The organism is Acinetobacter sp. YH16056_T (assembly GCF_024605895.1).
Taxonomy (GTDB): domain Bacteria; phylum Pseudomonadota; class Gammaproteobacteria; order Pseudomonadales; family Moraxellaceae; genus Acinetobacter; species Acinetobacter amyesii.
The window spans coordinates 1498858-1556528 of record NZ_CP094545.1; the positions used below are offsets into that span (position 1 = coordinate 1498858).

Below are 57671 nucleotides of genomic sequence, written 5' to 3' on the forward strand. Positions count from 1 at the left end.
TGCAAGTGAACCATCGCTCAGGGTTTTAAACTTCGGAACAATAAACAGAGATATACCTTTTACGCCCTGAGGTGCATCTTGGATGCGAGCAAGGACCAAATGCACGATATTTTCAGTGATGTCTTGGTCACCCCCTGAAATAAACATCTTTTGGCCTTTGATGAGGTAGGTACCATCGGCTTGCGGTATGGCTTTTGTGGTCAAATCACCCAAAGATGAACCCACATCAGGTTCAGTCATAGCCATCGTTCCTGCAAAGCGACCACTGAACATATGCGGTACAAACCTATCTTTTTGTTCAGTCGTACCGAAAGCTTGAATCACATTTGCAGCCGCAGCGGTTAGAAATGAATAAGCCACTGATGAAGGATTTGCTGACATGAAATAAGCATTTGCAGCCATGTTGATCAAAGTCGGAAGTTGCATACCGCCTGCATCATAATCATGCTGCGCACAAAGCAAGCCGGCATCTGCAAATTGCTTCCATGCCGTTTTGACTTCAGCAATGGTTTTAACCTGTTGACCATCAAATGTAGGTTCGTTTTGATCGGCTGTTGCGTTATGGGGTGCAAAAAAGTCTTGAGCAATACCTTGTGCAGTTTCTAGGATGCTTTTGAAGGTTTCAGCATCATGCTCAGCAAAACGTGGGTAATGCGTTAAGTCTTGCGCTTTAAACACGTCAAATAGCAAAAAATTTAAATCTTTGTCATTGATTAACTGCGCCATTGATCAATCTCTAATCGGGTCGAATTTTATGGCTTAAGCCTAGCAGTTGATTTTTAGATATAGAATTGTCAATAATGACACTTAATAAGTCAAAAATGACATTTTGATAATTTGAACTTTAAATGAAGAAAATCATAATTTTAGCATTTGATGGTGCTTTGGCTTCTGCGATTACTGGGGTTGTTGATCTCTTTGCAATGGCGGGAGTCAGTTGGAACCGGATTCAAAAACAAAATGTGCAGCGGCTATTTCAGGTCAAAATTGCCTCACAACATGGTCAAGCTGTGCAATGTATCAATGGCATCAAGCTTTATGCAGATTTAGCATTTTCTGAAATAACAGATGCAGATATCATCATTGTCCCAACGATAGGCGCGCCGATCTTAGATGTTTTAGCGCAAAACGCAGCACTGATCGGGTTATTAAAAACTCGGCAATTGCAGAGCGGACTGATCGCAGGAAATTGTACGGGTAATTTTTTTCTGGCAGAAGCAGGGCTTTTAGATGGTAAGCAGGCAACGACGCATTGGGGCTTTCAGCAAATGTTTCGTGAACGCTATCCTTTGGTGAAACTGAATGCAGATCAGCTCATTAGCCATGACCAAAATATCTATTGTGCAGGCGGCGGCTTAGCATGGTTTGATTTGGGACTACACCTAATCGAACGTTTTTATGGTTTTGAAACGGCAATCCACACGGCAAAATCATTTGTATTGGATTATCGTCGTGATAGTCAGTTGTCCTATTCTTTATTGAAAATATCTAAACCGCATCAGGATGGTTTGGTGCAAAAAGTTCAAGATTGGTTAGAACAGCATTATCATGAAAATATTGTCTTAGATGAACTTGCGGCGCAGTTTAATGTGACAACGAGGACATTGATTCGACATTTTAAAGCAGCTTTGGATATTCCACCGAATCAGTACTTACAATCAATACGGATTGAAGCTGCACGAAAGCGTTTAGAAGAAACGGGACATGCTTTAGATCTGATTATGCGAGAGGTCGGCTATAGTGACCCAAGCTCATTTCGACGGTTATTCCAAAAAAAAACGGGGCTGAGCCCCTTAGAATATCGTCGACGTTTCAGCCGACGATTTGATGTTTAGCTACAGTTTAAGCGGTTCGAACGGTATAACGGCCATGTAAAAAGTAGTAGGCACCAATACATGCAAAGGCTGCAAAGGCGCTATACAAATACAATTGTGAGTAGCCAATATGGTCGAGCAATTTACCGATAAAGTACGGTCCAAAGCCTAAGCCGGCATCCAAAAAGATAAAGAAAGTTGAAGTGGCAAAGCCCATACGTTCAAGCGGCGCACTTTTTACCGCAACTGTTTGGCAGACCGACTGAATATTGCCATAACCGAGTCCAAGTAGGCCTGCACAAAGTAAAAGCATCCATGAACTCTGTGTGATGCTGAGCAATACCAATGCCACGCCCATAATCACAAAAGCAGGGTAGATCACAATATTTTCACCTTTACGGTCCATCAACGGGCCTGTAAATGGGCGAGAAATTAAAATCGCAATGGCATACATCAAAAAGAAAAACGAGGCTGTTTCAACCAAATCGATTTCTTTGGCATAAAAGTTAATGAAAGACAAAACGCCTGAATAGCAGATTGAAGCGAAAAGCATGATGAATGATATCGGTAATGCTTTAGGTTCTACAAATTGAGCAATCCAACTCGGTTTTTTGACAGCTTCAACAGTATCGAGGGGTTTATTGATTTTGGGTAAATCGGGCACTTGAATCAGCAAGGCAACCAATAGGCAGCTCAATGCGATAATCGTAGAAACGATAAAAATCGCATGATAACCAATATGTAACATCATCCAAATGGCAAGAAATGGCCCAATAGCCGTACCTAACGTACTACTCATGCTGTAGTAGCCAATGCCTTCACCGCGACGTGTCGCTGGTAAGATTTGGGCAATTAAGGTACCCAGCACTGTTGATGCCATACCCATCATAAAGCCATGCATAAAGCGTATGAATAGCAACATGCCGACGCCAAACTGAATGAAGTAAAAACCAGAAAAGACTAAAAAGCCAATTAAACCAACGATCAGTGTTGTTTTACGACCAAAACGCTCTAGGAACTTACCCACCAATAAACGCCCGACCAATGTGCCGACAATGAACAAGCCTGAAACTAGACCGGCTTGAGCAGTTGTCGCACCTAATTCAGCCACCGCATAGCCCACGATCACCACAACCAAGAGATAAAAGGTTAAAACCAATTGGAAGTTAATGGCGCTGACTAAAATAAAATTTTGAGTCCAAAGTGGTGCTTTATCTTGCATGATCATCACCTACAGTGCTTTGTTCAAGTTCTTGCATGACACGGTGTAAAATTTGAATTGAATGTTGGATATCTTGGCTAGCTAATGGCGCGATCAGGCGCTGCTCAAAGGCATCTATGTCTTTTGCACATTGCTGAAATAAATCAAGTCCAGTCTCGCTGAGCATCATTTTCTTTTGACGTTTATCGTCAGTTTGCACATGTGCCAAAATATCCATTTGTGCAAGAATTTTGACACGCTTAGTGATGGATGGCTTGGATACATTTAAATATTCCGCCATTTCAATAGATGTACAAGCGGTTTTTTCACGGATGACAAACATGACTTGCCAAAGCGAATAGTTCAATTGATAGGGCAGTAAAATCGTGTTGATTTCATCACTAATCAGACGCGCACAGCGCAGAAGTGAAGAGCGGAAACCTAATGTGGAATTCATAATAGTTAACTAGGGTAACTAAATTATCGCAACTTTACGCCTAATTTATTTTGAATTCAAGTGAACAACTCAAACCATAAAAAACAGGTATAAGAAAACCTGTGCGCACACAGGTTTTCTTGCATAACATTTCATTTAAAGCTTATCGTTCATTTATGCTCTAAACAATGCGTGTTTATTCTACAGAAGCTTCTGCAGCTGCAATTGCAGCATCTTCCGCTGAGCTGTCTGCATTTTCTGAAATTTCTACACTTTCACCATCTGCATAAGCAAGTTCTTCACCTTCTGATTCAGCTTGCTCTAAATAAGCTGCAAGTTGTTCATCTGTTAATTCTTCATGTTCACCTTCGGATATCATGGCTTGTTCTTGTAATTGGGCTTGTTCTAAATTACTCATCATACTTTGCATATTGAACATCAATGGAAGCATAACCAATAAATAAACAATCATCAGGATCAGATACAGTGACCCAATGACTTTCTCTGTTTGTTCAGTTGGACGCTTAATACCATATTTATTTTCACCTTCAGTGCCTTTTGCAGCCATCACATAAATGCTAAAGATGGTACCGACCAGAGGGATGAGAAAAATTAAGCAGAGCCAACCGCTTTTATTTAGATCATGTAAACGACGAATCGTAATGCAGATCATTGCGACAAACATTGCAACGATAGAAACGACAATCAGTGCGATCGCACTGAGTCCTAAAAACGAATTAAAAAGTGCTTCAATACTACGTTCTGCTGAATTGAAAAATGCAAAAAGTCCCAGTGCGACGCTGATGCCTAATAGGCAGGTATAAATCATACTAATGATAAATAACCACGCTAAATAGGACAGGCGGCCAAAACGTCCTTCAGGAGACAGTGGATGATCGGCTTTTTGAATTTGAGGCTGAATATTTTGATCTTGTTGAAACGGATTCAATTCGCTTGAAGTAAGTTCAGTCATTATTATTCCAATTTTAATTATCTAATTTATTTTCTATGCCCAAAAGGGCAGCAATATTGTATAGCGAAGTAAAAAAAGGTCAAATATTAGACATGGCTAAGTCGTCAAATATTCCTTAGCCATGCTGTAATGTGGTCTGTTATTTATGTAATTTACGATACTCTTTAGGGCGCATTGGACGACTGGCTTTCCACAAACCTTTCTTTTGTTTACGTGCTTTGCTTTGTAAATTCATCATATAGTGCAAATGCTTTTGGTCACGGATGTATTCTTCGTAAACCCACGCAGCACCACGTTTTACCATTTCTTCATTCATGCATTTACGATAGCGATAAATAACCCCAACGCAGCGGTCATAACGGTCTACATCAGTGATTTTTACGCGAACAAATTTCTTGTAAACCATGGATTTGATCAGTCGAGCGGACTCTTTACCGTAGGCTTGTGTCGATTCTGGCGCATCCACATAAGCAAAGCGAAGTTTGGTTTTAGAACGTCTTAGATTCATCCGATAGCAGGTGAGGGTGTCGCCATCACTAATATCAGATACACGACAGAGGTAAGATTTTCCTTTCTTAAAAGGTTGGAAAAAATCCTTTAAGAAAATGGTGACTTTATAAAGAACATAGACTGTGATCAGGCACAGTACTGCACCTAAAGCCATGAGCCAATTCGCGGAGAGATTTGAAAGCATACACAATGATATGAACGAGGTCATATCGCATAAAAACAGGAGTTTAGATTTTATAAGAACTCATGATATATGGCTGTCGAACAAACCGACGGTCAGTTAAAAATACCTTAAATAATCAGCATTTGATCTATAAATATACAGCAAGTTTCATCACGCAAAACTCTATCTAAATACATGCAAATAGCCTAAGTAAAGTGGTGTCCCATTGAAAATAGCCTAAGCAAATATTTTAGAAATTTCGCTTCGCAAAAAAACATGCCGTGAATTTAATTCCAAATCATTATGCCAATACATCCCTAATTTAATTTTCGGCAAGTCTACAGGTACATCAAAAATATTCAGTTCGGGAGCAACCTGTAAATGCGTCAAAATATTTTGCGGAATCGTCAATATCGCCTTGGGTTGCTGTGCCAAAATTTGTAGCGCAGTAGAGTAATGCTGACAGCGTAAAAAAATCTCTCTAGAGTGTTTTTTACGATTTAAATAAATATCTTCAACTAATACACCTGCACGTCGGGAAGAAACCCCAATGTGAGGAGCAGAAAGATAAATAGATTCATCCATCTTGGAATGTTGACTACAAACCACGAATTGGTCTTCAACTAAAGTTTGAAAATTTATTTTTTCACCAAAGTTTTGCTCAAGATCAATCGCAAAATCGATTTGCTGTGCAGCAAGGTCAGCCACAATGGTTTTGCGGTCTAATTTAATACTGGAAAATTGGATCTGAAACTGTTGCTGTTGAAAGTGTTCAACTAACTTAGGAAAAATAATCGGTTCAATTTCATCATGTACGGCAATTTTTAAGCTCTGTACCATTGAAGGAGTAAATTGTTGTTTTTGGATAGAAATACTTTGAATCGCAATAAGCGCATTTTTAATTACGGGATAAATCTGTTCAGCAAATGGAGTCGGGAGCATTTTTGCCCCAGCACGTACAAATAAGTCATCTTGTAAATGTTGTCTTAAACGTTGAAGTGCATGACTCGCTGCAGACTGAGTAATACACAAAATTTGTGCTGCTTTTGAAATGCTTTTTTGTTCATAAACTGCGATATACAGTGGATATAAATTGATATCCATACGGTGGAAAACACCCATATCAATGACGGTGTTTTTATGAATACTATTCATGTTCATCTATTGAATTAAATCATTTTGTTCATATTAGATTTCAGGTTATGGTGTTGTAAAGCGTAAAGAACATAATATTTAAAGGATATTGTCATGTTTGAACTTTCAGCACGTGCACAAGATTATATTGAAAGAACAAAAAAATTTATTAAAGATGAAATTGAGCCTGTAGAAACTGAGTTTTGGGCAGAAGTTCATGAGTTGAACCAAGGTGGTGATTGGACCAAATGGCAATGGCCGGCACAGTTAGAGGTTTTAAAGGATAAAGCCAAAGCTGCAGGCTTATGGAATATGTTCTTACCTTGTCCTGAACTTGGGCAAGGCTTATCTGTACAAGAATATGCACACATCGCAGAACTTTCAGGCCGTAGCTTACTTGCACCCACGGTATTCAATTGTAATGCACCAGACAGCGGCAATATGGAAGTGATTTGGCGCTATGGTACGGAACAACAAAAGCAGCAGTGGTTAACACCATTACTAGACGGCAAAATCCGTTCGGTGTTTTGCATGACAGAACCTGCTGTTGCTTCAAGTGATGCCACCAATATGGAAGCAACAGCTGTCGTTGAAGGCGACGAAATTGTGTTGAATGGCCGTAAATGGTGGTCTTCAGGTTTAGGTGATCCAAATGCCAAAATCATTATTTTTATGGCACATACACCAGATGAAAGCAAAGACCGTCATCATCAGCATTCTATGGTTTTAGTACCAGTTGAAACTGCTGGAGTGAAAATCGAACGTATGCTTCCAGTCTTTGGTGATTATGATGCACCTCATGGACATGGAGAAGTTAGCTTCACAAATGTACGTGTTCCTGTTGCAAACTTTATTGGCGGCGCTGGTCAAGGTTTTGAAATTGCACAAGGTCGCTTAGGCCCAGGCCGTATTCATCACTGTATGCGGTGTATTGGTGCAGCTGAAAAATCGCTAGAACTGATGATTGACCGTGGTATGAGCCGTACTGCTTTTGGTAAAGAAATTTTAAAACTCGGTGGCAATTTAGAGCGTGTTGCAGAAGCACGTGTTGCGATCGATCAAGCACGTTTACTGACCCTCTATGCAGCATATAAAATGGATACTCTAGGGAATATGGCTGCATTAACCGAGATTTCGGCAATTAAAGTGGTTGCGCCAAGTGTCTTAGAAAAAGTCGTTGATATGGCGATTCAAATTCACGGTGGTGCTGGGGTTTCTCGAGATACACCGCTCACAGGCTTCTTTGCGCAAGCACGTTCACTGCGTCTAGCTGATGGCCCTGATGAAGTACATAAAGGCATGATTGCTAAATTAGAATTGGCTAAGCGCGGTTACAGCAGCCGTCGTAAAAAATAAACAAGTTGTAGTCACATATTTGGCATGGCAACCCCGAGTTGTCCATGCTATAAAACTATAGAAAATTATATTTTTATCATCATGATAGATTCAAGTTTAGGAAGAAAAGCATGTCAGTGATTGATGTAGGCGGTTCAGTTCGTGAGGGTGAAGAACTGGATGTACGTGCCGTAGGCAATTGGTTGATTGAACATGGCGTTGAAATAGAAGGGCCTGTTGAAGTCACTCAATATTCAGGTGGCGCATCAAATTGGACTTATCGCTTAAAATACGACAATGCTGATTTAATCTTACGTCGTCCACCGAAAGGTACCAAAGCCAAGTCTGCACATGATATGGCACGTGAATTTAACGTACAGAAAGCATTATCTGAATTTTATCCTGTACTCCCTGAAATGGTGGCGCTATGTCAGGATGAATCAGTTATTGGCTGTGATTTCTACGTGATGAAGCGCGTAGAAGGCATCATTCCACGTGCAAACTTACCCAAAGAATTAAATTTTGATGAAAGCCAAGTTCGAGCGTTATGTACCAACGTCATCGACAAGTTAATTGAACTGCATCAAGTGCCATATGAAGGCACAGCTTTAGAAAAAATAGGCAAGGGCGACGGCTACTGTCGTCGTCAAGTGGAAGGTTGGGACGCACGCTATGAAAAAGCCAAAACCTTAAATGTTCCTTCTTTTAAATATGTCCGTAATTGGCTCAAAGACAATATTCCTGCTGACTCTAAAACCTGTGTAATTCATAACGATTGGCGTTTTGACAACGTCATTTTAGATCCAAATGATCCTACCCAAGTGATTGGCGTATTGGATTGGGAAATGGCAACGCTTGGCGATCCACTGATGGACTTAGGTTCAGCTTTAGCGTATTGGGTTGAAAGTGGCGATAACGCAATTTTTAAAGCGACTCGACGCCAGCCGACTAACTTGAAAGGTATGTTTAGTCGTAAAGAAGTCGTTGAATATTACTTAGAAAAAACTGGTCTACAAACAGACAACTGGACATTTTATGAAGTGTTCGGCATTTTCCGTTTAGCCGTGATCGCACAGCAAATTTATTACCGCTTTTACCACAAACAAACCAATAATCCGGCATTCAAAGATTTTTGGATTGTGATCCATGCTTTACATATTCGTGCATTAAAACTTATTGGTTTGCAAAAACTTGAAGCCAATGATGTGGCACAAAAATATATTGAAAAAATGAAGGATATTTTAGGGAAATGACCACGATATATTTAATTCGGCACGGTCAGGCTTCTTTTGGTGCAGAAAGCTATGACAAACTTTCTCCCAATGGTGAGCTACAGGCTAAGGTGCTGGGACAGTATTTCGACCGTATTTTAAAAGAAAGTCCTTATGTGGTTGCGGGCTCCATGCAACGTCATCAACAAACAGCCAATCTTGCATTGGCTGAATGCTTTCCAGAAGCACAAGTTGATACAGATAACGCGTGGAATGAATTTAATCATCAGCAAGTTTTTGCTCAATATGAACCTCGATTTAACCAACCGCATTTATTAAAAGAAGATGTATCTAAGCATGAAAACCCACGTGCTTATTTATCGAAAATTTTTGAAGGCGCCATTGAGCGTTGGACAGGTGGAGAATTTCATCATGAATATGATGAATCTTGGCCACATTTTAAAAGTCGAGTCGAAACAGCGCTAGAAAAGTTATGCACTCAACTGGCTGAAACCAAACCACGCTATGCTGTTGTGTTTAGTTCAGGTGGAGTGATCTCCGTTGCCGTAGGTAAAATTTTAGGGCTGAGTCCAGAAAAAACATTTGCACTCAATTGGGCCATTGCCAATACCAGTATGACAACACTGCGTTTGGTTGGAAATGAACCGCAATTACTCAGTTTAAATGAACACCATTTTATAAAAGCAGTTGATCCAAATTTATTGACTTGGATCTAAGATAAACAAAGGAATTATCATGGCTAAAACAATTTTAATTACAGGTGCAAGCTCAGGGATTGGTGCAGGAATGGCACGCGAGTTTGCACAAAAAGGCTACAACTTGGCCATTTGCGCACGTCGTTTAGAGCGTCTAGAAACGCTAAAAAATGAACTGGAAAGCCAATATGGCATCAAAGTGATTGCGAAAACCCTCGATGTCACAAATTACGATCAAGTGTTTGAAGTATTCCGTGCCTTTAAAGCAGATTTTGGCAGTATTGATCGTGTTATTGTCAACGCAGGTGTCGGTGAAGGTCGTCGTATTGGTAAAGGCAATTTTGAAATTAACCGTGCCACAGTTGAAACTAACTTTATCTCTGCATTAGCGCAATGTGAAGCTGCGGTTGAAATTTTCCGTAGCCAAAATGCAGGGCATTTGGTGGTGATTTCTTCGATGAGTGCTATGCGCGGCATGCCTAAACATTTAACGGCTTATGGTGCGAGTAAAGCAGGTGTTGCTGCTCTAGCTGAAGGTATTCGTGCAGAACTGATTGATACCCCAATTAAAGTGACGACTATTTTCCCTGGTTATATTCGTACAGAGATCAATGAAGGTGCGAAAAAACTGCCATTTGAAGTCGATGAAAAAACTGGTTCACATCTTTTAGCAAAAGCCATTGAGAAAGCACCGGTTAAAGCTTATGTACCACAATGGCCCTGGTTGCCTTTAGGTCTTGCAATGAAAGTATTGCCGTTGAAAATTGTGAATAAATTGGGTTAAACCTTTATTCAATAATAAAGCTCCAATTTTGGGGCTTTTTTATTCTCAAATGATCTTCACCTTCCTCTGTAGGTTAAAAAGGAATACATAAAACCTGTGATCAAAAGACATTAAAAGCAGCCGATTTTGCAAAGAAAAATTGGAGTAATTACTCAGATTATTTATAAATAAGATATTGAAAATAAATAAAATGTTGAATATTTGAACAGACGATGATTTGTTCTCAAAATAGCGATTTCCTTTTTTTTAATTTGCTTTAATGTACAACTGTTCTTTAATTTTTAGGTTTGTACTATGTCTATGTCTTCCGATATGACAGATCAACAGCGAATTAACAAAGTCAGAACTGTCGTAACGAAAGCTGGTGAAGACTTACGTCAGCAGTATCCCATTTTAAAACATCAAAACTTTATAGGCGCTTCCATCCTTATTTTTGCGCTACTGGGAATGTTGGTTTCAGCTTGGGCGTTTGCTGTTAGCATTTTACCGGCATGGGCTTGTGTGATTTTGGTGGCGATGTTTGCGTCACTGACACATGAATTAGAACATGACCTGATTCATTATATGTATTTTAAAAAGACGCCGTGGGCTCACCATCTCATGTTGGCCTTGGTGTGGTTAGCACGTCCCAATACCATTAGTCCTTGGGCACGTCGTCGTTTGCACCTCAATCATCATAAGTATTCAGGTTCAGAATACGATTTGGAAGAACGGGGCATTAGTAATGGCATGCCTTGGGGATTACGTCGTCTATTGGTCATTAGCGATCAATTGATGACGGTGTATTTGCGCCCATTTCAAATGTTCAAAATGATTGGGAAATTCATTGAAAAACAACCTGAAAAAGAACGTAAAACTGCATTGTTCTCTCAACTGACTGGTTTTTTTCCTTTAAGTTTTATTTATTACGGCATTTGGTATGTATGATGTGTGCTTAAAAAACAGGAGGGTTTAACTTGGTAAACTATACATACTCATTAGGAGTTTACCATGAGCAAGAAACAGAAGACTTACACCGCAGAATTTAAAGCTGAAGCCATAAAAGCCATTGAAGAGAACCAAGGTAATGTATCGGAATCCGCTAGACAACTTGGCATTTCAATGCAAACCCTTTCGAACTGGAATAACAAAGCAAAGGCTGGAACTTTAGCAAGCACAAAACAGTATTCGCCCGATCTAAACGCCTTACTCGAAGAAAATAAGAAGCTTAAACAACAGCTCAAAACAGCTGAAATGGAACGTGAATTTTTAAAAAAGGCAGCAGCGTACTTTGCCAAAGAAAGTCAGTGAGGTACGCCTATATGAAATCGCAAAGCCACTTATTTCCGATTATTTTAATGGCTCGATTACTTCGTGTATCCGTTTCTCGCTTTTATGATTGGCTAAAGCGAGGCATGAGTAAAAGATCAATTCAGCGAAATCAGCAGACAATTTTGGTCAAAATAGCCCATGAAGAAACCAAACAAAGCTATGGCTATGTTCGATTAACCAAGCATTTACAAGCGCAAGGTATCAAAATAAGTACGTATGCTGTGCGCCAAATAAAAAAATCAAATCAGTTGTATTGTAAGCGCCATAAGCGTTTCAAAAGAACCACGAACAGTGATCACAACCGTTCTATTTATGACAATTTACTCAAGCAACAGTTTTCAATGACGAAGCCTAATCTTGCGTGGTCGAGTGACATTACCTACATTTGGACGGCTGAGGGCTGGTTGTACTTGGCAGCTGTCAAAGATCTTTACACGAAACAGGTTGTTGGCTATAGCTTAAATGAGCGCATGACAGCCAAGCTTGTTTGTGATGCATTGAATATGGCTATTCGCAATCAGAAACCTGCTAAAGATCTCATTGTACATTCAGATAGAGGCAGCCAATATTGCAGTAATGAATATCGAAACTTACTTGAGAAATTTGATTTTCAGGGTTCAATGAGCAAAAAAGGCGACTGCTTTGATAATGCACCGATAGAGAGTTTCTGGGGCATACTCAAAAATGAACTAGTCCATCATCGCAACTACAAAACAAGGGAAGAAGCCAAAGCGGATATTACAAAATATATAGAGTTATTTTATAATCAGCGAAGAATTCAAAAAGGCTTGGATTTTAAGACACCAAATCAAATGGCAGAAGACTTTTATCGGTTAGCTGCCTAGAATCTCCCAAGTGAAAGTCTCCTGCTAATTCAGCACACATCAGATTACACAGCATTTGATTTTTCCGAAGCTATGCATGACTTGGCAAAAGGAAAACTAAGTGCAGCGCAACGCTTAAAATGTAATTTTATAACAGGGGATTTCAAACAATCTGCTTGGGAAGAATCACTTCACTTCAATCAAAACAGCACCTTTGATGTGATTATTATTCATCAGGCCTTACATGAATTGAGGCATAAGGCGTATGCAGCAGAGTTTCATCGGACTGTAAAAACGTTGTTAAACACACAAGGCGTGTATTTTGTATGTGATCATTTATATGCACCACATGCACAGCAAAATCATGAGTTGTATATGTCAGTTGAGGAACATTTAGCCGCGCTGAAAGCAGCCAATTATGGCCAAGTGGAATGTCTGGGTGAAGTCAATGGTTTGGTTCTTTTCAAAAGCCAGCACTCATATGAACGAGACAGACTAAGACCGTTTTTGACTTGATCGAACTTATCAGATTATTTCAATAAATAGCCTCGACGAGGGCAATTCAATCATTTAGCAGTACGTTGTCATTACATCATCCATTCAATCGGGAGGTATGACACTGCTTTTATACTAAATCGTTGGAATCGAGTTGTTTCAGGTTCATGGGTATAGGTTTTGGTTTTTCCATTTTTTTGATGCTCTAACCAAATGATTTCGCCGTTTTCATCCAGTTTTAATTCATACGCAATTTGCGGTAAATATTGGTTTAATGCGGCAGAAATATCGTTTTGTAATCGATCAGACTTAACGACAAGGCCAACTTCCGAATTTAAATTTGCGGAACGTGGATCAAAGTTAAATGATCCAATAAACACCATTCCGTCGATATCGAAAAATTTTGCATGCAAACTAGAGGCATTTTTGCCTTTTGCAGGGATGATATTTCCAGTTATGACCTCATACCATGTGCGTTTTGAACGCTCTATATAAGGTTTAAATTCATATAGTTTCACGCCGTATTCGAGTAAGTCTTTGCGATATTTTTGATAAAACGCATGAACGACAGCGACGTCATTGGCTAAAAATGAATTGGTTAACACACGGACTTTTACATTTTTACCTGCAAGACCCGTTAGAAAGTCAGTTCCTTGTTGCGTGGGAACAAAATAAGCTGAAACCAATTCCATGCGTTCCTTGGGCTGTCCCATCAAGGTCGCAAATTGGTTATAAATTAATTCTTGCTCTTTAGCCTCACCACGAATTTTATTCGGACTATCCGCAATGAAATGTGCTTCGGCCCAATTCACCGGTCTTAGTTTAAGCTGAGCCGCCAGTTGTTGCTGTGCATAGTTAATACGCTGCTGATCTTTAGTCAACGTTGTAGAGTTTTCTTGGTACGTTTGTCTTAATTGATTTAATTCTTCTTTTGTACCTGCACCAATCCATTGCTGGACAGAATAACTTAAATCATCATTCCAAAAGTTCAAAAACACCTGATTGGCTTGTTGTATGGCTTCGCCATAGAAAAGGATGTCCAAATCTGTAAATTGAAAACTTTCACTGGCATCAAAATATTCATTACTGATGTTACGACCGCCAGTTACGCCCATAAAACCATCGGCAATAATTAATTTATTATGCATACGATGGTTAATGTGCTTTAAGCGAAATGCATAATCAATGGCACGTAATTTTCTGAATTTATATGGATTAAATAGTTTGATAGAAATGTTGGGATGGGCTGAAAGGGATTGTAAGGTCGGATCGAGTTTCGTCCCGTTTTGATCATCAATTAATAGCCTTACTTTTACCCCTCGGTCAGCGGCATGCAGTAACTCTTGAAACATCAGATGCCCAATAGCATCATTTTCCCAAATATAATATTGCAAATCGATGGTGTATTTTGCATTTCGAATCAAATGTAGGCGAGAAGCAATGCTTAAGAAGGCATCATCTAAGGCTAAATAAGCCGTTTGTTTTTGTTGTAATTTTTCTAAGTCTGTAGCTGATGTAATCCATTTGTCTGCATGCGATTGTATAGGGACATCTTTTTTTGACTGATTGCTAGGTAAGCTGCATCCAGTTAATAGGCTGATCGAAACAGTTAAACCGACAGTACAACTTATTTCACGTAATTGTATCATTCGAATAGCATTAATCATTCCTTGAAAAATTCATCATAACATCATGTTTTAAGGTTGTATCTAGGCTTAAAAAGAGGTTACTGTAACTCATCTGTTAATATAAGCCATACAGGATGTTTTTAGACATGAAATCACGTGCAGCCGTTGCTTTTGGACCGGGTCAGCCTTTAGAAATTGTGGAAATTGATGTGGCTCCACCTAAAGCAGGTGAGGTTTTAGTCAAAATTAGCCATACAGGTGTGTGTCATACAGATGCATTTACATTGTCGGGTGATGATCCTGAAGGCGTATTTCCAGCAATTTTAGGGCATGAAGGTGCAGGTGTTGTGGTTGAAGTCGGTGAAGGTGTGACTTCAGTGCAACCAGGTGATCATGTTATTCCACTTTATACTGCAGAATGTGGTGAATGTTTATTCTGTAAATCGGGTAAAACAAATCTTTGTGTATCTGTTCGAGCAACACAAGGGAAAGGTTTAATGCCAGATGGCACAACACGTTTTTCGTATAATGGTCAGCCGATTTATCACTATATGGGCTGTTCAACATTCTCAGAATATACAGTGGTTGCAGAAGTGTCTTTGGCAAAAATTAACCCTGAAGCGAACCACGAACATGTATGTTTGTTGGGTTGCGGCGTAACTACAGGCTTAGGTGCAGTTAAAAATACCGCTAAAGTTCAGGAAGGTGACTCAGTTGCAGTCTTTGGTTTAGGCGGAATTGGTTTGGCTGTGGTACAAGGTGCTAAAAAAGCCAAAGCAGGTCGTATCATTGCGGTAGATACCAATCCTGACAAATTCAAACTGGCTGAAGAATTTGGCGCTACAGATTTTGTTAATCCAAAAGATTATGATCGTCCAGTTCAAGAAGTGATTGTAGAAATGACGGGTTGGGGCGTCGACCATTCATTTGAATGTATTGGCAATACCAATGTGATGCGCTCTGCTTTGGAATGTGCTCACCGTGGTTGGGGGCAATCTGTGATTATTGGTGTGGCAGGTGCAGGTCAAGAAATTTCAACCCGTCCATTCCAATTGGTTACAGGTCGTACTTGGAAAGGCACTGCTTTCGGTGGTGTTAAAGGTCGTTCACAATTACCGGGTATGGTAGAAGAAGCCATGTCAGGCGAGATCAAACTTGAACCATTCGTGACCCATACCATGGGGCTGGATAAAATCAATGAAGCCTTTGATTTAATGCATGAAGGTAAATCAATTCGCTCTGTTGTACATTTTGAAGATTAAACATTGATTTAAATATTTTTGATTAAACGACTAATCATTTAAATATTAATGCGTTAATTTTCACTTTTTTAAAAACTAGGCTTTGGCCTAGTTTTTTTTATTTGTGTCGTTATAAAAAATCAAAACGTCAAATTAGGATTTGCAAAAAGTGACAGATTGTTAGACATAAAATGATAAAAAATGCCAAATGATAGATTTTGTCCCGAATTCACATGGTGGGGAATTAGCACTAAACTTAATGTAAGCATAATTTAAAAAACAAATGTATATTAATGCATTATCCGAGGCAAAAAATGACAACTACAAGTTACAAGCCTGAGTGGATTCGGGAAGATTTTATTGATTTTATTGCAGAAAAATTTGATGCAATTTGGGCCTACAAACGTGTAAAAGCACAATTAGTCAAATCACGTTGTGTGGGGATCGGGTTTTATGAACTGAGTTTTTTAGCGAATCACAACTTTAATGCAGAAAATTATCGACCAGGCCAATGTGTTCTGGTGACAGTTGTAAAGGATGGTGTACGGCATCAACGTAGCTATAGCATCGTCGAAATCAATACATCTGGTCATGTAGTAATCGCAGTCAAACAACAAGGCAAAGTGTCCAACTGCTTAACTCATTCAAAAAAAGGTGAGGTTGTTGAATTATCGCAACCGCAAGGTGAGTTTGGCTTAAAGCTAAATTCGGATCGACCAATTTTGCTGCTTGCTTCTGGTAGTGGCATTACCTCAATCATGGCTTTGTTTAAACAAGCAATTCAGCTTGGGCGTACGGTTGACCTGATTTATTTCAATCGAGATGATGCTTATTTGGATGAATTGATTCAACTGGCGAAGCAATCTAACCATGCACATTTACATGGGATTAATACGCTGAAAACCAAATTGCATATCACACCAGAGGTGCTAAATCACATGGTCCCTGATTTTAAGCTGCGAGATTGCTATGCCTGTGGTGCAACGCCAATGATGCAAAGCATTGAGCAATTGTATCGTGAGTTAAGGCTTTCAGAATATTTAAATACTGAATATTTTCAGATGATTGCTGATGATTCAGTACCTGCTCAACCTGTTACTTTTAGTTTAGCCCAGCAAGATTTTTTGGCAGAGGGAAATTTACTGGAAAGTGCTGAAAAAGCCGGTTTAAAACCTGCGCATGGCTGTCGGATGGGTATTTGTAATACCTGTTCGTGTACCAAATTACAGGGTTCAGTGAAAAACTTACTCACTGGCGAAATGGATCATGCGAATAACACACAAATCAAATTATGTGTCTCTCAGGCAATTTCACCTGTACGTATTCAACTCTAACCCAAGCCGCATAAAAACAAATCAGGGGCATCATCATGAATCAATCGATATATATTAGTCCGAATAGTAAGTCACGTTATTTATCACCCGAACAAACTGCTGAATTTGGCGAAAAAGTTGAGCAAATTCGCCGTGAAATCATGCAGAGTGTAGGTGAAAAAGATGCAGCGTATATTTATAAAATTCGCAATTTTGTCCGTCATAGCGAGATTGCTTCTCGTGGCATGTTGATGTTTGCAGGTTGGATTCCACCAGTGTGGTTACTGGGTACTGGTTTATTGGGTATTTCTAAAGTCGTAGAGAACATGGAACTCGGTCATAATGTGATGCATGGTCAGTTTGATTGGTTAAATGACCCAAGCTTAAATGGTGCTAACTATGATTGGGATACCATTGCCACAGGCCAAGACTGGAAATATACCCATAACTATGTGCATCATACCTATACTAATATTGTGGGGATGGACCATGATGTCGGCTATGGCTTAATCCGTGTGAGTGAATCGCAAAAGTGGGAGCCACGTTTCCTTTTTAATATTCCACTGGCTGCCCAACTCATGGTTTTCTTTGAGTGGTATGTCGGCATTCAACGTTTACATTTAGAAGATGTTATTGCGTATAAAACCAAAACTTGGAAAGATGTATGGCATGAAGCGGCCGATGTACGTCAGAAAATTAAGCGCCAAGTGATTAAAGATTATGTATTTTTCCCGCTTATTGCAGGTCCCAATGCGATTCCTGTATTTGCAGGAAATGCTGTAGCCAACGTGATTCGTAGCTTATGGACTTCCGCTGTCATCTTTAATGGACATTTTACTGAAGATGCGGAAAACTTTGAGATGGACAATACCGAAAATGAAACTCGAGCAGAATGGTATCTCCGTCAAATTCGTGGCTCAAGTAATTTTAGTGGAACGCAATGGTTACATATACTCAGTGGTAATTTGAGTCACCAAATTGAACACCATTTATTCCCTGATATGCCTGCAAACCGCTATGCAGAAGCCGCACCTAAAATTAAAGCACTTTGTGAGGAATATGGTATTCACTATAATGAAGCCAGTTTCATCAAACAGTTTGCCAGCGTTTGGGTTCGCCTCGCGAAATGCTCAGTGCCGAATGACTGGCGTGCCGAGCTTAAGGAACGTTCAGCTACACTTCAGCAGCGCCTTAAACAAAAAATCATGAAGAAAATCGGGTGTTAAAATACAGTATTGTTTAGCAATATTGCCCTTAATGCTTCCAATGGATGATTTCTAAAGCATTAAATTCGCCAAAGTAGCGTTCATCTACTTTGGCTTTTTTAGATATATCTAGCGAGCGAGAGTTATTCAACAAATTGCACGCTATTCTGAATGCCACAAGATTCTACAAAATATGCATCATGTGAAACGAGGATCACCGCACCTGTATAATGCTGAATGGCTTGAGCCAATAACATTCTAGACTCTATATCTAAGTGATTTTCAGGTTCATCTAACAATAAAAGCTCAATATTCGGTGTTAAATAATTTAAGCCCAACAAGGTTACTTTTAAACGCTCACCACCACTTAAACAGTGAAATGGCAGTTCCGCTTTTTGACTACGGATTCTAAGTTGACCGAGTTGATTACGCCATTCCGTTGACGAAACCTCAGGATTAAACTTTGCCAAATTGTCCAAAACACTCAGTTCAGGTGATAAATTACTCAAGTTTTGATCTAAATACAGGGTATGCACAGACAAAAACGTTTCATGGCTAGACTGTGATGTGGTCTGACTCAAATACTTTAGAAATGTAGATTTACCAATACCATTTTTTCCTTTTAAATGAATTTTTTCACCTGCCTGTAAGGCCAAGTCGAAAGGCTGGTGCTGAGATGTTTTGCGATGAAAATGTTTAACTCTTAAGATTTCTCCTGTTTTTTCAGCGTGATGTTGAAAAACGAATTGCTGCTCTTTGACATGCTCAAGTTGTTGCTGTGACTGAATCAGTTGAGATCTCTTTTCTTCCAATTGCTTCTGCTGTTGCGTTTGAACTGAAGCGAGGCTTTGACCGGCTTGTTCCTTTTTTAAATCGAGTAACACTTTGGCTTGGGTGCTTGACTTGCGTAGGACACGCCCTTGTTGTTCTCGTTTTTGCGCTTTCATCTGTGTTTCGTGTTGCTGTAATTTGAGTTGTTTTAACTCACGCTGATGCTGTAAAGCATTACGCTGTAAGGCTTTATTTTGCAGATCATTTTGTTGAAAGTAGTCTTCATAGTTACCAGTAACATGTGTGAGTCCAAACTCATTTAAAGCATAGATATGCTCTACATGTTGCAGTAACTCTCGATCATGACTGACAATAAATGCACCGGCAGGATGGTTTTCTAAACGATCGATGAGCCATAAGCGTGAGGATGCATCTAAATGGTTACTAGGTTCATCCAAAAGTAAATAATGGTCGGTTTTTAAAAATAATGCACACAAAGCCAATTTGGTTTTTTGACCCTCACTCAGCTGAGCGACAGGGAAATTTAAATCTGTCGGAAGTGACGTCTGCTTAAGTTGTTGCTGCCATAATGCAGGACGGTGCCACTGGTTTTCAGTCAGCTCAAAGTCTTCAAAACTGGCATTGCCTATTTCGATACGTTGAAATGCGCTAAATAAATCTTCCACACCGAGTGCAGAAGCAATCGTGTCAGCTTCTAGCCGAGAAAATTGTGATAAATAGGCATGTGGTACATTCCATGAAATTTCACCTTCATAGGGGAGATCTTTCAGATTTTGTTCATGTAAGATTTTAAGGATGCAGGACTTTCCTAAACCATTGCGACCAATACATGCCGAAAGCTGCTGTTGATTGAGGTTAAATTTCAGGTTTTTAAAAAGTGTTTTAGAGGGAAATTCCAAGCTTAATTGGGAAATTGTACAAGCTGTTTGAGTCATAGATGCACCTTGCAATAGCAAAGATGCGCAATACAAATAACTAATTTTATTTTATAAAAAAGACAATATTTGAGAAAATGCAGTCAAAGTCATTAGCCATGTGTTTGCACATCAAAAAAATGGATTTGATGATGAAAAAACAGGGCTTACTTCATTGGCAAATACTCGAATTAAAAAATAAATGAAAAAAGGTTGAAACTGCGGAATAATGTTGTGCAGTCTAATAAATGTTTATTTATTAATCAATACATCAAATTTTAAAAATAGGTCGCAATAATTGACAGCAGAGTTATTTAATACAACAAAATAGCAAAAAACTATTGTCAAACCGATGAATACAGCGTATTTTGGTTTTCAGATAGATACTTTTTGATGAAATCAAGATGTTAAAGCAACCTTTAATCTCAAACGCATATTATTACTTTTGGCAGTTTAGATAATTGCCTGAACGCGTTCGGGCATGAAAAAGGTTGCCCACCAAGTTTATACCTGATCGGCAACCCTGATCAGGTTTTTTTATGTCTTGATTTTTATAATATTTTTGGAGAAATCTCATGTTTACAGTAAAAAATTCATATTTTAGCAACGGTTATTGGTTTTACTTTAGTCAGTCTATGTCTAAAGCCTTGAAGTCCCAAAGTCCCATAACGCTCAGATAAAAGATCGGACTGTTTGTGTACACAGTCCAAAGGAATAAAACCAATGAATGCGCTAAATACAGCTTTACAACAAACTCAAAATTCAGAAATTCAACAGAAATCTACGCAGTCGAAAGAAATACTTTTGAGCTTGCCTCATCAACTGAAACAACAATTACCTTTATCTGCTCAATCAGCGGAACAAATTGCTGCACATCGTGTAACGATTCAAAATATTTTGACGGGTCAAGATCCGCGTCTAATGATTATTACAGGCCCATGTTCAATTCATGATCCAATTGCTGCTTTGGAATATGCCGAAAAATTAAAACAATTACAGACACAAGTTTCAGATCAAATTTTTCTTGTGATGCGCGCATACATTGAGAAACCACGTACTACAGTGGGCTGGAAAGGCTATATGTATGACCCAAGTTTAGATGGTTCATCTAATATGCAGTTGGGCTTAGAAAAATCACGTGAGCTGTACTTACAAATTATTGAAATGGGTTTGCCAATTGCCTCTGAAATTTTAAGCCCAATGGCGACGGGTTATTTTGATGACCTTTTGGCTTGGGGTGCAATCGGTGCGCGTACCAGCGAATCACAAATTCATCGTGAAATCTCGAGTCATATGCCATACAGTATTGGTTTCAAAAACGGAACAGATGGCTCAATCCAAATTGCTCTAGATGCCATTCAATCTGCATCCCATCCACACCAGTTCTTAGGTATGAGTCAAGCCGGCTTACCGTGTATTTTAGAATCTGTTGGCAACCCACAAGCACATTTGATTTTACGTGGCTCCAATACAGGTCCAAATTATAGTTTGGCTGAAATAGACAAAATTCGTAGTAAAGTAAAAGGCGATTTACCGGCTTTAGTGATCGATTGTAGTCATGGTAATAGCCATAAAGACCCAATGAAGCAACCTGAAGTATTACGCACTATTGTAGCGGAGCGTGAGCATACCCAAGTGCGTGGCGTGATGTTGGAAAGTCATTTGGTGGACGGAAATCAAAAAATTAGTTGTGACATGATTTATGGTCAATCTATAACAGATGGATGCTTAGGTTGGGATAAGACCATTGCTTTGATTCAACAGGTTACGAATGAACTTCGTGCATCACAAATTAAACGTAGTGCTTAACAATCCAGAGCATACTCAGTCTGAATTGATTTACCCCAAAGCCTTAGAACATTGATTGTTCTAAGGCTTTTATTTTGAAAAATCCTTTGTTGCTTACTTCAATACAAAAATTGAAATATGGCCTATATTTTAAAATATATACTGATAATTCAGTGTTTTATGTTTGAGTGAATCAAATTTTTTATGCACAATAATGTCTAAGCTCAATACAGCGCCAGAAATAATGACAATCTGTGCTTGGGTGTTTGAAATTTTATATTGGGGAAGTTGATGTACACTGCTGAATTGCTGGAAGAAGCACGCCGTTTTATGTTCCACATGTTAACCAAAGTGGTTGAATATGGTGGTTCTGATTTATTTATTACGGCAGATTTTCCACCAAGTATTAAACATCAAGGCATGATGAAACCCTTTGGACAGCAAGAACTTGATGCTGAGAAAACAAAGCTTTTCGCCTATAGTTTGATGAATGAGAAGCAGCGCAAAGAGTTTGAAACAGAACTAGAATGTAACTTTGCGATTAGTGTGCCAAACGTTTCGCGTTTTCGTGTCAATGTATTTCAGCAACAGTTACATGTGGGTATGGTCATTCGTACCATTACGGCAGAAATTCCAAATTTTGAAAAGCTTAAATTACCGGCTTCGCTTAAGCACGTGATTATGGAAAAACGTGGTTTAGTTTTAGTGGTTGGAGGTACAGGTTCAGGAAAATCAACCTCTTTAGCGGCGCTGATTGATTATCGAAATGAAAACAGCGCAGGGCATATCATCACTGTTGAAGACCCAGTGGAATATGTGCATAAGCATAAAAAATCAATGATTACGCATCGTGAAGTCGGTGTAGACAGTCATTCGTGGCATAACGCTTTAAAAAATACCTTGCGACAAGCACCAGACGTGATTTTAATTGGTGAAATTCGTGACACCGAGACTATGGAACATGCAATTGCCTTTGCTGAAACAGGACATTTATGTTTAGGTACGCTACATTCAAATAACGCCAATCAAACCCTAGATCGAATCATTAACTTCTTCCCAGAAGAGCGAAGAAATCAATTGCTTATGGATTTATCGAGCAATATGAAAGCGATTGTTTCTCAGCGATTAATCCGGACTGAAGATGGTAAAGGACGCCGTGCAGCCGTTGAAATTATGTTAAATACGCCGCTCATTTCAGATTTGATTTTGAAAGGTGAGTTTCATGAACTAAAAGCGATTATGGCAAAATCTCGTGAACTTGGGATGCAAACTTTCGACCAAGCTTTATTTGATTTATATAATGACGGCGCTATTTCTTATGAAGAAGCTTTAAGAAATGCCGATTCAACTAATGAATTACGTTTGCAAATTAAACTGAAAAGTTCACGTGCAAATGGTACTTCAGCGGCTGCGCAATCTTTTAGTATGGTTGAAGAAAAGAAAGAAGAACCTGAAAGTACCGAAGCTTCGGAAGAAATATAAGCTGGATATTTATGCAAATGGTATATAAGCCAATTCAGCTATCATATTGAAATAAAAAAATCAGCCTGAGGGCTGATTTTTTTGATATTAGAAATATTTACAGACCAGCTTCGTATTGCTCGCTTGTCAACAAAGCATCTACATCAGCGATATTGTCTGGTTTAATTTTATAAATCCAGCCTTTGCTATAAGGCGCATCGTTTACAAAATCTGGATCATCTTCAAGGTCCGGATTGACTTCAACAACTACACCAGAAACTGGAGCATGAATATCAGAAGCGGTTTTTACCGACTCAACCACACCCGCTTGTTCGCCAGCAGTGATATGTTGACCCACATCTGGTGCTTCAACATAAACTAAATCACCCAATGCGTCTTGTGCATGATCAGAAATGCCTGTAACAACAAGGTCACCTTCAATTCGCACCCATTCATGTGTACTTGCGTACTTTAAATCTGAAGGATGATTCATTGATAACTCCTTAAATCCATTAAATTCATTTTTGGCATGAGTTATACATGCTTTTTAAGTAAAACAAAAGACTTATAAGTACGGATCTTTACGCCAATTGCTTGGGCTACGACCACTCCAGCGTTTAAATGCACGGCTAAAATTGGCAACATCGCTATAGCCCAATTCATCAGCAATTTGCTCTAAGGTAAAGTCAGTCCGTGACAGGAGCGATGTGGCATGACGGTAACGAACTTCGTCGACTAACGTTGAAAATGAGGTACCTTCAGCAGCAAGTTGGCGTTTTAAAGTTCGATCGGACATGTGTAGCCGTTCAGCAACACTTTCGATACTTAAATAGTGCTGTTCGGAGTTGGTTAAAATATCACGAACGCGCATGGCAATACGGTGACGTTCGCCCAAAGCGGAAAGTTCAGCTTCACATTGATTAATGGCGATTTGACTGGCAATCGGGTCTGCATGGACCAATTTATTGGTTAAATATTGCTTATCAAAACTGAGTAAAAGGTGTGGCTGATCAAATCTAAATTGGTGCCGTGGATATTTGGCAATAAACCGCTCAAAACCTTCAGGTTGAGGGAAATCAAAATCAATTTCACCAGCAGAATAATCCACACCGGTAATTGCTTTGCCCATGCTGATCATGCCAAAAATTAAGGCAATTGAAATCTCAGTACGTAAAGGCTCTATCGTAACGTCGGTTTGTAGTTGAACAGTCGCTTTGGTTCCAAAAGTCGAGAAAAAAAGCTGTAAAAAGGGCATGCGTAACTGAATAAAACGGTTTGCCAAGACTAAGGCATCGGTTATGTCCTTCGCCGTCATGATGGCATAGCCAATAAAACCATGAATCGAGATGCGCATTTGGTTGCCTAAATGAAAACCTAATGTTGGCTCACCAGTTAAACGTAGTGCGTGCTCTACCAATTGATTGGCGATGGGTGTTGGAATACGGAAATCTGGTTCAGCCAATTGTTCGCTGTTTAATCCGAAGGGACTAAATAATGTTTCTGCAGTGTAGCCCCATCGAGAGACCACATCTAAAAGGAGCAATCCATACACTCCGGGAATACCCTGATCCTGACGGGAATTAATTGTTTTCATAGCGTTCCGTTGCAATGCGGGTTTTTCTTCTGTTCTAAGGTTATATTGGCATGATTCTGTGTTGTATCCCACAAAAATTGTTGGACAAACTGACTAGGCTCAACTATTTATAGCGGCCTACCTTAGCGTTGTAAAGTAGGCCATTAAGGATTAATTCGCTTTAAATTCTTTGGAAAAGACCACAATTTTGGTCGTAGACATATAAAGAACGTCATTATGCTGATTGAGCGCTTGAGTGACATAGGTCACAATGCCGCGGTCTGTCTTACTTTTCGACGGAGTAATTGCAGATATTTCAACTTCTACACGAATTTTATCCCCCGGACGTGTTGGGCGCGGCCAACGTAGACTTGATTCAGAACCAATTAAGCCATAAGCCACAGGGAAACATTCAGTCCATAAGCGCATCGTTACAGCAGCAGTATGCCAACCACTTGCCGCAAGCCCTTGAAAGATCGGGTGCTGTTGGGCTTTGACTTCATCTGTATGAAATTCCTGAGGATCATAAGCGTTGGCAAATTGCTTGATTTCTTCAACAGTCATTTCATATTCACGACTACTAAAGTGATCACCAACTTTAAGGTCTTCCAGATACAGCATTTTCATCTTCCTTTGATTCTACTTTATGTTGTTCTATTAAAAATCCACCGGTTTGACGCTGCCACAAGTGTGCATAAATACCATTCAAAGCAACTAGCTCTTCGTGGGTGCCTTGCTCAGCAATACGTCCTTGATCCAAGACAATCAAGCGATCCATTTGCGCAATTGTTGAAAGTCGATGCGCAATGGCAATCACAGTTTTACCTTGCATCAAATCATCTAAACTCGATTGAATCGCGGCTTCGACTTCTGAATCGAGCGCACTTGTGGCTTCATCTAAAATTAAAATCGGTGCGTCTTTTAAAAATACTCGAGCAATCGCAATACGTTGACGCTGACCACCTGATAATTTTACGCCACGTTCACCGACAAATGCGTCATAGCCACGTTGGCCACGTAAATCGATCAATTGAGGAATGAATTCATCAGCTTTCGCTTTACGCACTGCATCATACATTTCTTCATCGGTTGCATTCGGGCGACCATATTTAATATTTTCTTCAACTGTACGATGCAATAACGAGGTGTCTTGGGTCACCAATGCAATATTTTTTCTTAAGCTATCTTGGGTAATATCTTCTATATTTTGGCCATCAATCGAAATACGACCATGGTTGATATCATAAAAGTGGAGTAAAAGTTGAATTAGTGTTGATTTTCCGGCACCCGAACGCCCGACAATACCAATTTTTTCACCTGGTCGAATAGTTAAATTAAATTGATCGATGACATTTTTATCATTATAAGCAAAACTGACGTCCTCAAATTTAATTTCGCCTTGCGGTACTTTTAAGTCGGTTGCATCAGCTTTGTCTTGAATATGAATTGGGCGGCCCATGGTTTTCATCCCATCTTGAATGGTCCCGACATTTTCAAATAGGGCAGATGTTTGCCACATCATAAACTCGGAAATACTACTGAGTTTTAAAATCATGGCGGTCGCTGCTGCAATGACCCCAAGCTCAGCTTGACCATCCATCCAGAGCCAAACGGCTGTTCCAAGTACGCCACCATATAAAACAATGATCAGCAAATTCGTCGCGATGTTGTATTTTGCAGCAAGTCGCATTTGCTTATACACCGTCACCATAAATTCTTTCATTGAGGCTTTGGCATATTGGCTTTCACGGCCTGCATGGGCAAACAATTTCACCGTTTGAATATTGGTGTAGGCATCGGTGACACGACCAGTCATTACTGCGCGTGCATTGGCTTGTTCATTTGAAATTTTGCTTAATTTGGGGATGAAATAGCATGCAGAACCAATAAATAAAGCCAGCCAAAGTAATAATGGAACAATCAACAGTGGCGATATAGCACCTAAAATCACGGTGATCGAAATCAGGTAAATGAAGACATAGGCCAACATGTCACCAAGAATAATCCAAAACTCACGTACAGCCAGTGAAGTTTGCATGACTTTGGCAGATAAACGACCTGCAAAGTCGTTGTGGAAGAAATCTAAACTTTGTTTCAGTAATAAGTTATGAAATCTCCAACGTAGGCGCATTGGAAAGGTACTGTATAAAATCTGATGTTTAATAATAGTTTGAAGGCAAGAAAAGAAGATATTTGCCAATAAAATAAAGCTTAAAATGGTCAGATTGGTCTGGTGCTGCTGTAAAAAGGTTTCAGGTTGAGACTTACTGATCCAATTGACTAATTCACCAATTTTGGCATAAAGCAGTGCTTCAAAACTCGCTACACCAGCTGTACAGAATACCAATAACAAGAGGTATTTTTTTACACCCGTTGCAGCTTGCCATACAAAGGGGAAAAATTTTGTTGGCAATGGTTTATTCAAGTCCTGTTCAGGATAAGCGTCAACTAAGTTTTCAAACCATTTAAGCATGCAGATAACCTGAGAATTTTACTGTAATTAATCTTTCTTTCTTCCGCTCTGAGTGTAATGGATTCGCTGGTTTTTCTCCATTTTGATTTGTTTATTTATTAAAAAGCTTGGCTGCAAAAATTCATAAAATTAAAATGTACAACCCGATTACGACCTTGGCGTTTTGCTTCATATAAAGCAATATCGGCTTGTTTAATTAACTGATCGAGTTTGGCGTGGTCAGGGTCAATTTTGGAAACACCAATGGAGATCGAAAATTTCACCAATTGACCATCCATATGAAACTGATGTTGCTCCATTTTATGTCTTAACCGTTCAGCAATTTTTAATGCATCTTCTGGGACGGTAAAAGGCAAAAGTACAATAAATTCTTCACCCCCGAAACGCGCCAACATATCGTAAAACCGCATTTCTTTACGCGCAATTTCAGCAATTTGGCATAGCACTTGGTCGCCGACATCATGTCCGTATTGATCATTAATCGCTTTAAAATGATCGACATCAAAAATCAAAAGACTGGTACAGACCGTCATTGGGGTTTCTTGGATTTTTTTATTGGCAGCATGTACAAATTGGCGACGATTGCTTAACTGGGTTAATTCATCCGTATGGGCAATTTTGCGCAGGGTATGAAAGTTCCAGTCATCTAGCAGCGCTCTTAGAAACGTTTTACGAGAGTTGAGCGTAGAGTTCCAGCAGATATACATACTGAACAGCAGCACAGGAACGTACACCAATAAAAATATTGTAAAATCACCAAAATCATTAATGCGCCATGCGCCAAAAAGGATCGCTGCCGTGATCATGGCTGAGGTCATAATCGAAGGGCGAAAATGCACATGAATACTTAAATTACCCAATACGATCAAAATAATGGCGGCATATTGATAGCTATGAACCAGTTCATTTTTCGACTGAAGTAATATCTCAAACCAGAGGATTGCAGAAAGGCAAGTCGCTAGTGGTAATATTAAATCGAGCAATTTAATCTGTTTGATATATTTAAACAGAACATAGTTCAGGCTAAATGCACCAATAATAGCAATGATACGAATCACACCTGAAAGCATTTCTACGTCTGGCAGCACATAGCGATCTGCCCAAAAATAGATTAAAAATGCCAATTGAGCGAAATAGTTGACCTGCTTTAAATAGTCTTTCTGGTTGTAGTACAAAAATTTGTAATAAGCATTTTTAAACTGTGCCGGGATACGTGCAATCGGGTCGGATAAAGCACGCTCAATACGGACACGATTCTCTAAGTCACATGCTTCTGCCTGTATGAGCGTATGTTTGGCAGAAGTGCGATTCATCGATTCTATGAGTAATTGTGATTCGTTTTTAACTGATTTCCGAGAAGGTTGATTGGGGCCTTCCATGATCAAGTTCCTATTTTAGAAGCGTTTTTATGCAACTGTTAACAAATAGTATCTAAAAATGTCTACATTTGTATAGTATTTGTTTGGGTTTTTTTAATTACTGATGTTACGCAGTAACACCAGAAGCGTAATTTGATTTAAATAAAAGTATGATACGCGGTAACGTCATCCGCAAGTGTTTGAGACAGCACTTCTTCTAATCAAAAATGTTTTTGCGATACTTTGAATAATTTGACGCTAGTGAACGAGTTTTGCGGATGACAATGGTTTTGGGTGCTTTTGCCAAAACAAAAGTACCTCCAGCCGAAGGCTAATCCCTTTATTCACCCCCTAGATGTAAGACTCCGTCGAATAGAATTAAAAATCATTTTTAAAATGTGAAATTACTGTTATGTGCGTAACATCAGTTAATTATTTTTAGTTGTTTCAGATGCATTATATTTTTAGGAAATTATACGATCAGCGCATTTAGCTAGCCTGCTCTAAATCCTTGCATTGCGCGATAAAAAAGCACTAGCAGATGTCGAATAGCTTTTAAAGAAAACGCCCCCAATATATATTCAATCGACATTGTGAATTCTTTAACCTAAAGAATTTCTTCTTCAAATATACATGGGGAGATGCGCAATTAAGTCTTAGCTTTTATCGACATTTGGTTGAACGAGGGCTTTAAAATCGGCACTAGAAGGGGCTTGATAGATTTTAAGTCCAAACTCAGGTGTGATTGCGATCAGATGGTCAAAGATATCCGATTGAATCGCTTCATAATCTTTCCATGCAATAGTTTTACTAAAAGCATAAATCTCTAAAGGAATGCCTTCACTCGTGGGTTGTAACTGACGCACCAAAATCGTTTGGTGTTGGGCAATGCCTGAATGCTGTTGTAAATAAAATTCTACATAGGCACGAAAGGTCCCAAGATTGGTTAAACGGCGCTGATTATATTGCGACTGATTGGAAAGTTGCTGATTAAACTGAGCAAGCTCTTCATGCTTATGATCAAGATATTGATCTAATAATAAAAATTCTTTGAGTTTATTTTGCTCATCCTGAGTCATGAAATGAATAGAGCTTTGATCGATATAAAGTGAGCGTTTGATGCGGCGTACACCGGACTGTGCCATACCACGCCAGTTTTTAAAGGTGTCTGTCACCAGTTTATTGGTTGGAATCGTGGTAAAGGTCTTATCAAAGTTCTGTACAGTAATGGTATGTAATGACATATCAATGACATCGCCATCCGCATTGAGCGAGGGCATTTCAATCCAGTCACCAATTCGCACCATGTCATAAGAAGAAATTTGTACCGAAGCCACCAGTGACAAAATGGTATTTTGGAAGACCAACATCAGTACAGCCGCCATAGCACCGAAGCCTGCGAGTAATGTAAATACATCTTTTTTCAGAAAAGTACCTAAGATCATTAGGCCACAAACCAAAAAGATGATCAATTTGACCAACTGCAAATAGCCTTTAATTGGTTTGTTTCTAGATTTTGGATTACGTTGATAAATCAGATTAAAAATATTTAGTAATTCAGAAATGGCTAAAGCAATGGTCAGGAAGATAAAGGCCTGACAAGCCATTTGAACGATTGAGATAAACTTCACAGATAAATGTGGGACTGTGGTTATGCCATTTAAGATTACAATTGCTGGAACAATGTTGGCAAAGCGTTTAATCACACTATGTTCTGACAAAATTTGACTGTGGCTAAAGGCCATTTTAGACACGAGCTTACGAATACCACGTACCACAATTTGCTTGGCGATAAAATTTGCAATGATGGCAAAAATAATAATGAAACTGAGCGATGTCAGCATTTCTAACCAAGGGTATTGATCTGACCAATCTTGAATATTTTTAATGAACTGAAATTTTTCCAAAATTATCCTACTCTTATTGAAGTAAATGAAAGGGTTAATGATCAAACTATTGTAATTGTGGTGATTATATAAGCAATTTTATACTCGTAAAATTTACGGAGTTACGACATGTATAGTCCATAATGTTACTTATTGGGTGCTAAGGAATGATTTTTTGAAGGTATAACCGATATTTATGGACTGAAAAAGATTAATGTTGATAAAAAAAAGCCCCCGAATCGGGAGCTTCATTGGCGATTTGAAGTGCTTACCACATTAAATCATCAGGAATTACATAAGCTGCATACGGATCTTCTTCATCCGTGGTTTGTTCATTCACTTCAGAATTATTCACAATAATAAAGCCTTCCATTTTCGCATTAATACGGTCGGCTAATTCTTTTGGTAAAAAAGCATAGTTGCTATTTTCCCGTGCAATAACAAGACTGCCAGCAACCAAGGCATTATAAATTTGCTGATTGATATAAAGCTTTTTGATCTTGGCATCATCGATAAATTGATAGGTCGATTCGCCATCGGTATCACGAATTTTATGCTGATTAATCATTTGCATGATGGCAGCTTTTAATTCTTTTTCTTGCAACACTGCTTTACGATCTTGCTCTAAAGCATGATCTTTTGCGATTTTTTGCTGCTGATCTTGCTCAATTTTCGCCTTGATTTCAGCATCTTTACTTTCACCGGTACGTTTTTCATGTACGGCTTGTTTAGACAATTTTTTTGCCTTTTTATTATCGACCAGACCTGCTTTAAGCAGTTGCGCCTGTAATGCATTTTTAACCATAGTACGTTCCAACTAATCGTGTATATGTCGATAATGAAAATAGATGATCCAATATACTGCGCTCATGACTAAACTGAGTGCGGCAGGAATCAGGAATGCGTTTAATTTTAAATAAGGATAAAGCCAACTGGCAAGTATGCCACCGACGATAAATCCCGCTAAAATTAATAAATGTAAGACCACACGTTTAGACTCAACCGAAAGTCCACGAGCTTTATAACCCAAAGCCAAACCTAAGTCCGTCAAAACACCAGAGAGGTGTGTGGTACGAATAATGGTGCCTTTATAGTGGCTGACCATTGCATTTTGTACACCCATCGCCACGCATGCCCAAAGCAAAGCATAACGTGGAAAATAGGGTAATAGCAGCCAACACAGGACAATAAAAAAAGCCACCAAGCTTAATGGGACGCCATAACGTCGCGTTAAGCTAAAGTGACTATTTCCAAGAATAAGCCCACTATAAAATGAGCCAATCACATAACAAAGCAAGACTAAAATCAAATAAATAATCGTAGCTGGCTGCCATGCAATGAAGGCCATGGCTAACATACTGACATTACCCGTCATGTGAGATACCGACTGGTGCAAGATGGTCACCAGTCCAAGTACATTAATCATTCCTGCATTCACTGCGAGGAAAAAAGCACCCAGTTGTATCCAAAGCGGTAAAGTCTGTAAAGGCATGGCCTCGCCTTAAAAAGTATCCAATATCAGGATATTATCTTAAACCACGGTCTACTGCAGCTGTAAATAATACGTCAGTCGAAGAGTTTAAAGCTGTTTCAGTTGAATCTTGAAGTACACTAATGACCATACCAATGGCAACAACTTGCATCGCGATATCGCTTGAAATACCAAACAGGCCACAAGCCACTGGAATAAGCAGCAATGAACCACCAGCAACACCTGAAGCACCACATGCAGAAACGGTAGCAACGACTGATAAAATCAACATTGTGCTGAAATCAACAGAAATGCCCAAAGTATGAACTGCTGCTAGTGTGAGGACTGTAATTGTGACCGATGCGCCTGCCATGTTGATTGCAGCACCAAGTGGAATTGCAACACTTGCAGTCGATTCTGGGACACCAAGACGCTTCGCAAGGTCAAGGTTTACAGGAATGTTTGCAGCAGAACTACGCGTAAAGAATGCAGTGATACCACTTTCACGTAAACATTGGAAAACCAATGGGAACGGATTTGAGCGGGTCATAAATGCCACCATTAGTGGATTGACGACCAAGGCAACAAAGAACATGGTACCAATTAAGACCGCAAGTAAGTGTGCATAGCTGATCAGTGTTTTCAAACCTGAGTCGGCAAATGTAACAGCAACCAAACCAAAGATACCGACAGGTGCAAAGTTAATCACTAAACGGATTACTTTATTCACCGCATCAGCAGCATCGGATAAGAAAACTTTAGTGGTATCTGATGCATGGCGAAATGCAATACCCAAGGCAACAGCCCAAGCTAAGATTCCAATGAAATTTGCTTCTGAAATGGCTGTAACAGGGTTTGCGACAAAACTTAATAATAAGTTTTTCAAGATTTCAGCAAGACTGCCTGGCGGAACAAGATTTTCTGCAGCAACATCCAAAATTAATGTACTTGGGAATACAATACTGACAATCACGGCACTAAGCGCTGCCAAGAACATACCCAAAGCGTACATCAATATAATTGGTTTAATGTATGCATTACTGCTACCCACTTTGAAATTTGCAATGGATGACAGCACAAGTACAAAGACCAGTATCGGTGCTACGGATTTCAATGCCTTAATGAATAAATCACCAAGCAAACTTAAATAGGGTGCAACGCCCGGAGCGACGACAGCAACCAATACACCTAAAATAATGGCGATAATAATTCGGGTTACTAAACTCAAGCGTGTAAATGCTGAAAACATAGGAGAGCCTTGTCAGAATTACAATGACAAAATGATGAAAATTAGCCCTGTATTTTATACGAAAATGTGGAATGCTTAAAAAATAATTTAATTTAAAAATAAACCTTTGTTTTTTATAATCTATTTTTGTGTATTAAAATGTAAACCCTTCAAAACTCACTGTTTATCAAACTCGCATTGATTAAACAGTGAGCTAATAGGCCTTTAAATTTGGTACTCAGAACTGGCTGTCGCAAGCTCAGTAACGGCTTGATAGTGGGTGAGAAAAATTTGACCACTCAAATGCGTGAGTAATTTTGAGTGCTGCAATTTGTCCATGACAGGGCCTTTGACCTCGGAAAAATGCAGTCGAATATCTAATTTTGATAATTCAGCATTTAAATCTTCCAACATTTCTAAGGCACTGAGGTCAATTGAACTGACGCTTGAGCAGTTGATAACAACATGCTCTAGATCAATATTTTCACTGACTTCATTGATCAGGAAACCTTTAAGCGTATTGGCATTTAAAAACGAGATATTTTCATCTATACGGAGCGAGAGAATATGTGGTGCGGTATAGACATGATGGCGCTGTACATTACGGAAATGCTGTGTGCCCTCAACCAAACCGATCACCGCAATGTGTGGACGACTGATGCGCCATAACAACAGAATAAAAGTAGAAATGATGCCAATAATGAGACCTGTAGAAATATCGATACACACCACACCGAAAAAGGTCACCCACATCGCAATCCCGTCAGCTTTTGAATAACGCCATGTATCCACAAAAGGTTTAAAGTCGACTAATTTCCAAATGGAAACAATAATCGTGGCCGCCAAGATCACTAAGGGTAAGTCTTGGAAAAACCCAGTGAAGTAGAGACTGACAACGATAATCAGCAATGACGACAACACGCCAGCCATCGGTGTTTTTGCACCTGCATCTGCATTAACCACTGTACGCGATAAGCTACCTGTCACAGGAAAGGCGGAGCTAACCCCAGCGCTTAGATTGGCTAAACCTAGAGCGACCAACTCTTGGTTACTATTAAGTTGGCTTCGTTGTTGTAAGGCAGTAGCTTGGGCAATAGACAGTGACTCAACAAAACTGATCATGGCAATCATTGTTGCACCGGGTAATAAGGTTTGTACCAGTTCCCAGTTCCAATGTGGAAAGCTTAAGGGTGGAAAACCTGAAGGAATTTCACCGACGGTTTTAATGCCGACATTTTGTAGGTCAAATAACATCACTGATGCAATCGAGATCGCCACGAGTATCAGTGGCAGTGCTTTACTTAGAAAGGCTGTAGAGCCGAATCTAGATTGAATTGATTGAGTGGCCAATATTTTCGGCACATAGATTAAAAACAGTATGGCCAGCACACCAAAGATGAATGAAGCAAAGTGAGTCAAACTCAGATATTCCCACAAACTTAAAACAAACTCAGGGATGTTGTTGGCTTTTAGCGGGACATCGACGAGAAACTTAAACTGACCCAGTGCAATGAGCAGTGCCGAAGCAATAATAAAGCTTTTAATGACAGGATGACTGATCAACTGAATTAAAAAACCGAAACGGAGTACACCTAGCAGCAGAGAAATCAGCCCGACCATTAAGGCCAAAAGTGTCGCTGCTTCAATATAAACAGGCGAACCAACTTCAAATAGCGGATTGAGCGTGGCGAAGGTCATCATCGAAATGATTGCCACAGGGCCTATCGATAAAGTTGAGCTTCCACCAATGAGGGCGTAGACAATCATCGGTAAAATACTGGCATATAAACCCATGATTGGAGGTAAACCTGCCAGCATGGAATACGCCATACCTTGAGGGACCAACATGGCAATCACGATCAGCGAAGCAAGTACATCAGATTTAAATTTCACGGGGCTGTAGTGCTGTAACCACTGCCAAGCAGGAAATTTCTGTAAGAAATGAGGTTTTAAATCTGACATAAACTTATCTAAATCACAATTTCATATATATTATGCACAAAAAGTGCTAAGAAGTCTTGTACAATAAATTTTGACCGTTCAATATCGCTGCTTATTTACGGGATATGTAAGAAACCATCATTTTAAATGAATTAATGAAAAGTATGAGCTGATTTAAAGCTTTGGATATTCGAAATAGATATAGATATTGAAATTTTGAAGAAGTATTGCGGGTAAATTGAGGTATTGAATTGCTGCCCATTGCGATAATTCATCTATAGTGGTGCAAGAACAGCATGTCTGGCTTGAAATTTTAAAATAACTAAGTGTTATTTATAAGATTGGTTGCAATACAATTGGTAAAGAGTATTGAGAACTTGAACTAAATTTGCATCTTTAATTGAATAATAAATTTGCTTACCATCACGACGCGTAGTCACAACATCACTTTTACGTAACATCATCAGTTGTTGTGAGAGGGTTGGCTGTTTAATATCAGTGATTTCTTCAATCTGAGACACATTCAATTCTTGCTGTGCTAGATGACATAAAATTAGTAGACGATCCGTATTTGCCAGCGACTTTAAAACGCCCACGACTAATTCGGCAGAATCACGCATAGTAGTGATTTCCAGATCGGTATTCATTGGATATGTCCATACGATTAACAACAGCTCAAGTATACGGATATCACGGCTTAATACATTGAATAAATAAGACAATTTCTATGGTTTTTTATGAAATCAAATATCATTAATTTTTATAAGTTTAAATTTAGTTAATCAGTTAAATTTATTGCTTGATTTTAGTGCAAGCTTTCACAAAATGCACATAAATATAAGACATTAGCTTAAAACATCATGCACACTTTGAAAATAATTGTATCATCTAAAGATCGTATTCAATAAATACACAAGGGATAAATAGTCATGACAACAGATTCAGCTTTTCCAGCAACGAGTAATTTAGGTATCGCAGTATATAGTAATAACGCTGAAGCGATTGGTAATACACCTTTAGTTCGTATTAATCGTGCGATTCAGTCAGAAGCAACGGTCTTGGCTAAAGTTGAAAGCCGTAACCCAGCATTTTCAGTGAAATGTCGTGTAGGTGCAGCTCTCATTGCAGATGCAGAAGAAAAAGGCTTATTAAAACCGGGTATGCATATTGTAGAACCTACAAGTGGTAATACAGGGATTGCTTTGGCATTTGTTGCAGCTGCGAAAGGTTATGCAATTACATTAACCATGCCAGCAAGTATGAGTATCGAACGCCGTAAGGTGTTGAAGTCTTTTGGTGCAAATCTCGTATTGACTGAACCTGCTAAAGGCATGAAAGGTGCGGTCGAAGAAGCACAGCGCCTCGTTGCCGAACATACTGAAACGTATTATTTACCACAACAGTTTGAAAACCCTGCAAACCCTAAAATTCATGAATTGACCACTGGCCCAGAAATTTGGGAAGCAACTGGTGGTAAAGTGGATATTTTAGTATCGGGTGTAGGTACAGGTGGTACGATTTCTGGCATTTCAAGTTATTTTGAAAAAGTGAAAAATCAGCCGCTTTATTCTGTTGCGGTAGAACCGGCTGAATCCCCGATTATCGCCCAAGCGAAAAAAGGCGAAACACTGACTCCTGGGCCGCATAAAATTCAGGGGATTGGCGCTAACTTTATTCCGGGTAACTTAGATCTAGACCTTGTTGATGAAGTGATCGGTATTGAAAGTGCTGAAGCAATTGAGTGGGCGCGTAAAACGGCTACTCATGACGGTATTTTAGTGGGTATCTCTAGTGGCGCGGCAATGGCAGCTGCGGCAAAACTTGCTGCACGTCCTGAGAATGCAGGCAAAACCATTGTGGTCATTTTACCGGATGGTGGTGAACGTTACCTTTCTTCAGTTTTATTTGAAGATATTAGTGCTGACTAATAATTCTGACATGAAAAAAAGCCCGTTCAATTGAATGGGCTTTTTTATTGATGATTTCGTTATTTATAAGTATCTTAAGCCGCGTCTTGATCATCGTTTTTGGCATTTTGTTGTTTAATTTTTCTTTTAGGTGGTTCATGTCCTAACTTTCGAGCGATGTATTTAAACAGGAAGCCTAAGAGTATGCATATCGTGACAGCAGGGATAACCACTTGAGTGAGCCAAACATCAATATGATCTAGACTCCAACTTAAAATTAAAAATAAAAAAGCACATAAATATGCGCAGTTAAAGCAAATGTTCGACAGTTTGTACATACGAAAGAGAGTAATTCGTTTGGTGGTCACGAATCTCTATCTTACTGAATAATGAGGAAATGTGTGGTTTTAATATCAGAAAAACAAACTAATTGAATAATCATTATTCAATATTATTGATTATGTTTTTAAATCTTCGCAATTCTTTATACCTTAAAGAAAAGCCTTGCTGTGAGTCAGAAAAACTTGACCTTCCCATTGTGGTAAAGTTTAAGCTATAGCCTAAAACAAGCACATATGATTGGGATTTTGCCATGACAGATTCGACAGAACGCAAACTTTTTGATGGCACACTTGCTATTGAAGGGATGACCTGTGCTTCTTGTGTGGCACGGGTGGAAAAAGCCTTAAAAAAAGTCGATGGCATCACTGATGCTCAAGTGAATTTAGCCACTGAAACAGCACATGTTCAGAGTGATAAAAATGTGGATTATTCTGCTGTAATTCAGGCCGTTGAAAAGGCAGGTTTTGGCGTTGCACAAAAGCAGATTGAGCTTGAAATTGAAGGGATGACTTGCGCATCGTGTGTTGCACGTGTTGAAAAAGCATTAAAGACAGTTCCAGAAGTCATCGATGCAAAAGTGAATTTGGCAACTGAAAAAGCCACGATTACGGCATTGGCATCTGTTGAAAATTCTGCATTGGCGAAGTCTGTAGAAAAAGCAGGTTTTCATATTGCACAGCCCAATATTGAATTAAATATTGATGGAATGACCTGTGCTTCATGTGTGGCACGGGTTGAAAAAGCCTTAAACGCTGTAGACGGTGTTAATAAAGCAACGGTAAATTTAGCCAGTGAAAAAGCCTTTGTTCAGGCTCCCGCTTCAAAAACACAAGAATTGATCGCGGCAGTTAAAAAAGCGGGATACAGTGCTAGCATTGCTACGCAGCAACAACCGACAATGGCAGAAAAAAAAGCCGACGAAGCTCGGTTACTCAAACGTGATTTAATCATCGCATTGGTACTCGCTGTTCCTGTTTTTATCTTGGAGATGGGATCACACATGATTCCAGCTTTTCATCATTTTATTGCGCATAATTTAGGGACACAAAATAGTTGGTATATTCAGTTTATATTAACCACTTTGGTGTTAATCCTACCCGGAAGACGCTTTTATCAGCACGGCATACCAGCACTTGCGCGACTTGCCCCGGATATGAATTCTTTGGTCGCAGTCGGGACTTTATCTGCTTATAGTTTTTCTTGTGTTGCAACATTTGCTCCGCAATTATTACCGCAAGGTACGGTTCATGTGTACTTTGAAGCAGCCGCAGTAATTGTGGCGTTGATTCTTTTGGGTCGTTTTATGGAGGCGAAAGCCAAAGGTAAAACCTCGCAAGCTATTCAATACTTAGTCGGCATGCAACCCAAAACAGCACGTGTTGAGCAATCTAGTAGCTATATAGATTTGCCGATTAGTGATGTTGAAACAGGTATGTTGATTGAAATACGGCCTGGTGAACGTTGCCCAGTCGATGGTGCTGTAGTGTCTGGGAACAGTTATATTGATGAATCCATGATCAGTGGCGAGCCAATTCCTGTCGAGAAAAAAGCCGGTGATCAAGTTGTCGGTGGAACGATTAACCAAAATGGGGCATTGAAAATACAAGCCACTGCGGTAGGTCAAGATTCTGTTTTGGCACAAATTATCCATATGGTCGAACAGGCTCAGGGTTCAAAATTACCGATTCAAGCTTTGGTGGATAAAGTCACGTTATGGTTTGTACCGGTGGTAATGGCGTTGGCGTTGATCACCTTTTTAGTTTGGTATGTAGTTGGACCTGAACCGAGTTTAACCTATGCCTTAGTCAATGCTGTAGCAGTACTGATCATCGCATGTCCATGTGCAATGGGTTTGGCAACGCCAACATCTATCATGGTCGGTACAGGGCGAGGTGCAGAGCTTGGAGTATTGTTCCGTAAAGGTGAAGCCTTACAACAACTCAAAAATACTCAAGTGGTTGCAGTCGATAAAACAGGGACATTGACTGAAGGTAAACCGAAACTGACAGATTTTGAAGTCACTGAAGCTTTTGATAAAGATCGCGTATTTCAGTTATTGGCCTCTGTAGAGCAGAAATCTGAACATCCGATTGCCTATGCCATTGTACAAGCTGCGAAAGAGATGCAAGTGCAACTTTTAGAAGTTGAACAGTTTGATTCCGTGACTGGTGCTGGGATTCAGGCGGTTGTTGAAGGACAAAGCATTTATATTGGTGCAGATCATTTGATGCATAAACTTGGTTTAGAAACACAAATCTTTTCAGCACTGGCAGAACGCATGGGCAATGAAGGGAAAACCCCGCTATATGTATCGATCGATCAACAGCTTGCTGCCATTGTTGCTGTAGCCGACCCGATCAAAGCCACAACCTTCGCAGCCATTCAAGCTTTGCATGATTTAGGGCTGAAAGTGGCCATGATTACAGGCGACAACCGACACACTGCCACTGCCATAGCACGACAGTTGAAAATTGATCATGTGATTGCTGAAGTGATGCCAGATCAAAAAGTGCAATCTGTACAACAGTTGCAAAAAGAACATGGTGTTGTATGTTTTGTTGGCGATGGTATTAATGATGCGCCTGCACTTGCGCAAGCAGATGTGGGCATGGCGATTGGTACAGGGACAGATGTGGCGATAGAGGCCGCGGACGTTGTGCTTATGTCGGGTAATTTACAAATGGTGCCGACAACAATCGCACTGAGCACAGCGACGATGAATAATATTCGCCAAAATCTATTTTGGGCATTTATTTACAATGCAGCATTGATTCCTGTTGCTGCAGGTGTGTTATATCCATTCTTTTGCATATTGCTTTCACCTATGTTTGCAGCAGGTGCAATGGCACTTTCATCGGTGTTTGTTGTGTCAAATGCCTTACGTTTAAAAGCATTTAAAGGGCCAGTTTTTCAGGAGTCTTGAGATGAATATTGGACAAGCAGCAAAAGCTTCGGGCATTTCTGCAAAAATGATCCGTTATTATGAATCGATTGGGCTGTTAAATAATGCACAGCGCACCGATGCAGGCTATCGAATTTACTCGGAAACCGATATTAAAACCTTGAGTTTCTTAAGACATGCTCGTGATTTAGGTTTTTCTTCTGAACAAATGAAAGATTTACTTGGGCTTTGGAAAAATCAAAGTCGGCAAAGTGTAGAAGTTAAGGCATTGGCGTTAAAACATATCCAGACCTTAAATCAAAAAATCGCAGACTTACAGGCTATGGTTGAGATCTTGCAACAATCTGTCGATGGCTGTGCTGGTAATGATCAAGCCGACTGTACGATTTTAAATCAAATCGAAGCAGGCATGGCTGAGTGTTGTCATACATCGAAGAATTAAACTCGCTTGACCTTACAATCATGTCAAGGTTTATAGTATTGAATATTAGAAAATAAGGATGAACAGCATGAAATTTCGTATTGATAATATGACATGTGGTGGTTGCGCACGTAGCGTGACAGCAACCATTAAAGACTTAGACGAAAATGCAACGGTCACTATTGATGTAGCAACAAAATTAGTTGAGGTTGAATCTAGTGCTAGTGCAGAGCAATTGATTAGCGCTTTAACCGAAGATGGTTTCCCACCTGTGATTGCATAACTTAGATATTGTGCAATAAATAAAAAAGCCGAACAACTGTTCGGCTTTTTTATTTATAAATCAATTTTATACGGCTGAAATTTTATCTGGCGTCATTAGCGCCTGATTAATATATAGCTTGATTAAGCGTTCACGTGAACCGATTGATTTTTGATAATGCGTTGAATTGAGGAGTAGGGATGCACCATAAGTGACTGTCCAAATATAGGATAAATAATCACGTATCGACATTGCGCTTTCAAGTGATTTTAAATAATCACTGGTCATGTCCTTAATTTCAATAATACGTTCTTCACGAACACGATAGAGCTCTTCAAATAACTCTTTTAATTTACGTTCATTATTGGTTAGACGCTCTTCAATGACATGTAATAATATGGTTCTATTAGAATTCAACATATTATAAAGCATATATTGTGAAACATAAGTTTTAATATCATGATTATATTTTTTTGAAATTTCTAATAATCGTTTTTCATTTAAGATAATCAGTTCTAAATATAATTGGTTTTTACTTTTAAAATGTTTATAAATCGTGCCTTTGGCAATATCTAGTTCACAAGCTAACTCACTTAAGGTGATGTCTTGATTATTATCTAATAGCAGGGTTTCTGCCATGGCTAAAATTTTTTCCTTGCGAAGGATAAAATTTTGTTGGCGTACTGAACTCATGATACCTGTTCCATAAACAGCTTGAGGGTGAACAAGCCTAGCTTAAGCTAAATCTTGTGAATCTTACATTCCACTATGGTCTCAAATATTACATAAATTGGTTTAAAAATAAACACATTAGTAGAGTGCGTAAAGCATATAGAATTCATAGCATAAAATTAATGTCAATAAAACTGAACCCTTGAGGTCATTTTTTTGAAATAAAATTCCATTTTTATTTTTTTTAATTTATTGTCTTTTCGCTTTTACAACAAAAGCAGCATTTAACAAAACGGTCTTGGTTGTTATGTTATTAATACAACCTAAATTAAACATGATTATGGGTACTATTATGTTTGGTTTTAATCAATTACCAATTATAAATTTAGTCAACTCAATAAATTTATTTAAGTGTAATAAAATAATGCTGCTCAAAATATCAGGTGGTTATTTTTCACTTGTCGGTAAAAACACATTATCTATATTCTTTTTAGATATCTATCTGAAAAAACAGATCTTTAAAAAAATCCACACAAAATTGATTTGATGATTTTGTGCGGGAGCGTGCAACTTTAAAAAAGTACTTTGTCAAAGACGCTGACAAAGCCTGTAGAAAAGGAAAGTACAATGCCAATATACAATGCGCCGTTAAAGGACATGGACTTCATCTTAAATGATGTATTCAATGCAGATGAGTTCTGGCAGTCAAATGAAAACTTAGCTCATATTGATATGGCGACTGCAAATGCTATTTTAGAAGAAATGGCTAAGTTTTCTAAAAACGTTATTCTAGACTTGAACCGTACAGCCGATGAAGAAGGTGGTGCGCAGTTTAGTAATGGTATTGTTACTACGCCTACAGGGTTTAAAGACGCTTTTAAACAATTCGCCGAAGGTGGCTGGGTGGGTTTAGGCGCTTCTGAAGAATGGGGCGGCCAAAACATGCCGAAAATGTTGACGGTACTTGCTGACGAAATGATTTGGAGTACCAATCCATCATTTATGTTGTATCCACTACTGACTGTGGGTGCAGGTATGGCGATTAATGACCGTGCTTCGCAAGAGCAAAAAGAAACCTATCTTCCAAAATTTTATACGGGTGAATGGTCAGGCACTATGTGTTTAACTGAACCACATTCAGGGACTGATTTGGGGATCATTAAAACCAAAGCAGAGCCGAATGAAGATGGTTCATTTAACATTACAGGCACGAAAATTTTCATCACCAGTGGTGAACATGATCTGTGTGAAAACATCATCCATCTTGTGTTAGCAAAAACGCCAAATGCACCTGCGGGTTCACGTGGTATTTCATTGTTTATCGTTCCAAAATTCCATGTCAATGCCGATGGCTCAGTCGGTGAACGCAATGCTGTTTCAGCGGGTTCAATTGAACACAAGATGGGTATTAAAGGTTCTGCAACGTGTGTCATGAACTTTGATGGCGCCAAAGGTTATATCGTTGGTAAAGAAAACGAAGGTCTTTCGGCGATGTTTGTCATGATGAACTATGAACGTTTATCGATGGGTATCCAAGGGATTGGTGCTGCAGAATTTGCTTACCAAAATGCTGCACAGTATGCGACTGATCGTCTACAAGGTCGTTCTGCGACAGGTGTGAAATCTCCTGAAAAACCAGCAGACTCTATTTTGGTACATGGTGATGTACGTCGTATGTTGTTGAATGTACGCGCCAACAACGAAGCATCTCGTGCATTTGCTGTGTATGTTGGTCAGCAACTGGATATTACAAAATATTCAACTGATGAAGCTGCTGTGAAAAAAGCCAATGACCGCGTGGCTTTATTGACACCTATTGCAAAAGCCTACCTAACAGATACAGCCCTACAAGCTACTTTAGAAGCGCAAATGTGCTTTGGTGGTCATGGCTATATCCGTGAATGGGGTATGGAGCAATGCATTCGTGACTTACGTATTTCACAGATTTACGAAGGCACAAATGGCGTACAAGCGATTGATTTAATTGGACGCAAAACTACGAAATGTAATGGTGCATTTATTGCCGATTACATTGCTGAAATTCGTGACTTTGCTGCAACCATGGCTGATTCAAAAGTTAAATCTGCAGCATTGCAAGTTTCTGACGAAGTTGAAGCATTAACGCAATTCATTATTGAACAATCTAAGACCACCCCAGACTTTAGCAGTTCGGTGGCAGTCGATTACCTGCACGCTGTTGGTTTACTCAGCTTTGTGTATATGTTTGCGCGTATTAGCAAAGCTGCTGCTGCAAAACCAGAGAGCTTCTTCCAAAACAAACTGGTACTCGCAGATTTCTATGTTGAGAAAGTTCTACCTGACCTTGCTGCCCGTGCTCAACGCATTAAAGCAGGTTCTGAACTTATCATGCAGCTATCTGAAGAATACTTCACCGCTCAATCTTAAGGTTTCATCGAAACCACTGTGAAAAACATTAAGATGGAAAATCTGAGGAACCAGTCATGGTTCCTTGGGGTTAAAAGATTTAAAACAGGATGAAATAAGAAATGATTGTAATTGTAGATGGCGTACGTACAGCGATGGGTGGTTTTCAGGGTTCACTTTCATCTTGTACAGCCCCAGACTTAGGTGCTGCAGCGATTCAGGCTGTTGTTGCACGTGCAGGTTTAGAACCTACAGATATTGACGAAGTTATTTTTGGCTGTGTATTACCGGCTGGTCTTAAACAAGGTCCTGCACGCCAAGCGATGCGTCAAGCAGGCTTACCAGATACAACGGGTGCCACCACGATTAATAAAATTTGTGGTTCAGGCATGAAGGCGGTGATGCAAGCAGCTGATGCGATTAAAGCCGGTTCTGCTAATATTGTGGTTGCTGGTGGTATGGAGTCGATGTCAAATGCGCCATATTTACTTGAAAAAGCGCGTTCAGGCTATCGTATGGGTCATGGTAAAACCACAGATCACATGTTCCAAGAAGGCTTAGAAGATGCTGAGACAGGTTTATCGATGGGTATTCTGGCACAAGATATGGCAGATAAAAAAGGCTATACCCGTGAACAGCAAGATGCTTTTGCCATCAACTCACTCAATAAAGCCGTTGCCGCGATTCAAGGCGGTTTCTTCAAAAATGAAATCGTGCCAGTTACTGTTAAAAGCCGTAAAGGTGACGTCGTTGTTGACACAGATGAACAGCCATTAAGTGCTAAGCCTGAAAAAATCCCAACACTGCGTCCTGCATTCAAAAAAGACGGCACGATCACAGCTGCCAATGCCAGCTCAATTTCTGACGGTGCATCTGCTTTGGTGGTTACATCAGAAGAAACGGCTCAAGCACGTGGTTTAAAACCACTAGCAAAAGTCGTTGCTTATGCCACAAATTCACAGCATCCGTCAGAGTTCACGATTGCTCCAGTCGGTGCTATTGAGAAAGTGCTTGCACAAGCGGGTTGGGATGCACAAGAGGTTGACCTGTGGGAAGTCAATGAAGCATTTGCTATGGTTACAATGCTGGCGATTGATGGATTTAACTTAGATGAAGCAAAAGTGAACATTCATGGTGGTGCTTGCTCACTTGGTCACCCACTAGGTTCATCAGGTTCACGTATTATTGTGACGCTGATTCATGCCTTAAAACGCACTGGCGGTAAAAAAGGTGTCGCAGCACTGTGTATTGGTGGCGGTGAAGCAACTGCAATTGCGGTTGAACTGATTTAATTTGCCTCAATTTATATAAGTAAGCTTTTAGATAAGTACGTTTTTAGATAAGCAATAACAAACGCTATCTCAGTTCGCTGGGATGGCGAAAAAAGATGTTTATTTTGAGATATTTATTTTTTGAGATTTAATTATGAATGGTTTAGATCGCATTCGCTTACTCTCCCTTCGCGACAAAGTGATGTCTGCTGAAAAAGCGATTGAGTTAATTCAAGATGGTTCAGTGGTTGGTTTAAGTGGTTTTGGTGGTGCAGGTGAGGCAAAGACGGTTCCATTGGCACTTGCAGATCATGCAGTTTCACATCCTCTTCGTATCACGTTGGCAACGGGTGCTAGTTTAGGAAATAGTATCGATGGTCGCCTCAATGCGGCGCATGCGATAGAACGTCGTTATCCGTATCAGGCAGATCCTGGTTTACGTAAAGCCATTAACGCTGGCGAGGTTATGTATATTGACCAACACTTGTCTGAAATGGCTGACAATATTCGTCATCATAATTTACCGCGCATTAATGTGGCCGTTATTGCAGCGACTGCAATTACCGAAGATGGTCAAATTATTCCGACAGGTTCATGTGGTAACTCAGCCAATTTCATTGAAATGGCAGATCATGTGATTATTGAAATTGATAATACGATTAACCCAGTGCTAGAAGGTGTACATGATATTTATGTGCCGAAAGCGCGACCAAACCGTGGGCCAATTCCACTGACTCAGGTCGGTGAACGTATCGGTACGATTGGGATCAATGTCAGCCCCGATAAGATTTCAGCTATTGTGTTGAATGATCTGCCAGATACCCAGTTTAAAATGGATGAACCTGATGCTGAAACCCTAGCGATTGCTCAGCATCTGATTGATTTCTTTGAAGGTGAAGTCGCAGCAGGGCGTTTGCCTGAAAATTTAGGCCCGCTACAGTCAGGTGTGGGTTCGATTGCCAACGCTGTATTTGCCGGTTTTGAGCATTCGAATTTTCATGATTTGGAAATGTATTCAGAAGTACTACAAGACTGTACTTTCCAGCTAATTGATTCTGGAAAAATGAAATTTGCTTCAGGCTGTTCAATGACGTTGTCTGAGCCTTGCGCACAGCGCGTGATGAACAATTTTGATCAGTACAAAGACAAAATTGTGTTACGTCCACAAGAGCTATCCAATAACCCTGAAATCATTCGACGTTTAGGCATTATCGCGATTAATACGGCGCTTGAGTTTGATATTTACGGAAACGTAAATTCGACCCATGTGACGGGTACCAAAATGATGAATGGTATTGGTGGTTCTGGAGACTTTACTCGTCATGCGCACATTGCCATTTTCGTAACCAAGTCGATTGCAAAAGGCGGTGCGATTTCATCTGTAGTCCCAATGGTGAGTCATACCGACCATACTGACCATGACGTTGATATCGTGGTTACAGAGCAGGGCTTGGCAGATTTACGTGGTCTTTCACCACGTGAGCGTGCACGTAAAGTCATTGAAATCTGTGCGCATCCAGATTATCGCGCAGCATTGTTGAGCTACTTTGAACGCGCATGTGAGCGTGGTGGTCAAACGCCGCATATTTTAAAAGAGGCTTTATCTTGGCATGCCACTTTTGAAGAAACTGGTTCAATGCGTCAAATCGTATAAATCTAAAGATTGAAAATTTTTAAATAAGCCCATGATCAAGTGGGCTTATTTTTTATGAAAGACTACAAATGTTTCAAAACATGACAAAAGAAAAACAGCAGCACTTGGTTTGAAACTTTTGCACAACACGAACGGTCTTAAGTTCTGTTCAAGGCTTTCTATAATGCAAAATTCATTGACAAAGAAGGTCAGTATTTTGAAAAAGATTCAATTTTTTTTTTGCGATGTTGTTCGCAGTTCTCCTCACTGCATGTAAACAAAGTCCAGTGCCTGATTATGCTGGAACATGGCAAAATACCGCAGTAGATCCGCAACTTGAAAATGCGTTGATTATTAGTAAAAATGGTGAAAACTATTTCATTACCAATACTTTAAAAGATAAACAAAGTGGTAAATCTGAAAAGAAAAATCCTGTACCTGCATCTGTCGCTGAATCTGGTTTACTCGCTTTAAACTCTGGGACAGGTGCTGTTGAATTTGCAATTGACGAAAAAACTGGAAATTTAGTCGGATCTGGATCAATTTATAAAAAAGTAAAATAGATCAATTATCTATTGATGCAAAAATATCAAAAGCAGCCTCTAAATTGGGCTGCTTTTTTTAACTCTAAAGCGAATGATTGATTACTAGTCATTAGTTTAAGACAGAAGAGAAATCATGGATAAAGTAATCCGCTTTATTTTTGATTTGCTCAATTTCGTGCTCTGAATATGCGTCATACACGGCAACGACTTCAATGCCTGCGGCATTTGCGGCTTCTACACCAATGAGCGAATCTTCAAAAATTAAACATTCTTCAGGTTTTACTGCAAAATGTTCAATCGCCTGTAAATAGACTTCAGGATGCGGCTTAATATTTTTGACACTTTCACGGGTCAGGATCAGATCAAAAGTATTTTCAAAATGCAGCTTTGGATAAATGTTGATATTTTTTTGATATCGATAAATATTTTGCAAGCTGGTCGTGGTGGTAATTGCCACCTGAATACCTTGCTGAATGAGCTGTTGAACAAATAACGCTGCATGTGGTTTAAGCAAGATGATATGTTCTAAAAAATGCTGTGAAATGGCATATCGTTGCTGTTTGATTTGATCAGCCGTGTGTTGTTCAATTTTATAAGTATCTTTTAGATAGTTACAGTACATTAAGTAAGGGTCTGCGGTGTTTTTAAATAATTGCAGCTGAATGTCACGTTCACGTTGAATGAAATCCAATTGGATGGTTTGTCCAGTTAACTGTTGAATCAAATCTGCATCGACCTGATTCCACACGCCAACAGAATCGATAAGTGTGCCATCTAAATCAAAACAAACCAGTTTTTTTCCTTGAAGCATGTTGATATCCAAATTCGAGCTATGTCTATTATGCGGACTGATTGGAGTGTTGAAAAGCTGAACTCAACTGAGCAGGCTAAACTGGCGTTTCATCTGCAATAAAAGTAATATTTCGTTATTGGCTTTTTGTATAATTCAGCAGATGATGCACAGCATAACTTGCAATATTTAATTAGGGACTAAATCTTTCGTGTTTGAATTGGACTGTAAACTTCTTAGCATTTTTTTTCATGTTTATAAGTACAAAAATGTGTCGCAAGCTGCTGAACACTTGCAAATGAGTCAGCCTACAGTCAGTAATATTTTAAATAAAATACGACAGCATTATAACGACCCCTTATTTTTACGTATCGGCAATGAAATGGTGCCTACGGAGTTATCGCGTCAATTATTTCCTTTAGTCAGCGAAGCCTTGAGTAAAGTTGAAGCCATTAATAATTTTACGATTAATTTTGATCAAGCTATTTCAGATCAACAATTTACTTTGGCCATGACCGATGTTTCGCATTTGGTTTTATTGCCTAAAATCAGCCAATATCTAAAAAAACACGCGCCACAAATACGTCTGAATGTACGCCCGATTACCACTGAAACCAGTTATCAGATGGCGAATGGTGAAATTGATTTAGCACTGGGGTTTTTACCGCATTTGGAAAGCGGCTTTTATCAGCAAAAACTGTTTGAGCAATATTATGTGGTGATTGCAGCCAAGGACCATCCACGATTAACGGGTGACACCATTACAACTGAGCAATATTTATCAGAGTCGCACATTGATATTGATGCAGGGATGGGGCACTACCATATTGAAAATGAGCTGCTTAACCTTGATTTAAAACGTGATATTTTGATGCGTTTACCTAGTTATTTAGGTGTAGGCTTAGTCGTGCAAGACACTGATGCGATTGCTACTGTGCCGTATTACTTGAGTGAAGTATTGCTTTCGCGCGGCAACTTAAAAATATTTGACGCACCGATTGCATTTCCAACCTATGGCGTGAAGCAATATTGGCATATGTCTTGCCATCATAAAACCAGCCATCAATGGCTACGTCATATGTTCCATGAGATATTGGTAAAATAATTTTTATGCATTACATAAAGCCCAAAAATGATTTTGGGCTTTTTTTTTGCAATTTTTGCAGCAATTTTGTGCATGGGCTGCACCCGATTTGGTCATGCTATAGCTCAATACTATAAAAAAGTCTAATAAATAGCAGTATTACTTTTATATAAATTGGTAATACTAAATTGGCACAGCCTTTGCATTTCTACATACATCATAAAGTGATCTAGGGTTCCGATACATGAAGTTTCATGTAGGTCTGCGACCGAGAGTTCACGGCTTAAGTTGCAAGCTCAAGCTACACGGAGGGATAAAAGCCCGGGAGGTAAATAGTTAAGAATTAGGCAGAGGCTGCAATGAGCACAACACATTATCATGATGATAAAGCACTATGGACTGAACTTTTACCGGGTGGACACCACTGGTCAGCGCGTATACAGCGTGGGGCAGTATTACAGCTTAAATCACTTGGGCAAAATGCCAATGTGGCGCTGTACTGTGTAAATAGTGAAGATAAGCTTGAACGCTACAACATGCCAGATAGTCTCAAGGGGCAACACACGGCATATTTAAGTACAGGGCATATTTTGGCGTCGGATTTAGGCCGTGCCATGATCTCGATTGTGAAAGATGACCATGCTTGGAATGATGCTTTTTGTGCACCAAGTACTGCCCAACAAATCGAACAACGATTTGGTTCAAAAACTTTCCAAGATGCCCGTAATGATAAGTACCGTAACGGCAAAGATAGCTTATTGCTTGAAATGACCAAGTTTGGTTTATCCGCAACAGATCTCAGCAGCACCTTAAATTTATTCTCTAAAGTTCAACCGGATGACAACGGCAACTTAAGCTATGTTGCATCGGACAATACAAATCAAGTCATTGAACTGCGCTTTGAAATGGATTGCTTGGTGTTCTTATCATCCGCACCTCACGCTTTAGATAACAGCACAGTGTATGCACCTGCAGATATTCAACTTTCATTGTTTAAAGCTTTAGCACTTGGCGATACAGATGTTTGCCGTGATTCTTGCCCGCAAAATCAGCGTGCGTTCCAAAACAACAATCGTTACTACGCACTTAGCGCACTTTAATTTTGGGGAGAATTAAAATGTCTGTATTTCATACATTAGAAAAAACAGTATTAGATCAGGTATGTCCTGCTGGCGAAGCGTGGATGTGTGAAGTCAAAAAAGGGCAGTATTTCCGTATCGTTGACCTCGAAGGCAATCAAGCGGTGGATACCTTGTTTATCTCGAGCCAAAACCCTGAAGAACGCTATAGCGCTACGGATACCTTAGCCATTAACCAACAGATTTATTTAGAAAAAGGTTCAGAACTTTATACCAACTTTGGCAACAAAATTGCCACGATTCATGATGATAACTGTGGCCGTCATGACACTTTAGGCGGTGCTTGTTCATGTGAAAGCAACACCGTTCGCTATGCGCATGACAAATTTCCAATGCACAGTTGCCGTAATAATTTCATGATTGCGTTGTCACAACATCCGATTGCAAAAAAACATGGCTTAAACGTGCGCCATATCGGCCCAAATATTAATTTCTTTATGAATGTTCCTGTGACAAGCGAGGGTCATTTAAAGTTTGATGATGGTATTTCTGCACCAGGTAAATATGTCGAAGTGAAAGCGGAAATGGATTTAATCGTCCTCATTTCCAATTGCCCTCAACTGAATAACCCATGTAATGCCTATAACCCAACAAAAATTCAATTGATCATTCGTGAAGGCGAGGAGTAATACCATGTTCAATAAAGTCCTCATTGCCAACCGTGGTGCAATCGCTTGCCGTGTGATCCGTACACTGAAAAAATTAGGCATTCAGTCCGTTGCAGTGTATTCAGAAGCAGATCGTGATTCTTTGCATGTGACCTTAGCTGATGAAGCGGTATTTATTGGTGATAGTCCTGCCAGCCAAAGCTATTTAAATGTCGATAAAATTTTAGAAGTTGCAAAGCAAACAGGTGCAGAAGCGATTCATCCCGGCTATGGCTTCTTGTCTGAAAATGCAGAATTTTGTGATCTGTGTGAAGCGCAAGGCATTGTATTTTTAGGGCCAAATTCGGCGCAAATGAAATCCTTTGGCTTAAAACATACCGCGCGTCAACTCGCGATTCAAGCCAATGTACCACTTCTTCCGGGCAGTCAGCTTTTGGCAGATGAAGCTGAAGCACTGCTTGAAGCCAATCGTATTGGTTATCCTGTGATGCTGAAAAGTACCGCGGGCGGTGGCGGTATTGGTATGCGTTTGGTGTGGAGTGAAGAAGAGCTGAAAGATGCTTATTCTACAGTGTCATATCTTGCCCAAGCCAACTTTAAAGACGCAGGTTTATATTTAGAAAAATTCGTACAGAATGCCCGTCATATCGAAGTGCAGATTTTTGGTGATGGTAATGGCTTAGTCTTGGCACTTGGCGAGCGTGATTGTTCGGTACAACGTCGTAACCAAAAAGTCGTGGAAGAAACCCCAGCACCACATATCAATGATGAGCAACGTGCCTATATTCAATCTGTCGCGATTGGATTGATGAAGTCGGTGAGTTACCGTTCGACAGGTACAGTTGAGTTTGTGATGGATACCGACACACAGGAATTCTATTTCTTAGAAGTGAATACCCGCCTGCAAGTTGAACATGGTGTGACAGAGCAAGTGTTTGGTGTAGACCTTGTGGAATGGATGGTGACTCTCGGTAGTGGGGATTGGATTGCACCAACAGCACAACTTGAATCGAAAGGTCATTCAATTCAAGTACGTTTATATGCAGAAGACCCAATTAAAAACTTCCAACCGAGTGCAGGGCTGTTGACCTATGTCGATTTTGATCCGCAGGCACGCAATGAAACTTGGGTAGAAACCGGTTCAAATGTCTCATCATTTTATGACCCGATGATTGCGAAAATCATTGTAACTGCTGATGATCGTGACTCTGCAATTCAAGCCATGACCGAAACACTCGCCAAAACTTCGGTTGCAGGCATCGAAACCAACCTTGAATATCTGCAAAATATTGTTGACTGCGATGTATTTAAAGCCGGTACGCAAACCACACGATTCTTAAATACATTTGAGTGGAAAACCCAAAAAATTGAAGTGTTTCAATCAGGCATTCAAACTTCTGTGCAAGATGTCACAGGGCGTTTGGGCTATTGGGATGTGGGTGTGCCACCATCAGGTGCGATTGATCCGCTGTCACTTAATGTTGCGAATCAATTGTTAGGCAATGCATATAACACGGCAGGGCTTGAATGCACTTTGCAAGGCCCAAGTTTAAAATTCCACTGTGATAGCCAAATTGTATTGGCGGGTGGTGATATGCCATCAACGCTTGATGGTATGTCTGTACCAATGTGGCAAACCGTGAATGTGCGTAAAGGTCAGATTTTAAGATGTGGAAAAATCGCCACAGGTTGCCGTACCTATATCGGCATTAAAGGCGGTTTGAATGTACCTGAATATTTAGGTTCACAAGCGACCTTTACCTTAGGTCAGTTTGGCGGTCATGCTGGTCGTAATTTATTGATTGGCGATATGTTGCCAATCACTGCATTTACATCTGAACAAGTGACAGCACTTGCGCCTGAACAAGTGCCAACGTTTAGTCATGAATGGGAAATTGCGGTGATGTACGGCCCGCATGGTGCACCAGACTTCTTTACTAAAAAAGACATTGATACCTTCTTTGCCAATACTTTTGAGATTCACTTTAACTCAAGCCGTACAGGTATTCGTTTGATTGGTCCAAAACCTGAATGGGCACGTGAGGATGGTGGTGAAGCCGGTTTGCATCCATCGAATATTCATGACAATGCTTATGCCATTGGTGCTATCGACTTTACGGGTGATATGCCGATTATCTTGGGTCCAGATGGTCCAAGTTTAGGAGGCTTTGTTTGTCCTGCCGTGGTGATTAATTCTGAGCTTTGGAAACTTGGTCAATTGAAAGCAGGAGACAAAGTCAGATTTATACCTGTGAGTTATCATCAAGCGAAACTTTTAAATGAAAAATATCATGCACAATTAGAAGCATCTGATACGCAGGCTGTAGCTTTTGACGAATCGTTCTATCCTGAACTTTCCACCTTAAAAAATGCGGTGCTTGACACTTTAAAAGGTCAGAATGGCTTGCCGGATGTGGTGTATCGTCCTGCTGGCAACAACTACATGTTGGTGGAATATGGTGAGTTGGTTTTAGATCTGAACTTACGTTTCCGTATTCATGCACTCATGCAATGGGTTGAAAAGCAAAATATCACAGGGATTATTGATCTCACACCGGGCATTCGTTCGTTACAAATCCATTTTGATTCGATCAAGCTTGATCAATTGGATTTATTGCGTTTGCTACAAATCGCTGAAGCTGAACTGCCTGATGTGACCCAAATGCAAGTACCGTCACGGACTGTGTATTTACCACTTGCTTGGGAGGATACACAAACCCAGCTAGCGACAGAGCGTTATATGCAAACCGTACGTCCAGATGCGCCATGGTGTCCTGACAATATTGAGTTTATCCGTCGTATTAATGGTTTAAAAGACAAACAAGCGGTCAAAGATGTGGTTTATGACGCGAGTTATTTGGTCATGGGTTTGGGCGATGTGTATTTAGGTGCACCTGTGGCAACACCATTAGATCCGCGTCAACGTTTAGTGACCACCAAATATAACCCTGCACGGACATGGACGCCTGAAAATGCTGTCGGTATTGGCGGTGCATATATGTGTGTCTATGGTATGGAAGGTCCGGGAGGCTATCAGTTCGTGGGTCGTACTACGCAAATGTGGTCTCGTTATCGTAAAAACCCTGACTTTGAGCAAGGTATGCCGTGGTTATTACGCTTCTTTGACCAAATTAAGTTTTATGAAGTGTCTGAAACTGAACTTATGCAAATGCGTGAGGACTTCAAAGCAGGTCGTTTAAAACTGCGTGTAGAAGAAGGTGTACTCAACCTAAAAGAATACAATGACTTCTTGACTGAAAATGCAGAATCAATCTCAGCATTTAAATCCATCCAACAAGCCAATTTTGATGAAGAACGTCGTCGTTGGCATGAAGCTGGGCTTGCAGAATATGTTTCTGAAAGTTTGGATGCTGTAGTAGAAGACAGCGATATTCAAATTCCAGAAGGTGGCTGTGCAGTGGAATCGCACATGCCGGGCAGTATTTGGAAAATCGAATGTGCATCAGGCGATATTGTGGAAGAAGGTGCAACGCTTGCTGTGATTGAAGCGATGAAGATTGAGATTCCAATTATTGCACCTGAACGTATGAAGGTTTCTGAAATTACCATTGAAAAAGGGCAGACGGTGAAAACGGGGCAGGTGTTGTTTACGTTGTCGCCAGTGGCATAAAAAATCCTCCCTAACCCTCCTTTGAAAAAGGAGGGAATTTCCCCTCTTTATTAAAGAGGGGTTAGGGGGAATTTAAGAATTACATTTTTCGATATGTTTATAAATCCGCTCACACAATGCTTTCGCTTTTGGTGTCAGTTTCCAACCAGAGTTTTCATCAAAATCTTTAATAATTTCACGGCAAAAATCTAATTTGTATTTAATAGTACCGACACCTTGACCATCGGCAAACAAAGATTGTGTGGTTTTTGATGAAGGTTTTTTTAATTTAATATCTAGGAGTTTACCAATACCATATTCTTTGTGATCAAAGTAATTTTCACTCGTTATATTGTTGGTTAAAGAAATATCATAGCTATCTTTAGTTTTAGATTTCATACGCTTGAATCTTTGATCGCGACTCTAATAATGGAATCCTTAGGTAGAGTATTCTCTGTTTCTTTACACTCTAAAATCAGATAATTGCCTTTCTTTAATTCACTTTTTAAGACTTGAACACGATCAGCCTTACTTTGAATATCACCATCAGCAATGAGTAACATTTCACTTGCAACAGCTTTAGCGCTCAATCCCTTATCTTCTAATTGGTCAGTATAATCATCGCTAAAAGACCAATGTACTAAATTACTGCCAGCATATTCCACGAATGTATAGTGATAGTTCGGCATAAATCTACGGTATTTTTTATAAACTTCCTGATCTGATACTTTTAATTCATCCAAATATTTTTCCATATATTTGGTGATATAAAGCCGATCTGTAATGCCTTCCACCCAAATCGTACAGTTTGCCAAATAGACAGAAGACGGACGCACACCTAATGAAGCAAGTAAGTCACGATCCCGGTCACAGCGATAAATTTTGAAATCAAATTTCCTGCGATCTTCTTTTTTAGGTTGTTTTACAAATTTTTGAATCATGACTTGATCTGATTCATCTGCCATATCAAGTAAGTGATTTGAGTGAGTAGTAAAAAAATAATAATGTGGTGTTTCATTGAGATAAAAGTTCATCAATTGACGAACCATACCTGCATGCATGTGCAATTCAGGCTCTTCTATAAAAAATGCATGTATTTCTGTATTTCCTTCTTTGTCTTTACTTTTTATATAAGCTTCATAAGTTAAGATTATGGCTTGTTGCAAGCCATCACCTAATTTATGAATTGGAAACTGATCATCCTCACCAATTTTAATATGTACAACATCGTTGTCATGACCATTATCATCTTTACCAATATATGGAATTAGAGTGACGGTTTCATTATCAAAAAAATACTGACTTAACTTTTCTTCATATTGTTTTATTAGCTCGCGCTGTTGCGGTTTACCTAATAAATGAACTTTTAATTCATGATATAGGCGTTCTCCTGTAATTATATTTTCATGATTAAATTTATTCTGATTCTTGAAATAGTCTTTTTGTGCACGCTCTATATAAGGATATTTTTCGTCTAAATCGGTTACAGGGCGCATACCACGTAAGATAGGGATATAAAATTTAGGATTAGTAAATATAGGGTTTAAGTTTTGCTCAATTTCTTGACTAAAAGTAGTTTCAGCTTGTGATTTATTATTATTTGTGTAAAGACTAGATAGTTGACCAAATCTTGATAAGTAATTGAGTGAATTTGAAAAATTAGAATTAGCAGAGCCTATATTTGATGGCTTAATTTGCTCTACGGTATTTATAAAATGTGTAAAGTAGGTGTGATTATTAGATCTCTTTCATAAATCAAAAAACGATCTTCTTTTTGGTTAATATTTGCACTCCGGATTTCTTAGCATTCGTGCATAATCTGCGGATGAAATACATCGATTCAAACAAGCTTTCTGATCCTCAGTTCAAGCGATACACAGGCATCTCATGGTCAACTTTCTATTTGATGGTTGAGCAATTGAAGAAACATGTCCCTGCCAAAGGCAGACCGCCCAAGTTAAGCCTGGAAGACCAGGTTCTGCTCTGTCTAAGCTATTGGCGGGAATACCGAACCTTATTTCACGTTGCGACGAGCTACGGGGTTTCAGAGCCCACAGCCTCAAGAATTGTCCGTCATGTTGAAGACTGCCTGATTCGGTCCAATCTCTTTAATTTACCCAAAGATTTACCCGAGGGCGAAGGCATCGATTGGAATGTTGTGATCGTGGATGCCACAGAAATTCCAATCCAAAGGCCTAAAAAAACAGAAGAAAAGCTATAGCGGCAAGAAAAAGACCCACACTTTCAAAGTACAGGCCATCATTCATTATCAAACTCAAAAAATCCTGAGTTTATGTACGAGTCGTGGTGCCGTACATGATTTCGAACTCTTCAAACGTAACTTGAATCAGATTCCTGCAGGTGCATTTATCCTTGCGGATAAGGGTTATCAGGGAATTTATACAGTGTATCCAAATAGCTTGTTGCCATTAAAAGCAAAGAAGCGCTGTAAACTGGATTCCGAACTAAAAATCTATAATCAGGAAATCAATAAAAGAAGAATTGGAATTGAGCATGTATTTGGCAGTTTGAAAACCTTCAAAATTCTTGCTGAGCGATATCGCAATCGAGGCAAAAGACTAGCATTGAGATTCAATCTAATTGCTGGAATTTATAACTTGGAGCTGAGTGAAAAACGACTTATGAAAGAAATCTATTATATTGGTTACTGTGAATTAAATGGTTTGTAAAAGCTTGTAATTTTCTAAATTGAAGAGAATTATAGATTTGTTGACCTTGAGTATTTTGAAAAAGATTTCTTAAAAATCTACTTTTGCCTGCATTATTTTTCCCAATAAAGAAATTTAAGCGTTTTATTTCTATAACTTCATAATTATTCGTCTCTTTATCATTATCTGATGTGTAGTTTTCTAAATTTTCTGCCCAATAATATAATTTTTCTGTCATATAGCCCCCAAAAT

47 protein-coding genes, 4 pseudogenes and 1 riboswitch (1 of these 52 running past the window's edge) are annotated in these 57671 nt (G+C 39.5%); of the genes and pseudogenes, 28 read left to right on the forward strand and 23 right to left on the reverse strand.

The genetic code is table 11. From position 1 onward, the window contains the following. Positions 1-726: the start of an acyl-CoA dehydrogenase gene (locus MST17_RS07520; protein WP_180027024.1), read on the reverse strand. 1062 nt of this gene lie to the left of the window's left edge; the window shows 726 of its 1788 coding nt (coding positions 1-726); it begins with the start codon at positions 724-726; its stop codon lies off the left edge, out of view. 122 nt (positions 727-848) lie between these two features. Between MST17_RS07520 and MST17_RS07525 the strand changes: the two genes are divergently transcribed. Next, a complete protein-coding gene (locus MST17_RS07525; protein ID WP_180027025.1) occupies positions 849-1835 on the forward strand; it encodes a GlxA family transcriptional regulator in 987 nt (328 codons plus the stop codon). Between the two features lie 7 nt (positions 1836-1842). On the opposite strand, the gene MST17_RS07530 is transcribed toward MST17_RS07525, so the two are convergent. The 5 genes from MST17_RS07530 to MST17_RS07550 form a co-directional block, all read right to left on the reverse strand. Then, the gene (locus tag MST17_RS07530) at positions 1843-3042 is read right to left on the reverse strand and encodes an MFS transporter (RefSeq protein WP_180027026.1); all 1200 of its coding nucleotides are present in this window, start codon (positions 3040-3042) and stop codon (positions 1843-1845) included. Then, entirely contained in the window at positions 3026-3472 is a 447-nt protein-coding gene (locus tag MST17_RS07535) for a MarR family winged helix-turn-helix transcriptional regulator (protein ID WP_180027027.1), read from the reverse strand. The genes MST17_RS07530 and MST17_RS07535 overlap by 17 nt, the downstream gene beginning before the upstream one ends. A 175-nt stretch (positions 3473-3647) precedes the next feature. Next, a complete protein-coding gene (locus tag MST17_RS07540; RefSeq protein WP_180027028.1) occupies positions 3648-4424 on the reverse strand; it encodes a DUF805 domain-containing protein in 777 nt (258 codons plus the stop codon). Positions 4425-4563: 139 nt separating this feature from the next. Beyond that, the gene (locus MST17_RS07545) at positions 4564-5118 is read right to left on the reverse strand and encodes a thermonuclease family protein (RefSeq protein WP_180027029.1); all 555 of its coding nucleotides are present in this window, start codon (positions 5116-5118) and stop codon (positions 4564-4566) included. Between the two features lie 216 nt (positions 5119-5334). Next, complete coding sequence (locus MST17_RS07550) at positions 5335-6252, reverse strand: LysR family transcriptional regulator (protein ID WP_168377547.1); 918 nt, start codon at positions 6250-6252, stop codon at positions 5335-5337. 93 nt (positions 6253-6345) lie between these two features. Here MST17_RS07550 and MST17_RS07555 point away from each other — a divergent pair, with 93 nt between their 5' ends. The 7 genes and pseudogenes from MST17_RS07555 to MST17_RS07585 all read left to right on the forward strand — a co-directional run bounded on the left by MST17_RS07555 (position 6346) and on the right by MST17_RS07585 (position 12928). Then, complete coding sequence (locus MST17_RS07555) at positions 6346-7587, forward strand: acyl-CoA dehydrogenase family protein (protein ID WP_180027030.1); 1242 nt, start codon at positions 6346-6348, stop codon at positions 7585-7587. A gap of 110 nt (positions 7588-7697) precedes the next feature. Then, positions 7698-8819, forward strand: a complete 1122-nt coding sequence (locus MST17_RS07560; protein WP_168377545.1) for a phosphotransferase family protein — start codon at positions 7698-7700, stop codon at positions 8817-8819. Then, positions 8816-9514: a histidine phosphatase family protein gene (locus tag MST17_RS07565; protein WP_078193820.1), complete on the forward strand. Its 699-nt coding sequence runs from the start codon at positions 8816-8818 to the stop codon at positions 9512-9514. Before MST17_RS07560 ends, MST17_RS07565 begins: the two co-directional genes overlap by 4 nt. A gap of 19 nt (positions 9515-9533) precedes the next feature. Further along, positions 9534-10277, forward strand: coding sequence for an SDR family oxidoreductase (locus tag MST17_RS07570; protein WP_078193819.1), 744 nt, complete (start codon positions 9534-9536; stop codon positions 10275-10277). Positions 10278-10571: 294 nt separating this feature from the next. After that, a pseudogene (locus tag MST17_RS07575) lies at positions 10572-11201 on the forward strand (fatty acid desaturase); the annotation flags it as partial. Positions 11202-11267: 66 nt separating this feature from the next. After that, a protein-coding gene (locus MST17_RS07580; RefSeq protein ID WP_257246884.1) for an IS3 family transposase occupies positions 11268-12433 on the forward strand; the annotation gives its coding sequence in 2 pieces (ribosomal slippage) (positions 11268-11526 and positions 11526-12433; 1167 coding nt in all). A gap of 81 nt (positions 12434-12514) precedes the next feature. Beyond that, complete coding sequence (locus MST17_RS07585) at positions 12515-12928, forward strand: class I SAM-dependent methyltransferase (RefSeq protein ID WP_257224035.1); 414 nt, start codon at positions 12515-12517, stop codon at positions 12926-12928. Between the two features lie 71 nt (positions 12929-12999). Here the strand turns inward: MST17_RS07585 and MST17_RS07590 are convergent, their stop codons facing one another. Continuing rightward, positions 13000-14556, reverse strand: a complete 1557-nt coding sequence (locus tag MST17_RS07590) for a phospholipase D family protein (RefSeq protein WP_180027113.1) — start codon at positions 14554-14556, stop codon at positions 13000-13002. 125 nt (positions 14557-14681) lie between these two features. On the opposite strand from MST17_RS07590, the gene MST17_RS07595 reads away from it, so the two are divergent. The 3 genes from MST17_RS07595 (at position 14682) to MST17_RS07605 (ending at position 18315) form a co-directional block, all read left to right on the forward strand. After that, complete coding sequence (locus tag MST17_RS07595) at positions 14682-15797, forward strand: S-(hydroxymethyl)glutathione dehydrogenase/class III alcohol dehydrogenase (RefSeq protein WP_078193885.1); 1116 nt, start codon at positions 14682-14684, stop codon at positions 15795-15797. A gap of 293 nt (positions 15798-16090) precedes the next feature. Next, positions 16091-17110, forward strand: a complete 1020-nt coding sequence (locus MST17_RS07600) for a flavin reductase family protein (RefSeq protein ID WP_180027114.1) — start codon at positions 16091-16093, stop codon at positions 17108-17110. 35 nt (positions 17111-17145) lie between these two features. Continuing rightward, positions 17146-18315, forward strand: coding sequence for an acyl-CoA desaturase (locus MST17_RS07605; protein ID WP_180027115.1), 1170 nt, complete (start codon positions 17146-17148; stop codon positions 18313-18315). 122 nt (positions 18316-18437) lie between these two features. Here MST17_RS07605 and MST17_RS07610 read toward each other — a convergent pair whose 3' ends face one another. Next, positions 18438-20021 (reverse strand): ATP-binding cassette domain-containing protein, encoded by a 1584-nt coding sequence (locus tag MST17_RS07610; protein WP_180027116.1) that lies wholly within the window; start codon positions 20019-20021, stop codon positions 18438-18440. Positions 20022-20723: 702 nt separating this feature from the next. On the opposite strand from MST17_RS07610, the gene MST17_RS07615 reads away from it, so the two are divergent. Beyond that, positions 20724-21809, forward strand: a complete 1086-nt coding sequence (locus MST17_RS07615; protein WP_180027117.1) for a 3-deoxy-7-phosphoheptulonate synthase — start codon at positions 20724-20726, stop codon at positions 21807-21809. A gap of 270 nt (positions 21810-22079) precedes the next feature. Continuing rightward, complete coding sequence (locus MST17_RS07620; RefSeq protein WP_078190956.1) at positions 22080-23270, forward strand: PilT/PilU family type 4a pilus ATPase; 1191 nt, start codon at positions 22080-22082, stop codon at positions 23268-23270. 97 nt (positions 23271-23367) lie between these two features. Here MST17_RS07620 and gcvH read toward each other — a convergent pair whose 3' ends face one another. The 11 genes from gcvH to MST17_RS07675 all read right to left on the reverse strand — a co-directional run bounded on the left by gcvH (position 23368) and on the right by MST17_RS07675 (position 35826). After that, a complete protein-coding gene (gene gcvH / locus MST17_RS07625) occupies positions 23368-23742 on the reverse strand; it encodes a glycine cleavage system protein GcvH (RefSeq protein ID WP_180027118.1) in 375 nt (124 codons plus the stop codon). 72 nt (positions 23743-23814) lie between these two features. Then, positions 23815-24843, reverse strand: a complete 1029-nt coding sequence (locus MST17_RS07630) for an AraC family transcriptional regulator (RefSeq protein ID WP_078190954.1) — start codon at positions 24841-24843, stop codon at positions 23815-23817. Positions 24844-24993: 150 nt separating this feature from the next. Next, positions 24994-25443: a MaoC family dehydratase gene (locus MST17_RS07635; protein ID WP_180027119.1), complete on the reverse strand. Its 450-nt coding sequence runs from the start codon at positions 25441-25443 to the stop codon at positions 24994-24996. Beyond that, complete coding sequence (locus MST17_RS07640) at positions 25421-27295, reverse strand: ABC transporter ATP-binding protein (RefSeq protein WP_180027120.1); 1875 nt, start codon at positions 27293-27295, stop codon at positions 25421-25423. Before MST17_RS07640 ends, MST17_RS07635 begins: the two co-directional genes overlap by 23 nt. 98 nt (positions 27296-27393) lie before the next feature. After that, positions 27394-28674 carry a GGDEF domain-containing protein gene (locus MST17_RS07645; RefSeq protein WP_257224036.1) on the reverse strand — a complete coding sequence of 427 codons (1281 nt, stop codon included), beginning with the start codon at positions 28672-28674 and terminating at the stop codon, positions 27394-27396. A gap of 635 nt (positions 28675-29309) precedes the next feature. Further along, positions 29310-30560, reverse strand: coding sequence for a mechanosensitive ion channel family protein (locus tag MST17_RS07650; RefSeq protein WP_180027121.1), 1251 nt, complete (start codon positions 30558-30560; stop codon positions 29310-29312). Positions 30561-30807: 247 nt separating this feature from the next. Then, positions 30808-31344 carry a DUF2058 domain-containing protein gene (locus tag MST17_RS07655; RefSeq protein ID WP_180011723.1) on the reverse strand — a complete coding sequence of 179 codons (537 nt, stop codon included), beginning with the start codon at positions 31342-31344 and terminating at the stop codon, positions 30808-30810. 12 nt (positions 31345-31356) lie between these two features. Further along, positions 31357-32031: a YoaK family protein gene (locus MST17_RS07660; protein WP_180027122.1), complete on the reverse strand. Its 675-nt coding sequence runs from the start codon at positions 32029-32031 to the stop codon at positions 31357-31359. A gap of 34 nt (positions 32032-32065) precedes the next feature. Then, complete coding sequence (sstT, locus tag MST17_RS07665; protein ID WP_180027123.1) at positions 32066-33259, reverse strand: serine/threonine transporter SstT; 1194 nt, start codon at positions 33257-33259, stop codon at positions 32066-32068. Positions 33260-33463: 204 nt separating this feature from the next. Then, positions 33464-35200 (reverse strand): SulP family inorganic anion transporter, encoded by a 1737-nt coding sequence (locus MST17_RS07670; protein ID WP_180027124.1) that lies wholly within the window; start codon positions 35198-35200, stop codon positions 33464-33466. Between the two features lie 308 nt (positions 35201-35508). Next, complete coding sequence (locus MST17_RS07675; protein ID WP_078193801.1) at positions 35509-35826, reverse strand: helix-turn-helix transcriptional regulator; 318 nt, start codon at positions 35824-35826, stop codon at positions 35509-35511. A gap of 282 nt (positions 35827-36108) precedes the next feature. Between MST17_RS07675 and cysK the strand changes: the two genes are divergently transcribed. The 5 genes and pseudogenes from cysK to MST17_RS07695 all read left to right on the forward strand — a co-directional run bounded on the left by cysK (position 36109) and on the right by MST17_RS07695 (position 41034). Next, positions 36109-37107: a cysteine synthase A gene (gene cysK, locus MST17_RS07680; protein ID WP_180027125.1), complete on the forward strand. Its 999-nt coding sequence runs from the start codon at positions 36109-36111 to the stop codon at positions 37105-37107. Between the two features lie 625 nt (positions 37108-37732). After that, positions 37733-37840, forward strand: a pseudogene (locus MST17_RS17200) (cation transporter); the annotation flags it as partial. Between the two features lie 93 nt (positions 37841-37933). Beyond that, entirely contained in the window at positions 37934-40351 is a 2418-nt protein-coding gene (locus MST17_RS07685; protein WP_373692685.1) for a copper-translocating P-type ATPase, read from the forward strand. Between the two features lies 1 nt (position 40352). Then, the gene (gene cueR, locus MST17_RS07690; RefSeq protein ID WP_180027127.1) at positions 40353-40772 is read left to right on the forward strand and encodes a Cu(I)-responsive transcriptional regulator; all 420 of its coding nucleotides are present in this window, start codon (positions 40353-40355) and stop codon (positions 40770-40772) included. A 67-nt stretch (positions 40773-40839) separates the two neighbouring features. Further along, positions 40840-41034 (forward strand): heavy-metal-associated domain-containing protein, encoded by a 195-nt coding sequence (locus MST17_RS07695; RefSeq protein WP_180003680.1) that lies wholly within the window; start codon positions 40840-40842, stop codon positions 41032-41034. A gap of 66 nt (positions 41035-41100) precedes the next feature. Here MST17_RS07695 and MST17_RS07700 read toward each other — a convergent pair whose 3' ends face one another. Then, positions 41101-41706, reverse strand: a complete 606-nt coding sequence (locus tag MST17_RS07700; RefSeq protein ID WP_078190941.1) for a TetR/AcrR family transcriptional regulator — start codon at positions 41704-41706, stop codon at positions 41101-41103. Positions 41707-42312: 606 nt separating this feature from the next. Here MST17_RS07700 and MST17_RS07705 point away from each other — a divergent pair. The 4 genes from MST17_RS07705 (at position 42313) to MST17_RS07720 (ending at position 47537) form a co-directional block, all read left to right on the forward strand. Continuing rightward, positions 42313-44091, forward strand: a complete 1779-nt coding sequence (locus MST17_RS07705; protein WP_180027128.1) for an acyl-CoA dehydrogenase C-terminal domain-containing protein — start codon at positions 42313-42315, stop codon at positions 44089-44091. Positions 44092-44192: 101 nt separating this feature from the next. After that, on the forward strand, positions 44193-45362 hold the full coding sequence (locus MST17_RS07710) for a thiolase family protein (RefSeq protein WP_180008861.1): 1170 nt from the start codon (positions 44193-44195) through the stop codon (positions 45360-45362). A 133-nt stretch (positions 45363-45495) separates the two neighbouring features. Next, on the forward strand, positions 45496-46995 hold the full coding sequence (locus MST17_RS07715; protein WP_180008859.1) for a succinate CoA transferase: 1500 nt from the start codon (positions 45496-45498) through the stop codon (positions 46993-46995). A gap of 224 nt (positions 46996-47219) precedes the next feature. Further along, positions 47220-47537 carry a hypothetical protein gene (locus MST17_RS07720; RefSeq protein ID WP_180027129.1) on the forward strand — a complete coding sequence of 106 codons (318 nt, stop codon included), beginning with the start codon at positions 47220-47222 and terminating at the stop codon, positions 47535-47537. Positions 47538-47628: 91 nt separating this feature from the next. Here MST17_RS07720 and MST17_RS07725 read toward each other — a convergent pair whose 3' ends face one another. Beyond that, positions 47629-48330, reverse strand: coding sequence for an HAD family phosphatase (locus tag MST17_RS07725; protein ID WP_180008858.1), 702 nt, complete (start codon positions 48328-48330; stop codon positions 47629-47631). A 190-nt stretch (positions 48331-48520) separates the two neighbouring features. Between MST17_RS07725 and MST17_RS07730 the strand changes: the two genes are divergently transcribed. From MST17_RS07730 to uca, 4 genes are all read left to right on the forward strand, one after another. Beyond that, positions 48521-49414, forward strand: coding sequence for a LysR substrate-binding domain-containing protein (locus MST17_RS07730; protein ID WP_078190935.1), 894 nt, complete (start codon positions 48521-48523; stop codon positions 49412-49414). A gap of 197 nt (positions 49415-49611) precedes the next feature. Continuing rightward, positions 49612-49723, forward strand: a riboswitch (guanidine-I (ykkC/yxkD leader). 29 nt (positions 49724-49752) lie between these two features. Beyond that, entirely contained in the window at positions 49753-50493 is a 741-nt protein-coding gene (locus MST17_RS07735; protein WP_180027130.1) for an urea amidolyase associated protein UAAP1, read from the forward strand. A gap of 17 nt (positions 50494-50510) precedes the next feature. After that, positions 50511-51161 (forward strand): urea amidolyase associated protein UAAP2, encoded by a 651-nt coding sequence (locus MST17_RS07740; protein WP_180027131.1) that lies wholly within the window; start codon positions 50511-50513, stop codon positions 51159-51161. Positions 51162-51165: 4 nt separating this feature from the next. Beyond that, positions 51166-54771 carry an urea carboxylase gene (uca, locus tag MST17_RS07745; protein WP_180027132.1) on the forward strand — a complete coding sequence of 1202 codons (3606 nt, stop codon included), beginning with the start codon at positions 51166-51168 and terminating at the stop codon, positions 54769-54771. A 72-nt stretch (positions 54772-54843) separates the two neighbouring features. On the opposite strand, the pseudogene MST17_RS07750 reads toward uca, so the two are convergent. Further along, a pseudogene (locus tag MST17_RS07750) lies at positions 54844-56399 on the reverse strand (ATP-dependent endonuclease); the annotation flags it as partial. Positions 56400-56575: 176 nt separating this feature from the next. On the opposite strand from MST17_RS07750, the gene MST17_RS07755 reads away from it, so the two are divergent. Beyond that, a complete protein-coding gene (locus MST17_RS07755) occupies positions 56576-56971 on the forward strand; it encodes a transposase family protein (RefSeq protein WP_071851480.1) in 396 nt (131 codons plus the stop codon). Continuing rightward, positions 56919-57440, forward strand: a complete 522-nt coding sequence (locus MST17_RS07760) for a transposase family protein (protein ID WP_257246886.1) — start codon at positions 56919-56921, stop codon at positions 57438-57440. Before MST17_RS07755 ends, MST17_RS07760 begins: the two co-directional genes overlap by 53 nt. A gap of 57 nt (positions 57441-57497) precedes the next feature. On the opposite strand, the pseudogene MST17_RS07765 reads toward MST17_RS07760, so the two are convergent. Further along, positions 57498-57657: pseudogene (locus MST17_RS07765) on the reverse strand (hypothetical protein); the annotation flags it as partial. Positions 57658-57671: the final 14 nt, after the last annotated feature.

Bases quoted from the DNA above. Each gene is read 5' to 3' on its own strand.
- MST17_RS07525 (WP_180027025.1), top strand. From the start codon at position 849: ATGAAGAAAATCATAATTTTAGCATTTGATGGTGCTTTGGCTTCTGCG.
- MST17_RS07530 (WP_180027026.1), bottom strand. From the start codon at position 3,042: ATGATCATGCAAGATAAAGCACCACTTTGGACTCAAAATTTTATTTTA.
- MST17_RS07535 (WP_180027027.1), bottom strand. From the start codon at position 3,472: ATGAATTCCACATTAGGTTTCCGCTCTTCACTTCTGCGCTGTGCGCGT.
- MST17_RS07540 (WP_180027028.1), bottom strand. From the start codon at position 4,424: ATGACTGAACTTACTTCAAGCGAATTGAATCCGTTTCAACAAGATCAA.
- MST17_RS07545 (WP_180027029.1), bottom strand. From the start codon at position 5,118: ATGCTTTCAAATCTCTCCGCGAATTGGCTCATGGCTTTAGGTGCAGTA.
- MST17_RS07550 (WP_168377547.1), bottom strand. From the start codon at position 6,252: ATGAATAGTATTCATAAAAACACCGTCATTGATATGGGTGTTTTCCAC.
- MST17_RS07555 (WP_180027030.1), top strand. From the start codon at position 6,346: ATGTTTGAACTTTCAGCACGTGCACAAGATTATATTGAAAGAACAAAA.
- MST17_RS07560 (WP_168377545.1), top strand. From the start codon at position 7,698: ATGTCAGTGATTGATGTAGGCGGTTCAGTTCGTGAGGGTGAAGAACTG.
- MST17_RS07565 (WP_078193820.1), top strand. From the start codon at position 8,816: ATGACCACGATATATTTAATTCGGCACGGTCAGGCTTCTTTTGGTGCA.
- MST17_RS07570 (WP_078193819.1), top strand. From the start codon at position 9,534: ATGGCTAAAACAATTTTAATTACAGGTGCAAGCTCAGGGATTGGTGCA.
- MST17_RS07590 (WP_180027113.1), bottom strand. From the start codon at position 14,556: ATGATACAATTACGTGAAATAAGTTGTACTGTCGGTTTAACTGTTTCG.
- MST17_RS07595 (WP_078193885.1), top strand. From the start codon at position 14,682: ATGAAATCACGTGCAGCCGTTGCTTTTGGACCGGGTCAGCCTTTAGAA.
- MST17_RS07600 (WP_180027114.1), top strand. From the start codon at position 16,091: ATGACAACTACAAGTTACAAGCCTGAGTGGATTCGGGAAGATTTTATT.
- MST17_RS07605 (WP_180027115.1), top strand. From the start codon at position 17,146: ATGAATCAATCGATATATATTAGTCCGAATAGTAAGTCACGTTATTTA.
- MST17_RS07610 (WP_180027116.1), bottom strand. From the start codon at position 20,021: ATGACTCAAACAGCTTGTACAATTTCCCAATTAAGCTTGGAATTTCCC.
- MST17_RS07615 (WP_180027117.1), top strand. From the start codon at position 20,724: ATGAATGCGCTAAATACAGCTTTACAACAAACTCAAAATTCAGAAATT.
- MST17_RS07620 (WP_078190956.1), top strand. From the start codon at position 22,080: ATGTACACTGCTGAATTGCTGGAAGAAGCACGCCGTTTTATGTTCCAC.
- gcvH (WP_180027118.1), bottom strand. From the start codon at position 23,742: ATGAATCATCCTTCAGATTTAAAGTACGCAAGTACACATGAATGGGTG.
- MST17_RS07630 (WP_078190954.1), bottom strand. From the start codon at position 24,843: ATGAAAACAATTAATTCCCGTCAGGATCAGGGTATTCCCGGAGTGTAT.
- MST17_RS07635 (WP_180027119.1), bottom strand. From the start codon at position 25,443: ATGCTGTATCTGGAAGACCTTAAAGTTGGTGATCACTTTAGTAGTCGT.
- MST17_RS07640 (WP_180027120.1), bottom strand. From the start codon at position 27,295: ATGCTTAAATGGTTTGAAAACTTAGTTGACGCTTATCCTGAACAGGAC.
- MST17_RS07645 (WP_257224036.1), bottom strand. From the start codon at position 28,674: ATGGAAGGCCCCAATCAACCTTCTCGGAAATCAGTTAAAAACGAATCA.
- MST17_RS07655 (WP_180011723.1), bottom strand. From the start codon at position 31,344: ATGGTTAAAAATGCATTACAGGCGCAACTGCTTAAAGCAGGTCTGGTC.
- MST17_RS07660 (WP_180027122.1), bottom strand. From the start codon at position 32,031: ATGCCTTTACAGACTTTACCGCTTTGGATACAACTGGGTGCTTTTTTC.
- sstT (WP_180027123.1), bottom strand. From the start codon at position 33,259: ATGTTTTCAGCATTTACACGCTTGAGTTTAGTAACCCGAATTATTATC.
- MST17_RS07670 (WP_180027124.1), bottom strand. From the start codon at position 35,200: ATGTCAGATTTAAAACCTCATTTCTTACAGAAATTTCCTGCTTGGCAG.
- MST17_RS07675 (WP_078193801.1), bottom strand. From the start codon at position 35,826: ATGAATACCGATCTGGAAATCACTACTATGCGTGATTCTGCCGAATTA.
- cysK (WP_180027125.1), top strand. From the start codon at position 36,109: ATGACAACAGATTCAGCTTTTCCAGCAACGAGTAATTTAGGTATCGCA.
- MST17_RS07685 (WP_373692685.1), top strand. From the start codon at position 37,934: ATGACTTGCGCATCGTGTGTTGCACGTGTTGAAAAAGCATTAAAGACA.
- cueR (WP_180027127.1), top strand. From the start codon at position 40,353: ATGAATATTGGACAAGCAGCAAAAGCTTCGGGCATTTCTGCAAAAATG.
- MST17_RS07695 (WP_180003680.1), top strand. From the start codon at position 40,840: ATGAAATTTCGTATTGATAATATGACATGTGGTGGTTGCGCACGTAGC.
- MST17_RS07700 (WP_078190941.1), bottom strand. From the start codon at position 41,706: ATGAGTTCAGTACGCCAACAAAATTTTATCCTTCGCAAGGAAAAAATT.
- MST17_RS07705 (WP_180027128.1), top strand. From the start codon at position 42,313: ATGCCAATATACAATGCGCCGTTAAAGGACATGGACTTCATCTTAAAT.
- MST17_RS07710 (WP_180008861.1), top strand. From the start codon at position 44,193: ATGATTGTAATTGTAGATGGCGTACGTACAGCGATGGGTGGTTTTCAG.
- MST17_RS07715 (WP_180008859.1), top strand. From the start codon at position 45,496: ATGAATGGTTTAGATCGCATTCGCTTACTCTCCCTTCGCGACAAAGTG.
- MST17_RS07720 (WP_180027129.1), top strand. From the start codon at position 47,220: ATGTTGTTCGCAGTTCTCCTCACTGCATGTAAACAAAGTCCAGTGCCT.
- MST17_RS07725 (WP_180008858.1), bottom strand. From the start codon at position 48,330: ATGCTTCAAGGAAAAAAACTGGTTTGTTTTGATTTAGATGGCACACTT.
- MST17_RS07735 (WP_180027130.1), top strand. From the start codon at position 49,753: ATGAGCACAACACATTATCATGATGATAAAGCACTATGGACTGAACTT.
- MST17_RS07740 (WP_180027131.1), top strand. From the start codon at position 50,511: ATGTCTGTATTTCATACATTAGAAAAAACAGTATTAGATCAGGTATGT.
- uca (WP_180027132.1), top strand. From the start codon at position 51,166: ATGTTCAATAAAGTCCTCATTGCCAACCGTGGTGCAATCGCTTGCCGT.
- MST17_RS07755 (WP_071851480.1), top strand. From the start codon at position 56,576: ATGAAATACATCGATTCAAACAAGCTTTCTGATCCTCAGTTCAAGCGA.
- MST17_RS07760 (WP_257246886.1), top strand. From the start codon at position 56,919: ATGCCACAGAAATTCCAATCCAAAGGCCTAAAAAAACAGAAGAAAAGC.